This is a genomic window from Arthrobacter sp. AOP36-A1-22 (genome assembly GCF_052377615.1).
Classification (GTDB): domain Bacteria; phylum Actinomycetota; class Actinomycetes; order Actinomycetales; family Micrococcaceae; genus Arthrobacter_H.
The window spans coordinates 1-57,671 of record NZ_JBQSWX010000013.1 but is presented as its reverse complement, the minus strand read 5'-3'; the positions used below and the strand labels follow the sequence as shown (position 1 = coordinate 57,671).

Below are 57,671 nucleotides of genomic sequence, written 5' to 3'. Positions count from 1 at the left end.
GAATTTTTCGGCGGGCGGGCCGGACATCTAGGCTACCGCCGCAAACGAACCCTCAGGGGGCTGCCGGAACCCGGATCCACTCCTCGTGAGCCGCGTCACTCTTTTGATGGGTAGGCTGAAGGGGCACGGACCCCATCACGGACCAGAACACAGGGAGTAGACGCAGTGTCGACAACCACGGAACTCCCGTTGCCCTCCTCGGAGGAATTCGGCGTCGTCACGAGCCGCATCCTGAAGGCCATCGGCACGGTGATCGACGGGAAACCGGAGGTCGCCCGAACGGCGTTGCGCGTGCTGCTGGCCCAGGGGCACCTGCTGCTGGAGGATGTTCCCGGCGTCGGCAAGACCCTGCTGGCCAAGACCCTGGCACGTTCCGTGGCTGCCACGGTGAACCGCATCCAGTTCACCCCTGACCTGCTGCCTTCCGACGTCACCGGTGTCTCCATCTACAACCAGGACTCCCACGGATTCGAATTCCGCAGGGGTCCGGTCTTCGCGAACCTCCTCATCGGGGACGAAATCAACCGCGCATCGGCCAAAACGCAGTCAGCACTGCTGGAATGCATGGAGGAACACCAGGTCACCGTAGACGGGACGACCTACCCTCTGGCCGCCCCCTTCATGGTCATCGCAACGCAGAACCCGATTGAGCTCGAGGGCACGTTCCCGCTACCCGAAGCCCAACGCGACCGGTTCATGGCCCGGGTATCCATGGGGTACCCGGATACGGAGGCCGAATTGTCCATGTTGCGGAACCACCAGTCCGATTCGCCCCTGCAACGGGTCAGCCCCGTCGTGGACACAGCCACCTTGCTTTCGCTGATCGACATCGTCAAGGCTGTCCATGTAGCGGACGCCGTGCAGGAATACATCGTGGCACTGGGGCAGGCGACCCGCACCCACCCGGATATCCGCCTCGGGGCCAGCCCGCGGGCCCTGCTCCAGCTCCTGCGTGCTTCCAAGGCCGAGGCGGCACTGAACGGCCGAGACTTCGTGCTGCCCGACGACGTGGTGGCCAACTGCCCCTCGGTGCTCGGGCACCGGCTCGTGCTCCATCGCAAGGCGGAGATCGGCGGGACCACCGTGCAGGACCTCGTCGAATCGCTGCTGGCACAGGTCCCTGTCCGGACCTCGGCGCGTAGCTGACCTGGACGGCAGAGGGTGGACAGCGCAATCGGGCCCGGGCGCACCGGCCGTGAACCACTGCGGGTCCGCCTGCGGCTGTGGTTCCTGACGCCCCGCGGTTGGGCCCTCGTCGTCGCTGGAGCCGTCGTCCTGCTTCTGGCCTGGTTTCTCGGCCGGCGCGAGCTGGTCAATATCTCGATCTTCCTGTTGGCCGTACCCCTCCTCTCGGCAGCTGTCCTCGCCTGGGGGAAAACGCGGGTGAAGGTCCGCCGCAGTTTTGGCCCCGACCCGGTCACCACCGGCGGTTCCACCACGGTGACGTTGTCGCTGGGCCATGCCTCCCCTTTGCCTGCGGGGACGGTCCTGAACGATGAACTCCCGAAGGACTTCGGCAAAACGCCGTCGTTCTCCTCCGATGACCCCGGTCCGGTCGATGCCACGGCAGGGAAGCGGACCGCGTACCGGTATCGGCTGCGGCCCACCCATCGTGGTGTCTACGCGATCGGCCCGCTCCGGGTGCAGCTTTCGGACCCCTTCGGCCTGGCCATGCGTCCCATCGCCGTGGACCGCCCGACACCGCTGACCGTGGTCCCTGCGGTCCTCCCCCTGCCCATCACCGGAGTCGTGGGCAGCACCGGCACCCGCGGAACGGCCACCTCACACCATCAGGCCACCCCCGAGAACGACGACGTGATGACCCGCGAATACCGGGAGGGGGATTCGTTGCGGCGGGTGCATTGGCCGGCGACGGCCCGCCACAACACGTTGATGGTCCGGCAAGAACAGTTCCAACGCACCCCCCGAGCCACGCTCGTGGTGGACGCGCGACCACAGCCCTATCAGGGCAGTTATGTCGGTTCCGATGCCCCGACCCCGATCCCGAACTTCCTCCAGGCCCCCGGAACCACCACCCCGTGCTTCGACTGGAACATCCAGGCGGTGATTTCCGTGGGAGCCCACCTGGCCGAACAGGGCTACGACCTGGAGATCCTGGACGAGACCGGCAGCCCACTGACCGGCGCAGCACCGGGGGCCTCAGGCCCCGGCCCCGGACTGTTCAGCGGGCCGCACGCTGCCGAGGATCTTCAACTGTCCTTGGCCTCGGTGGGTTTGAAGCCGGCACCCCGCCGCCAGGAATCAGCCGTCGATCCCCTGGACTTCTTTCCACGCGGTGGGCAGGGTCCCCTCCTGCTGTTCACCGGTGCTCCCACCGGGGACCAGGCACAGTCCTGGGTAGACCGCATGGGAACCCACCGGAAGGTCATGGTGTTCCTGGTGGCCAGTCGTCCCACCGCCACGGCGGCCGGCACACGGGTCTTCCGGACCGCTGGCTGGACGGCAGTACCCGTGGATGCGAAGACCGAGTTGGCGCAGGCCTGGCTGGAACTGTCTGCCCAGGAGCGGCGCACCGGCGCCCGGGGGCAGGCATGAGCGCCCCGGCCGTTACCCGCCGGACACCGGCCGGACGAAAACCAACGCGGCGGAACCGCGGAACCCAGTGGCTGCTCTTCACCGCGCTGCTGGTGGCCGTCGTGGCCCCGGTCAGTGGACTCTGGGGGGTCATCGACGGCCGGCTGTGGTTCGATCAGGCCACCGTCACCGTCGCCGGAACCCTCGCCGCGGGAACCCTGGTGCGGATTCGGGGTCTTTCTGCCGGGCTGAGCTTCACCGCCTCGGTGGCCGGGCTGATCGTCATGCTCACCCTGCAGTTCTTCCCCTCCACTGCTGTGCTGGGGGTGATCCCCACCGCCGAAAGCGTGCGCCGGGCCCTGGACTTCTACCCGCAGGCCAGGGATGCCGTCCTCGTCCAGGCCCAGCCCGTGTTGTCCGAGGACCCCCTCATCTTTTTCATCTGCCTGGCCGCCGGGCTGACGGCCCTGATGGTGTACCTGCTGGTCGTCGGCCTGCGGGTCCCGGCACTGAGCGCGCTGCCGCTCTCGGTTTTCCTCGTCATCTCCTCCCTCGTCAAAACCGATGGGGCCGGCCTGCTGCATGTGGGGCTGACAGCCATCGGCTACCTGGTGGTCCTCGCCGGAGCCCGGCTGGAGCGTCGTGCCACCTCCCCCGGGGCTGCGCTGCGCACCGGTGTGCTGCGTCAGGGCGTTCTCATCGCCGCGGCCGCGCTCACCCTGATGCTCGTGGTGCCCCTCGCCCTGCCCGGTTTCTCCCAGGGGCTCATGCCGCAGGGCCAGCGGCTCTACCTGTTCGGTAAACCCAGTGGGGTGAACCCGGTGTTGAATCTGGGTGTGAATCTGCGTGACCGCCTGGGCGTGACCACGCTGACCTATTACACGGACTCCTCCGAACCGCTCTACCTGCGCACCGCGGTCATCTCCGATCTGGGGGCCAAACGGTGGGAGCCTTCGGATCTTGAGGTCGGGCGGGACCATAGCGCCGAAAACCTGGCCCCCTCGCCCGACGGCTTCCCGGCGCAGAGCGTGCCGCGCACCCGGACCGTCCATACCCGGGTGGTGACGGGGAACTACCAGAGCCCGTGGCTGCCGATGCCCCGCGAGGCGGCCTCGGTGACGGGGCTGGCCCAGGAATGGGGGTATAACGGTGGGACCGACACCATGTTCTCCCAGGCCGAGGCCAGCAGCAGGAAGCTGGACTACACGGTCACCTCGCAGGTACCGGTGATCGATGCCGCCGCCTTGGAGGCCAGCTCCGCCCGCCTAGCCCGGGACCCGGGGTCTGCTACCGACCGGCTGCCCAAAACCTCTACGGATCTTCCCCGGAATCTGCCGAAGATCATTCCTGATACGGCCCGCCAGATCACCCGGAAGGCCCACGCCACCACCGCCTACGAGGAGGCCGTCGCGCTGCAGGAAGAACTGCGCAGCGTCGACTACACCTATTCGGAACAGACACCGCTGGAACAGGGGTACGACGGCAACGGGGTCGGCGTGGTGGCGGCGTTCCTGAAGCAGAAGAGCGGCTACTGCACCCACTATTCCGCGGCCATGGCCCTGATGGCCCGCACCTTGGGCGTTCCCAGCCGGATTGTTGTGGGCTACGCGCCGGGCCGGAGCAATGGGGCGCAGGCGCTGGGCTCGGACGGAAAACAGTGGTCCGGCTACGATTTGAGCCCCAGCAGCGCCCATGCCTGGCCCGAACTCTTCTTCCCCGACCTCGGGTGGGTCCCCTTCGAGCCCACCCCCGGCCGCGGGACCACCCCGTCCTATGCCAGCGACAGCCCGGACGGCGGGCCCGCCCCCTCACAGGCACCGGACACCGATCCAACCCGCGCCAGAACCATCCCCGACGCGAATCCAAGCGCCGAACCGTCCATCCCGCCCGCTGCAGGAGCCCAGAGCTCCGGGAACGACGACGGGATCTCAGCGGTGATGCCGGCCCTGCTGGCGCTGGTGGTGTTGCTGGGGCTCTTCGGCCCGTTGGGGATCCGGCGGTGGCAACGCTCCCGTCGTATCCGCAGCATCCACCGGGCCACCGATTGGCGCGATGCCGTGGCCAGCGCGTGGGAAGAACTCCTGGCCTTGGGGCGGGACTATGGGCTGGCCCAAGACCCCCAGGAGACCGACGCCGCCTACGCGAGCCGGCTGCAGGATCATCTGCCCGATGCCGCACCCGAGGTGCAACGGCTTCGGGAAGCCTTCGAACGGGCGAGTTTTTCCCTCGACGCACAACCGCGCCGCCAGTTGGTCCCGCGCGGCCCGGCCAGCGGCATCCACCGTCCCCGGGCCAGCCGGGAGCTGGCCCTGGACGAGGCGTTGGATGCAGCCCTGACCGATATCGAGCAAGGCTTCTCCGACGCGGCCAGCCCCGGACGTCAATTCCTGGCCCGGGCCTGGCCCGCCTCGTTGCTCAGACGCTAGACGGCGTATGGGTCGGCGATGCCGATGTACTGGGCGCTCGTGTACTCGTTGAGGCCTTCGGAGCCGCCTTCACGGCCCATGCCCGACTGCTTGACCCCGCCGAAGGGGGCCGCGGCGTTGGAGATCACGCCGGCGTTGAAGCCCACCAGTCCGAACTCGATCTGCTCGGAGACACGGAACATGCGATTGACGTCTTGGGAGTAGACGTAGGAGGCCAACCCGTATTCGGTGGAGTTGGCCAGCTTGATGGCTTCCTCTTCGGTTTCGAAGACGGTCACCGGGGCCACGGGGCCGAAGATCTCGCTGCCCAGGATCGCCGCATCCTGGGGAACGTTGGCCAGCACGGTCGGCTCGTAGAAGTAGCCGGCACCCTCGCGGGCTCGTCCACCGGTCAGCGCCTCGGCGCCGGCGTCGAGCGCTGCGGTGACCAGCGAATGCACATCATCACGGGCGCCACCGTCGATCAGCGGGCCAACCTTCGTGGAGTCCTCGGTGCCTCGTCCCAGGGTGAGCGCCCCCATGGCATCGGCGAATTTACGGGTGAACTCTTCGGCCACCGGCGCCTGGACCAAGAAACGGTTGGCAGCGGTGCAGGCCTCACCCATATTGCGCATCTTCGCGGCCATGGCCCCTTCGACGGCCCGGTCCAGGTCGGCGTCGGCGAACACGATGAACGGGGCGTTGCCACCCAGTTCCATGGAGGTGCGCAGCACGTTGTCGGCGGCGTCCTTGAGCAACTGCTTGCCCACCGGCGTCGAACCAGTGAAGGAGACCTTGCGCAGCCGCGGGTCCTGCATGAGAGGTCCGGAGATGCCCGACGCCGATTTCGAGCTGGTCACGTTCAACACTCCTGCCGGCAGCCCGGCCTCCAGCATCGTGGCGGCGAAAAGCTGGCTGGTCAGCGGTGTGAGTTTCGCCGGCTTGAGCACCATCGTGCAGCCGGCCGCGACGGCCGGGCCGACTTTGCGGGTGGCCATCGCCAGCGGGAAGTTCCAGGGGGTGATCAGCAGGCAGGGGCCCACCGGTTTGCGCTGCACGAGGATCTTGTTTTTGCCCTCGGGGGTCGTCACATAGCGGCCGTAGTCGCGCACTGCTTCCTCGGAGAACCAGCGCAGGAACTCGGAACCGTAGGTGACCTCGCCCCGGGATTCAGCCAGCGGCTTGCCCATTTCCAGGGTCATCAACAGGGCGAAATCCTCGGCACGTTCCTGCACCAGATCGAAGGCCCGCCGCAGGATTTCTGCGCGGTCGCGGGCCGGGGTGCGGGCCCAGGAGTCCTGTGCCGCATCGGCGGCGTCGAGCGCTGCCATGGCATCCTCGCTGGTCGCCGAAGCCAGGGTGGCCAGGACCTTTCCGGTGGCCGGGTCCTGGACGTCGAAGGTTCCACCGTCGGAGGCATCGCGCCATTCCCCGTTGATCAGCAGGCCGGTGGGAACGGAGGCGAGCAGTTCGGCTTCGCGCTCGGGGGTGATGGTCATCGGTGGTCTCTCCCGCGTCAGGGTGGATGGGGTTCTATCAGACCTCACGTTAGCCAGAGGTCCTCCCGGCTGTAAATGCAGGGATGCATCATGACCACCCCATGTGGTTGTGCATCCGCCCGGGGCTAGCGGCGGGCTTCAAGGACCGCCGCGTAGAGTTCGCGTTTGGAGATCCGCTCCCGTTCGGCAATGGCGGCGACCGCGTCCTTGAGCCGCAGACCACCCCGTTCGAGCTCCTGCACGGAGGAAACATGGTCCACGGCACGGGAGGGCGCGTCTTCGGCCGCCCCGGAAACGACGACGGCGATTTCCCCCCGCACCTGTCCTTCGGCCCATTCGAGGAGTTCCAGCAGGGAACCGCGTTTCACCTCCTCATACATTTTGGTCAGTTCCCGGGCAACCGCTGCCCTCCGGTCCTGACCGAAGGCGTCGGCCAGGGCCCGCAGCATGGGGGCCAGCCGGTGGGGGGCTTCGAAGAAGACCATCGTGCGGCGTTCCTTCTGAAGTTCGGCCAGCCGTCCAGCCCGCTCCCCCGGCTTACGGGGAAGGAAGCCTTCGAAGGTGAAGCGATCGGTCGGCAGCCCGGAGAGGGCCAACGCGGTCAACACGGCGGAGGGTCCCGGCACTGCGGTCACCAGCAGGCCCTCGGCGCCGGCCGCCTCGACCAGCCGGAACCCGGGATCGGAGACGGCAGGCATACCGGCGTCGGAGACCATCAACACGGTCAGCCCCTGGCGGGCCAGGTCCAGCAATTCTGCGGTCTTCACGCCCTCGTTGTGCTCGTGGTAGCTGATCACCCGGCCGGGGATCCGCAATCCCAGGGCCTGGGCCAGATGGTGGAATCTCCGGGTGTCCTCCGCGGCAATGACATCGGCGCCGGTCATCAACTCGATCAACCGCGGAGAGGCATCCCCCAGGTTCCCGATCGGGGTGGCAGCCAGCACGATCTGCCCGTTCGCCCCCTCTACCCGGGGCTGGGCTGAGGGCGCGGGTTCCGGGGTGTCGGACACGGGGTCTGCAGGATCATTATTCACCCCGCCAGCCTACCGTCGGCAGCGCCGGTAGAGTTGTCCCGTGAGCGCCCTGAAATCGTCCCGCCCCGTCTGGGTCCAGACCCCGCGGTCGGCGTTCACCTACCGGGCCCTGACGGAGAGGTTGCAGGGCGTCGTCGCCCCGGTGAGCCGGCTGAGTTGGATGGTCCCGCTGGTCATCACCCTCATTGCTGCTCTCATGCGTTTGGTGAACCTGGATCAGCCCCACGCCCTGACTTTCGACGAGACGTATTACGTCAAGGACGCCTTCACGCTGCTCTCCCACGGGCATGAGATGGAGTGGCCGGACGACCCCAATCCCGCGTTCCTTGACGGCACACCTGCCCCCTTGGACAGCCCCGAATACGTGGTCCATCCGCCCTTGGGCAAATGGATGATTGCCGTGGGGATGCTCCTGTTCGGTACCGACAGCGGGATGGGATGGCGTTTCTCCGCGGCCATCGTGGGAACGCTGGCCGTCCTGTTGGTCACTCTCATCGCCCAGCGTTTATTCAACTCGATCACCCTCGGTGCAGTGGCCGGCGGCCTGAGTGCCGTCGACGGCCACCAGTTGGTCCTGTCACGGACCTCCTTATTGGACATTTTTCAAATGTTCTTCATCGTCGCCGCCTTCTACGCCCTTCTGGTGGACCGCTCCCACGGACGCAGGATCCTCGCCAGAAAAGTCTCAGCAGCGGTAGACCCGCAAACCGGTGTTCCCCCACGATCCTTCCTGGAGTTCGGCCCGTGGATGGCCTGGCGGCCATGGCGGTTGGTTTTCGCCCTGATGCTCGGCGGCGGCTTGGGCGTGAAATGGTCGATGCTCTCCTTCGTGGCGGTCTTCTGCCTGCTAACGGTGCTATGGGATATGCAGGCACGACGGACGGTGGGAATCCGCCGCTGGTTGACGGCAGGGATCATCCGCGACGGCATCCCCGCGTTCTTCCTCATCATCCCGTTGACCGTTGCCACGTATATCTCGACCTGGGCCGGCTGGTTTCTCACGGCGGGCGGCTACGACCGCACCTGGGCTGCGGATCATCCCGGTGAAGGGGTGGGATGGCTGCCTGCCCCGCTTCGCTCACTGTGGGAGTACCACCGCAGCGCCTACGAGTTCCACCAGGGGCTCAGTTCCCCCCATGCCTGGGAGTCAGGCCCGTGGACCTGGCTGTTCGCCGGCCGGCCCGTCCTGTTTTATTACCACGGATCGGAGGCCGGGGATCCGGGTTGTCCGGTGGGTTCCTGCGCCTCGGTGGTCACCGATCTTCCCAATCCGGTGCTCTGGTGGGCCGCGACCCTCTCCCTCCTGGTCGTGCTGTTGTTTTGGGCGGGACGCCGCGATTGGCGGACGGGGGCCATTTTGGCGGGCATACTCGCCGGATTCGGCCCGTGGTTCCTCTATTCGCAACGCACCATGTTCTTCTTCTACACGATCACTTTCGAACCATTCATGATCCTGTCGCTCACCTTCGTGCTCGCCCTGGCCCTGGGTGGGGTGGGTGCTTCCGTGGCCCGACGTCGAACCGGGCTCATCGGTGTGACTGCTTTTTTGGCTTTGGTGGTGCTGGTTTCGGCGTTCTTCTGGCCGGTCTGGACCGGACAGACGATTCCCTATGAGGCCTGGCGACTGCGTTTGTGGATGCCCAGCTGGGGCTGATGTTCCGCGATACCCCGCTCAAACACTGCGGGCCGCTGCCTCGGGGATCATCCCCGAGGCAGCGGCCCGTTTCCGTACGTGGAACCTGGTTTAGAGCAGGCCCATCTCCCGGTCCACCTGGCGTTGCCGCGCCCGGTCACGGCGCTTGCGTGAGGGCCAGTTGGTGATCAGGAACACCAGGGAGGTGATGAGCACCAGCCCGGCGATCACGATTCCCGCATCCATCCAGAACTGTTCCGGGTAGAGGCGGATCAAGGTGTCGTTGGCGTGGAACGTCCAGTTGCCTTGGGCGAAGAACAGCTCGTGGAAGTCCGTGAAGAACGTCCCGAAGTTCAGCACAGCCAGTACCGTCAGCGCGATCATCACGACCAGGGTGATGACCGAACCGGCGAAGAACGCCCGGCGGATGCCTCCCGCGTAGCGGCGCCATAGGTACAGGCAGATCAGGATGGCCAGCAAGGTCAGGATGATCCCTGCGGCATACGTGATCCCGATGATGGATTTCACGTCGGCCATATGGGACACCTCATTGGCCAGGAACAGCGGGTCCCCGTTGGTGTCCACCAGGTTACCCAGATAGGCGGAGGGAGCCGAGTTGTTGATGTAGTCCACCCCGTAGTTCCCATAGGTCAGCCGGTCGGCTTGGCTGAAACCATAGCCGTCCGAAGGGAACCCTGGACGGTGATAGTCCAACCAGAGGAACCAGGAACTGGCTACCGCACGAATGGACCCGATGACCACGATGAAGGGGAAGGCAATCGCCAGGAAGGTCTGCACGATCCGCGCGAACACCGGTTTGGCCGTCAGCGCGGCGTCTCGGGCGTGCTGACGGCGCTGGGCTTCCCGGTCGGTTTCGGCGGCAGGTCCTGCGGGGATCGGTTCCTGACGTTTGGCTGCGGCCGCCGAATCGGCGCGTACCGTTTCCCCGTCGGTATCCGGATCCTGACCGGCCAACGGTTCCGCGGCAACTGCCGCTCCCGTTGCGGCGTCCTGCTCCGAACGGGGCATCGCCTGGGTCTGGGAGGAAGGCTCCTGCTGCCATGCCGGCAAGGCCTGGGTGCGGGAGTCGTCGGTTGCGCTCGGCTCGTCGGTGGCAGAGGCTGCCGCGTTTTCATCGCCCGTGGCCGCGGCGAATTCGGAGTCCCAGGCCTCGGGGGTTTCCGCTACCGCGGGTGAACCGGTATCGGCACCTTCGCCTCTGATGGCAGCTGTTTCCCGGGTGGCGTTTTGTGGGGTGTCGACCATGGGCTCCTCCGGATCCGGCCCCTTCAGGAACTCAGGAACTTCCGGGTCGTCCGCGGTGGGCGCCGGCCGGTCGTTGTCCAGGTCCCCGGGTTCGGGTCCTTCTGGCACGGCGTTCTTATTCTCCATCAATGTGTCCTTCCCTGTTGGCATGCAAAGTCGTTAGGCGACGGCCGCGGTGGCGCCGGCGTCGTAGGTTCCTAGATCCCCGGTGAATCCTGCGTTGACGGCCCGCCGGCCCAGGACCAGCGTGTAGGTCCAGTAGCCGGCCAGGACCATCAGGCCGATGCCCAGGCGGACCCCATGCGGCAACCCGCTGGGGGTGACGAATCCTTCGACCAGCCCGGAAATAAAGAGCACCACGACGAGCCCCAGGGCCACCGTCATCAACGATCTGCCTTCCACGGCGAGGGAACCAATCCTGGTCCTGGCCCCGGGAGCCACCCACGCCCAGAAGATGCGCAGGCCAGCAGCGCCGGCGATGAAGATCGCCGTCAGCTCCATGAACCCGTGCGGCAGGATGTAGAGGAAGAAGGTGTCGAGCTCACCCAGCGAGGACATCAGCCCCCCGGCCATCCCCACCGATACCGCGTTCTGGTAGAGCACGAAGGGCACATACAGCCCCGAGATTCCGAAGGCCACACACATTCCGGCGATGAGTGCGTTATTCGTCCAGACCGCACCGGCAAAGGAGGCGGCGGGGTTCTCCGAGTAGTAGTCAACAAAATCATGGTGCACGTATTGCTGCAGATCGGCATCGGAGCCCATCGCCTTGAGCACGCTGGGGGTGTGGGCAGCCCAGAGTCCGGAGGCAAAGGCGATAGCGATGAACACCAACCCCAGCACGATGGTGAGCACCCGGATCCTGTAAAAGGCCGCCGGCAGCGTGTAGACGAAGAACGTGGCGATCTCTTCCAGCACAGGGGTCCTGGCCCCCGTGAAACGGGTACGTGCACGCGAGATCCTGGCGGAGAGGTCGGCAGAGACGACGGCATCGGGTTCGATCGATCCGACCATCGACAAATGGGTCGACACGCGTTCGTAGAGCCCCAGGAATTCGTCGGATTCGGCACCGGTCAGTCGACGCCTGGAGGACAGGACGTCAAGGCGGTCCCACTCCTGCCGATGAACGGCGACAAAGGCATCAAGATCCACGTTCCCAGCCTAACGTGGGGGTGTCGGCTAGATTGGGATGACGGCCGCGTTGCGCCGGGTCAACCCCGGCACCGGTCGGGCGTCCGATCACCCAGCCTCGACGGAGGGATACCGTGAGCACGATCATCACCGGCGAGGCAGTCGTCCTGCAGTTGCGTCCCGCCAGTTTCGTGCTGCGCGCCGTGGGATGCTTCATTGACTATCTGGTTTATCTGATCGGTCTGGTCGCTTCGCTGGTCCTGCTCGAGAAACTGGCTTCCGGTTTTGACAGTGCGGCCATCCGCGCGGTGGTCATCATCGTCGTCGTGCTGTGGATCGTGGCTGTTCCGGTGCTGGTGGAAACCCTGAGCCGCGGGAAGTCCTTGGGCCGGCTGATCATGGGGTTGCGCATCGTGCGCGATGACGGCGGTTCCATCCGTTTCCGCCACGCCTTCATCCGGGCGATGCTCGCCCTGCTGGAGGTCCTGGCACTTTTCGGTTCGCTGGCCTTGCTGGTCTCTTTCGCCAACGAACGCGGTAAACGTCTGGGAGACATGCTCGCCGGCACCTACTCGATGCGCGAACGCCGCGAACGCGTGGCCCCGTTGGTGCTTCCCGTGCCCCAGCAGCTGCGTCCTTGGGCCGAACTGGCCGATGTGGGGCGGATCCCCGACCCCCTGGCGGCACGTATCGCCCGCTTCATCCGTCAGGGCCCTTCCATGGCTGCGGCCTCCCGGGAGCAGGTCGCCGCCACACTGGCCTCGGACCTGCAGCCGTATGTTTCCCCCGCGCCACCGTTTGGCTGCCCACCGGAACAGTTCCTGGCGGCCGTGGTCGCCGAACGGAGGGAACGCGACTACCGGCGTCTGAGCGCCGTGGCAGAACGCCAACGCACGGTCCGCGAGCGTATCCACCGGCTGCCCTTCGGCAACTGACCGGCGATCTGCCGGTTCCCTAGTATCGGTAGTGTTCGGGTTTATAGGGCCCTGCGGGATCCAACCCCAAATATTCGGCTTGTTCCGTCCTCAGCTCGGTCAATTCAATGCCGAGGGCGTCGAGGTGGAGGCGGGCGACCTTCTCGTCAAGAATTTTTGGCAGCACATAGACCTGTCGTTCGTAGGCTGGATCTGCGCCGTCATCGGTGCCCCGCTGCCGGCTGAAGAGTTCGATCTGTCCGATCGTCTGGTTGGCGAAGGAATTGGACATGACGAAGCTGGGGTGGCCGGTGGCGTTGCCCAAGTTCAGCAGGCGTCCCTCGGACAGCACGATGATCGAGCGTGCGGTATCGGTTCCGCCGTCGAAGACCCATTCATGGACCTGCGGTTTGATCTCGACCTTGGTGATGCCCGGCACCGCGGCGAGCCCTGCCATATCGATTTCATCGTCAAAGTGTCCGACGTTGCCCACGATGGCTTTGTCCTTCATGGCAGCCATGTCTTCGGCCCGGATAATCCCCGTCCCACCGGTGGTGGTGATGAAGATATCGCCCTGGCCGATGACCGACTCCAGCCGGGCGACCTGGTAGCCATCCATGGCGGCCTGCAGCGCGCAGATCGGGTCGATCTCGGTGATAATCACGCGTGCGCCTTGGCCCCGTAGCGCCTCCGCCGCCCCCTTGCCCACGTCGCCGTACCCACAAACCACTGCCACCTTGCCGCCGATGAGCACGTCGGTTGCCCGGTTGATGCCATCGGGCAACGAGTGGCGGATGCCGTATTTATTGTCGAATTTGGATTTGGTGACCGAGTCGTTGACGTTGATGGCGGGGAACAGCAGTTCCCCGGATTCGGCGAGTTGATAGAGCCGGTGGACCCCCGTGGTGGTCTCCTCGGTGACTCCCAGGATTCCTGCGGCGAGGCGGGTGAACTTGCCGGGGTCTTGCGCCAGTGAACGGCGCAGCACGTCCAAGACAATCGTGTATTCGGCGCTATCGGCTCCAGTTGCTGCCGGAACAGATCCTGCGGCTTCGAAGCCGACCCCCTGATGGACGAGCATGGTGGCATCTCCACCGTCGTCCAGAATCAGGTTCGGGCCCCGGGCGGGGTCGGTATCTGCTCCCGGCCAGGAAAGGATCTGCTCGGCGGTCCACCAATACTCCTCCAGGGATTCGTTTTTCCAGGCGAAAACCGGCACCCCCTGGGGTTGTGCGGCACTCCCGGACCCCACGACGACGGCTGCTGCTGCCTCGTCCTGGGTGGAGAAGATGTTGCATGAGGCCCAACGGACCTGGGCACCCAAGGCGGTGAGCGTCTCGATCAGCACTGCCGTCTGGACGGTCATGTGCAGTGACCCGGCAATCCGTGCCCCGGCCAGGGGTTGGGAGCTGGCATATTCGGCTCGCAGGGACATCAGGCCAGGCATCTCGTGTTCGGCGAGCCGAATCTGGTGGCGGCCTGCCTCGTGCAAGGAAATATCGGCGATCCGGTAGTCAAAGCCCACGGCTAGTCCACCTCCGGGGTCCGGCTGACGCCTTCGGCCGGGGAGGGGCCCAGCATGACGGGGATTCCTTCGCGCACGGCGTACCGCGGGGTGCTGCCGTGCGCGTCGAGGGCGGTGGCGACCAACGCGTCGCCGTCCTGGGTGAGCGTCGAGCCGGTGACCGGGCAACGCAGGATCTCAAGGAGCTGGGGTGTGATGTGGGCCATGGGCCCAGTTTATGGCTTTAGCGTGGTTCACGCAGAATACGTAGAGGCCCTCGTCCGTTGTCCGTGTCCTCCGGCGGGTCCAGCGGTGTTGGTGCGGTGCGAGCCGAGATGGAATTCGTCGGACCGCTTTCGGGTTCGACGAGGGTCTCCCGGCGATCCGTCGCCGGTGGGCGGGGTTCGGACACCGCGTCGGCCAAGGCGGAGAGTTCATCGGAAGCCACACGGGGTGCTTCGGGAAGTTCCAGGCGCAGGACCTGCCAGCCACGCGGCACGGTCAGCCGGTGGGCGTGCTCGCTACATAAGTCGTAACAGTGCGGTTCGGGGTAGGTGGCCAGTGGCCCGAGAACGGCGGTGGAATCGGCGTACACAAACGTCAGGGTCGCGATGGCCGAGCGGCCACAGGCGGAGCGTGAACAAAGTCGAAGGGATCCCACGAGAAAACAGCTTACCTGCCGTGCCCTCGGCTACGCCCCAAGCAGCCGGGCATGGCGGGAAACGGTTCCCCCGCCCACGTCGAAGATCTTCGGTAGGCTCGGTGTCATGGCAGAAGGTTTCACGGTGCGGTTTGAAGATCCCGGGACGGCGAGCCGCCCCGCTGCGCGGGCAGACACCGAGACGAATTCCGGAGCGTTCCTCCGCCGTCGACGCAACCGGCATGGACGCGGTCTGCGCGGAAACCTCATGCACCCCGGGTTGCCCGGCTCACGGACCCGCGCCGAACGCTTCGAGGATCTCATCGCCGAATCCGCCGAACGTCTCGAATTGTTGTGGGGCCAGCCCATCGCCTCGATGGAATTCACGACAGAGCTCATGCCGCGCAGCACCTCGTTGGACTATTCCGAGGCCTCGGGACGTCCGGTTCCCCTGGGCAGGTCATGGGGGGCCACCCCGCGCCGCCTCGCCCGGGTGACCATCTACCGGCGCCCCGTGGAGGAACTGGCTGGTTCACCCATGGTGCTCCCCGAAGTCGTGCATCTGGCCGTCGTCGAACAGGTGGCCGAGCTTTTGCTGCGTGAACCCGAGGAAATTGATCCCGATTACCACCCGTGGGAGGGCGGCTTCTAGCGCCTCGCCTTGCCGAGGCTCAGTAGCGCAGGTCCACGCTGATATCGGTGGCACCTCGGGTGGCCGGCGGAAGCGGAAGAACCGAGACATCAGTTTTCCCGTGGGTGGCCAGCAGGCTGCCGTAAACGGGATCCCCACTGGCGCTGAGGGTCACGGCGACCACATCCTGTCCCAAGGAATCGATGCTGCGTTCCACGCTGTGGCCCTGATCCACCTCCACGGTGACCGCCTTGCCGACCTTGCCGTCGGAAGTGACCGGACGCAGGTCGATGCTCCCGGCCCCGTCCCGGGCCAGGAAGAGGAACCGAGATTCGGCCCCCTCGGGGACGACGACGAGATGTTCGCCGCCCAGCCGGTGTGCCGCACCAGCCCAGGCAGCATCGGTCCGTTTTTTGGCCTTGGTTCCCCGGGTCATGCGCACGGAAGCAGCCACCGGCTCCTCCGAGTCCACGATGGCCGTGTAGTTCCCTGCCTTGACTCCGGTGAGATGCACGCTGGTGGTGGCACCGGCTTGGGCCGTGTATTGGCCGTCGCGGGGCAGGTCCACCGGACCGTCCTTGCCCACCAGTCGGACCTTGACGTTTTGATCGCTGGCCCCGGGAACGGTCAGATCCAGGGTCGGGGCGGCGTCCTCGTACCCCTTCTGTGAGGTGATGTCCTTCTGGGTCTTGGCGTCCTGGATGAGGATCCCGGGGACGACCTGGTGTTCATCGGGGGTAGCCGCCGGCTCGATGAAGTCCACGCCTCCCGGCGTCAGGCCACGCAGCGTGCTTTGTTGGATGATGGCGCTGACCGGTGCACCGGTGGACGTGGCCTTGACGGAGAGTGATTTCTCCCCCGACGCCATGCCGCCCAAGACGATCGACGTCGACTCCCCCGGGGCGATGATGATGCCACGGGCGTTGCCCGCCTCGATAGGGCCCTTGGAACCGTAGAGTTCCAGATCGACGGTGGACGGGGAGGCCGACGGGTTGGCCAGGGTCAGCAACGCCGTGCTGCCGACCGTGGTCGAGGCACCCGTGAGCCACTGTTCGTTCGCCGGGACCTGACAGTTCGCCGCCGCCAGCCCGGCCAAATCGCCGTCACCGGCAACGTAGCTGCGCACTGCCCCGGCAGTGGACTGCCGGCCGCCCAGCGGTTGGACGCGCAGGTTCGCTGCCGACGGCTCGCTCACACCGGAGGCTGTCTTGGCTTTCCGGCCGGTGAACCCGTCTTCACCGGTGGATTGATCTTCGCTGGCCTTCTCGTCCGAGAGTCGCTTGGACAAGGTGCGCACCGTCGTCCCGTCGAGTTTCTCCACCGCGGCACCGGGGAGGCGCTCGGCGGCATCGGAGAGCACCGTTGAACGGATCATCGTCTTTTCAGAGTCCGAGGCGGCAGCGAAAGCCGGGTCGGTGCCTTCTCCTGCAGCACCATCGACCAACCGAGCCGTCGCCGGGCACTGGCCCACATAGTCCCCCGCGGGTACCGAGACACGCGGAACGGCCCCAACCTCGGGTGCCGAGAGGGGGCCGTTGAGCGAACCCACGGCAATGCCGCCGCCGGTGGCCACCAGCAAAACAGCCCCCAGTGAGGCCGCTGCGGCGCGTCCGCGGCGCGGTAAGCGGTTCCGGGTCATGACTTGTGCTCCTCAGCTCCTGACGTGCCCTCCAACGGGGCATCGCCGTCGTCCTCGTCCTGCAGGTGTTCGCCGTCGGCATCATCAATATCCCACACGGATTCGGCGCTACCCGTCGTCCTGAATTCCTCCACCCGGCGGGCAGCGAACCGGCGGGAGGCAGGGATCGGGATGACCAGCAGCAGGGTCCCTGCGAAGACCAGGACCATCAGAATTCCTAGGGGCAGGGACCAGGGCGCCGAATAGCCGATCGATAGTTCTCCGGCTCCGCTGGGCAGTTTGAACGCCTGGGCCCACCCGTTGGTGGTGGACTCGAGAGCCTTGCCGTCGTAGGTGGCTTCCCAACCGGGGTCGGCCCGTTCGGCCAACACGACGGTGCGCCCCTTCGGGCCGTTGGGTAGCGCGTGGGCCTGCACGCGGGCCGCATGGGATCCGATGAGTGAGGTGGTCTCGCCCTCGGCATCAAGCAACCTCACACGGGCGGTGAATTCGTTGGGGGTTTCGGCGTCCTTGATTTCGGTGTCGGGGGTCACCCGCCACAGCCACCCTGCCTCGGTGTAGCCAACGGGGGCCAGTCCCGGAACACCGTCAAGACGGCCAGCCAACGTGGAAACACCTTCGGGGACCTGCAGCACCACGAAACTGACTCCGAAACGGGCCAGTTCCGGCCGCGGGTCGATGGCTTGGCCCGAGGCCAGTCCGGCCACTGTGCTGCGGAGGTCTTTTGCTGAATCGTCGTCCGGTGCCGCCTGCGGATCGGTGAGTGTTCCCGTCAGCCGCGAGCTGGCGGAGACTGCTGAGAGTTGGTCCAGACTCATCCCCGATCCGCTCATCAACGTGGCGCTCATGGCCCCGTCGTTGCCCTCGGGAGCCAAAACGAGGGTGCGTTCCTGCAAGGGCGAGTTCCCTCGGTCTGCTGCCGTCGCGGGAAGCGTGCGCGCCGCAACGGGGAGTACGGCTTGCCCCAAGCCCAGATCCGACGTGGCGCCGGATTCGCCCGCCGCCGCATCCGCGGTTCCGACCGTACGGGGGGCCAGCCACAACGTGGTGGCCACCGTGGCCGAGGCCAGGACCAACACCACGGCTGCCGCCATGGCGGGGCCGGCGATCACCCGCAGCCTCGAGGTCTTGTGGATCCTGACGCTACGCATCCAGTCCAGGCCACCTGCGGCTGAGAGGAGGACGCCGAGCATGAAGACCGAAACGAACGGACCGGTGAAGGGAGTGACCTCACGGCCGGCGGTGACACCAAAGGGAAGTGCCTGCACGGCGTATCCGGTGGCCAGGGTCAGAACACCGGCCACCCAGGCGGTGCGGATGATCGCGCCGCGCCGGCCACGGCGTAGCAAACCGACGATGGCCAGCAGGAGCAGTGGAACACCCACGATGAGGGCGGCGATGAACGCCCACGGGCCAGGGAGCAGGTTCGCTGCCCATCCGAACCCATTGGCTCCCGCCATCGGGTCGAATGCCACGGGGAAGCCCAATGCCTGTTGCCACAGGTCCGCCGCCTGGAACGGCTGGACGACCCCTGGATCTGCCAGCAGGACCCGCGGGTTGTTCAGGGCAGCCGGAACACTTCCCAGTGCGAGGACCAGCGACGGCACCGGAACCCACCACAGGGTCCGGGCCCGGCGGCCCAAAGGAATCGCGAGCACCACCACCAGCACGACAGCCAGCGGCAGCAAACTCGGGGAGGCGGCAGTGACTGCCGCCAGGGCCAAGGCTGCCCCGGCAGCAGCGGTCCACGAGGGGACTCCATGCAAACCCGCCTTCGACGGCGGATCCGCTGGGGACGGGACGGCGTGCTGTTCGGTGCGCGGTCGGCCGGCGCCGACGGCACGGATCACTCCGAGGCCGACCAGCGGGACGAGGACGTGCACGGCGATGGCACCTGCCCGCCCCGAGCCCAGGGCAACTTGCAGTGCCGGGGCCAGCGCCCAGACGAGGGCGCCGAGTAACCGGGCGGCCCGGCTCGCCGTCACCGATCCGAGGGCCAGCCAGGCGAAGAGTGCCGCCAGCGGCATGGCCGCCAGATACAACACCACGATGGCGGTGTTGGGGGTACCGAACCCGAGCAGCGAGAGCAGCCAGAGCACCAGGTCGAAGGGATCACCATGCCCCGGCATCCCGGTTCCCAGGTCCTGCCACCAGCCAGTGGCGTGGGCCCAGATCCCTGAGAGTCGATCGCTCACCGGAAGCATCGATCCGCCGGCCAGTGCCCCGGAACCGAAGACGCTCCGTAGCCCCAGGAGGGCGACGACGGCCGTGGCCAGAACCGCAATCACGGCGCTGACCGAAGAGCTGGTGCGGGTCGGGGCAGCCAATTCCGCGAAGTCGTCGGAACTGTCGCCGGAGGGATTGGACGCCTCGGCCGTGACCCCTGAACCGTCGCCGAGGACCGTTGAGGTGCCTGCGGCCTGGAGGAGGTTGCGTCGGTGGGCCCACACTTCCCGACGCGGGACCATCAGCGGGCGGACCAGCGAACGGGAGACCTTCCGGGTCCGGCGGGCCCCGCGACGCGAACCGCGGAGGGCTACCGGGGAGAACACTGCGGTCAGGGTGCTGCTCAGTTGCCCGAAGCCGAAGGCCGGGTCCTTCGCCACCAGTGAGATGAGTAGCCGGAAGAGGGAACCAAGGATCGCGCCGAGGGCGACGAAGGGGACCTTCCAGGCGGCGGCGTGCTTGAGCCGCAAATAGACCTCGGCCCGGCGGCCGGCCAACGGGCCAGCGATGGAGCGGACCTTATCGGGAGCGTGGAGCATCTTGGCCGTCGGGACGACAACGACACGGTTGCCGGCCAACCGGTTACGCCAGCATAAGTCCAAGTCGTCGCCGAGTCCGGGCAGGGCTGGGTCGAAGCCGCCTAGATCCTCCCAGACGTCCCGGCGGACCAGTAGGCCTGCGGAATTCACTGCGAAGCGGTCGGAGCGGGAGTCGTATTGCCCCTGGTCGAGTTCGTCCACATCGATCATGGTCAGGCGTTCGCCCCAGCGGCTGATGCCCAACCCGACGTCCAGCAGGCGGCGCGGTTGATCGCGGTCCAGTTGCTTGCAGCCGGCAATGGTCACCGCTGGGGAGGTCTCCACAACCTCGAGGAGCGCCTCCAGGGCACCCCTGTCGGGGGCCGAGTCGTCATGGATCAGCCAGATCCAGTCCTGGATCTCGGGGTCCACGGTCGGAAGGTTTCCCGACGTCGTCGGGTCGCCCGCGCGGCGAGGGAGCGCATCCTCGCCGGTCACGCCCGCGCGCACCGAGGCGCCGAATCCTCTCGCCCGTGCCTTGACCAGCGGGCTGCCGGCCGGCAGCGAGTCGGTCAGGATGCGGGCAGAGTTGTCCTGGGAACCTGCGTCGACGCCGATGAAGTGATCGACCGGCCGGGTTTGGGTTGTCAGCGCTTCGAGGGTTGCCGGAAGGAAGCTCTCCCCGTCGTGCGCAACGACCACGGCCGTGACGCGTACTTGCGAATGAATCAGACCGCTCGCTTCCTCAGCCGACGGCGCTCACGCTCGGAGAGGCCGCCCCAGATACCGAAGCGTTCGTCATTGGACAGCGCATACTCCAAGCATTCGGAACGAACGTTGCAGGCACCGCAGACCTTTTTTGCGTCACGCGTCGAGCCTCCCTTTTCGGGGAAGAAGGCTTCGGGATCGGTCTGGGCGCATAATGCTTCGGTCTGCCAGCCGAGCTCTCCCTCGTCATCTGCGCCGGGGTAGCCCGGCATGCCGAGCCACAACTGCTGCTGCGGGTCCACTTCGGCGGGAGCCGTCTGGGCGGGGCGCTCCACGGGCAGGTCACGCACCGGAGCCAGGAGGGCCTCTGGAGTTTCAACATCGGACTCGTGGGCGGCCAAGAATGCCGTGGCCTGGTCATCGAGGTCCAGTCCGGCGGCCCGGTAGTTCTCTGCCGCCGCATTGTCTGCGGGATCGAGGAACCAGTCTGCGGGGACTCCACGAGAGCCGTACCTCTTTGACGCCTGTTCGGCTTGGCTGGGATCGTAAATGCGCTCTGCGTTCCCCATGGTGTGCGCCCTTCCGCTGGTTGGCTGTCTCTCTTACACCGGCCACCTACCCGACCTGTCGAACGGTAACCGTCCGTCCTACGTCTGGTCGCGTGAGCGGCCACGGCTTAGTCCGTGGTCTGGAAAAAGCTGCTTCTCCTACTAATTACAATGGTGTAACTCACCGACGTCAAGTGGAGGCGGTGATTCTATAGATGGAAGCCTTCCGATCCATGTCGCAACACGCCCGATATATGAGTGTACCGATGGGCGTGTCCGACAGTTCCCCGGATTATCAGGGTTTTCACAGGTTTGAGAGGATTGAGCCCATGACCACCGATACCGATTCGTTAGATTTTACAAACCGATTGCTCTCCAGACACCGGGACTCCGCCTCCCCGCTGCTGACCTGGTACGGCGATCCCGGTGAACGCGTGGAACTGAGCGGCCATGTTTTCGACAACTGGGTCGCGAAATCGGCGAACCTCCTCGTCGAGGAATTCGACGCCGGTCCCGGGACCAGGATCTTGCTCGATCTGCCGGCTCACTGGAAATCTTTGGCGATCGCGTTCGCCATCTGGTCTACCGGCGCCGAACTCATCCTTCCGGTATCCGGCACCGAGAGCCCGCTCCACGAGTGGGCCAGCCACCACCACGGCACGACGGGTTCCCCCGATGTGGTGCTCACCGGCAACCCCAGCACGGCCACCGAGGTCTTCCCCGCCGCTGAGGTCGTGGCCGTTGGGCTGGAGTCCCTGGCCTTGTCCTTCCCCGGGGAAGTTCCTTCGGGGTGCCTGGATTACGTGGCCGAGGTTCGCGGTTTCGGAGACTACTACTTGGCTGATCCGGTACCGGCTGCCGCCCCGGCGTTGACCGCCGATGACGGTACCGGGGACTTGGACTATGCACAGCTCTTTTCCCTGCCCGCAGCCCACGGCACGGCCCTGCTGGGCCCCGTCACCGACCTCGGCACGACGTTGCGGGCTGCCGTGGCCCAATGGCGGGGGGATTCACCGCTGGTGCTCCTCGGCCCCGGGGCCTCCCCCACACAGCGGATGCTCGACGATGAACGCGTGGAACGACACCTTTAAAGACAACCGCCCGCCCCGACGATGTCATCGCGGGGCGGGCCTGACAGCTTCGGAACCTAGTGCGCTGTGGGGTTGGGGTCGCCGCCTTCGCGCGGCATCCCGTCTTCCTGAGCCATGCTGGCGGTTTCGGGGTGACCGATCAGGTCATGGTCTTGGTTGAAGCCCGGCTCGTTGTCTAGCTCTTCGGTGAAGACCCAGAAGCGGTATGCGAAAAAGCGGAAGATCGTGCCCAACACCAGGCCGACGACCGACCCGGCGATGAACAGGCTGGTCGAATCGGTCAGACCGATCCAGTATTTGGTGACCCAGACGCAGGCCGCGGCAATGAACAAGCCGATGCCGTTCATGATGATGAACAACACCAGTTCGCGCACCACTGAAGCCCGGCGGCGATGCCTAAAGGTCCAGTAACGGTTGGCGACCCAAGAGAACATGGTGGCGACGATCCCGGCGACGATCTTGGCCTTGACCTCGGAACCGTGCATCGGCCCGTTCATCATCCACAGGAAGATCGACGTATCAATGATGAACGCCACACCGCCGACGACGCCGAATTTCATGACCTCTCGCCACAGCATGGTGAAAAGGCCTTGGCATTTTTTCGCCAACTCGTTGAGCATGTTCCTCCACAGACGGTGTTCAGTGCGGGTAAAAACCCCGAGATTCGGGGCTCCAGCAGGAGCCGGTCCACTGCGTCCGTGACGCGGCCAGCTCCCCATTCTATCGGCTGCAACTCAAAGTTTCCTCATAATCCCCCGTTCAGGGCCCCGTCACGGCCGATGGACTGGTCTCGGTTCGGTACCCTGAAGAGGTGAATTTTCCTGTGATTGGCGTGGTCGGTGGTGGCCAACTTGCCCGAATGATGGCCCCTGAAGCAACGAACCTCGGTTTTGACCTGAGGGTTTTGGCCGAGGGGCCAGAGGTCTCGGCAGTCGCTGCCGTCGCCCAGGCCCCGGTCGGCGACTACCGGGATCTGGAAACCCTGCGGGAGTTCGCCGCCGGCGTCGACGTGATCACCTTCGATCACGAGCATGTCCCCAACGAACACCTCAGGGCCCTGATCGACGAGGGGATTAATGTCCAGCCCCGTCCCGAAGCCCTGATCCATGCCCAGGACAAGCTGGTCATGCGGGCTGCCATCGACCAGCTCGGACTACCGAACCCGGTGTGGGCCCGGGTCGCTTCGATCGAGGAGCTCATTACTTTTGGTGATTCCACCGGATGGCCCGTGGTGCTCAAGACCCCACGCGGCGGATACGACGGCAAGGGGGTGCGGATGCTCGACGATGCGGCCGCAGCATCCGAATGCGCCGACTGGTTCGCCGCCGGAACCGACTTGCTGGCCGAGGAGAAGGTTGATTTCAGCCGGGAGCTCTCGGCTCTCGTGGCTCGCACCACCTCGGGTGAAGCCCGTGGCTGGCCTGTAGTGCACACCATCCAGGTTGACGGGGTCTGCGACGAAGTCATCGCCCCGGCCCCCGGACTGGACCCGGCCACTGCTGAGGCGGCCCGTGAAGCGGCACTGAGCATCGCGGAGGCTTTCGGCGTCACCGGCGTCATGGCTGCCGAACTCTTCGAAACCCCCGGCCGCGGCCCGGGATTCGTCATCAACGAACTGGCCATGCGCCCCCACAACACCGGCCACTGGACGATGAACGGTTCGGTGACCAGCCAATTCGAACAGCACCTGCGCGCCGTGCTGGACCTCCCGTTGGGCGACACCAGTGCATTGGGCGAGGTGACCGTCATGAAGAATTTCCTCGGCGGGGCGAACCCCGAGCTCTATTCAGCTTTCCCTGCCGCTTTGGCCGCGCAACCCCGCGTCAAGATCCACGTCTACGGCAAGTCCGTACGGCCCGGCCGTAAGATCGGTCACGTCAACCTCGTCGGCGCCGCCGGCCAGACCGTCGACGATGTCCGCCGCACCGCCACGCAGGTGGCAGACATCATCCGCGACGGGGCCCCGGGGCCGGCCTCAACCGAAGGAGCCCGAACCGCATGAACACCGCGAAGCCCCTCGTCGGTGTCGTCATGGGTTCCGACTCCGACTGGCCCGTCATGCGCCTGGCAGCCGAAGCCCTCACGGAATTCGGCATCCCCTTCGAAGCCGATGTCGTCTCGGCCCACCGCATGCCCGACGAGATGATCGACTATGGCAAAACGGCTCACGAACGCGGTCTGCGGGTCATCATTGCCGGTGCCGGCGGCGCCGCCCACCTGCCGGGGATGCTCGCCTCCGTCACTCCCCTTCCGGTGATCGGCGTGCCGGTCCCGCTGAAGACCCTCGATGGCATGGATTCGCTGCTGTCCATCGTGCAGATGCCCGCAGGGGTACCGGTGGCCACCGTCTCCATCGGTGGTGCCCGCAATGCCGGGTTATTGGCCGTCCGCACCTTGGCCAGTGGTACCGATGAGCTGGCCACCAGCTTGCGTTCTCGTCTGGTCGACTTTGCGGACGAACTCCGTCAGCAGGCCTCCGCCAAGGGAGACCGCCTCCGCCAGCGTCTCACCGAGGAGATGGGGCTCGGTTCCTGACCCATGAGCAAACAGACGCCGCGTTTCTCCCCCGCACAGAATCCAGTGCGGGATCCCGAACACGCCTCCGCACCGATCCGGACCAAACGGGCTTTCTTCCTGCTGGCCCTGACCGTTTTCATTCCGGGTGGGGCGCAGGTAGTGGCCGGCAACCGGACTCTGGGGCGCCGGGTCCTGACGGTTACCCTCACCTGTTGGGCGCTGATCATCATCGGCCTCGTGGTCGCCCTCATCAACCGTGGAACCGTTATCGAGGTTCTGGCCAAGCCGGTCATCCAACTGATCCTCGTCATCGTCCTGCTGCTGTTGGCCGCCGGATGGATGCTGATGTTCATCAATACGTTGTTGATCATCCGGCCGCGTTTATTGACTCCGGCCATGCGCGGCGTTGTCGCGGCGTCAACGGTCGTCCTGATGGTTCTCACCGGAGGCGTTCTGGGCTACGGTGCGTTCATACTCAACACTGGCCGGGACACCATCCAGAATGTCTTTGCCTCGGGTCCTTCCATGGACCCCGTCGATGGGCGCTACAACATCCTGTTGATGGGTGGCGACGCAGGGGCCGGAAGGACGGGGCTGCGGCCCGATTCGATGGCCGTGGTGAGCATCGACGCGAAATCGGGGCGAACCGCGATGATCTCCATTCCTCGTAACCTGCAAAATGCTCCGTTCCCGAAGGACTCTCCGCTCCACGACGTCTACCCCCGCGGTTTCGACTGCGGCGATGAGTGCATCATCAACGCCCTCTACCCCACGGTTGAGGCCGATCATGCCGATCTGTATCCGGGCAAGGCCAACCCGGGCGCCGAGGCGATGATGGATGCCGCCACCGGCATCACGGGCATCGATGTCCAGGCGTACGTGGTGATCGATATGGACGGGTTCTCCACCTTCATCGACGCCATGGGCGGGGTCACCGTTGAGTCCGGAGGCTGGGTCCCCTATAACGCCAAGAAATGGCCTGGGACGCTCGTGAACACCCATTGGTTCTCCCCCGGAACGAAGAAATTCACCGGCAAGCAGGCACTCTGGTTCGCCCGCTCACGTGATTTCACCACCGACTACCACCGCATCCGCCGCCAACAGTGCTTGCAGCAGGCGATGATCAACCAGTTCAAGCCCTCCACGGTGTTGACCCGGTTCTCCGACATCATGTCCGCAGGTGAGGATCTACTCGAAACTGACATCCCACAGTCCCAACTCGGCAGTTTCCTCAACCTCGCCAATAAGGCCGGCAAGAACCCCTTTAAGCGCCTCACCCTCGGCGCCCCGGACTTCGGCACCACTTCCGACCGGTTCTCCACCTTCCCCGACTACAGCCAGATCCATACCCGTGTCGACGGGCTGCTGGAGGAGGCCACCGATGCTGGCGCCCGGGCGGCTGCTGACAAGAAATCAGCTGCCGCCGCAAAGAAGAAGTCAGCGTCGGCCGATAAATCCGCCTCCGGGGAGACGAAGTCAGCGTCGGCGGCGCCCACCAAGCCTGCCACCGACGCCAAGTCGGCGGTTCCGGAAGCCATCGAGGGCAACACCGATCCCACGGCGGTTCCTTCCACGCAGCCGGATGGCTCCCCCATCACCGAGAAGTATCTGGTCCAGCTCGAAATCAACGGACAACGCACACTCATCTCGGAGATCGCAGCCAATAACAACGAGTGCAGCGCACCATGACCCGCATCGCCGTCCGACGACGGAGGTACCGGGGACCTAGCGCACTGGCCTAGATTGGGTGGTAGCGCCCCGTATCGACCCAGCTGCCAAGGAGCCGAATGTACCGCCTGAGCAATACCGTCAGGGACTATCCGTGGGGATCGTCCACGGCCATCGCCGAACTCATCGGAGCCGAGGCAACGGGGGGCCCCGAAGCAGAAATGTGGATCGGGGCACATCCCGACTCCCCCTCGAAGGCCAGCCACCCGGACGTCGACGGCACGACTCCGCTCAATGAGCTGATCGCCACCGACCCCACCCTCTTTCTCGGTGAGGAGACGTCCACCCGCTTTGGGCGGCTTCCGTTCTTGGCGAAGATCCTCGCCGCGGAAAAACCGCTCTCCTTGCAGGTCCACCCCACTCTGGAGCAGGCCCGTGCCGGTTTTGCCGCGGAGGAGGAAGCCGGCGTCGACCGTTCGGCACCGCACCGCAACTATAAGGACGACAACCACAAGCCCGAGCTCCTGTTCGCGCTCACCGGGTTCTCGGCCCTCTGCGGGTTCCGGGCCGCGCACGAGTCGGCGGCCCTCTTCACCTGGTTGGCCGAAACAATCGAGGCGGACCCCGAGCTCACCGACGAGAACGGCAGTGCCGTCCTCGCGGCCCGACATACGGCCACCACCCTGAGCCAAGGCGATCTGCGGGGGGCATTCACCGACTTGCTCTCCGGAGGCCAAGACGTTGTCCGTCTCGTCGGGCTCGCCAGCGCGGCCGTTGCTTCAGGCCGCCAGACGGTTCCTGATAACGGTCTGGCGGAGCTGGAATCGCTGAACGGTTTCTATGCCGGCGATCCTGGGGTCCTCGTCTCGTTGATGCTCAACCACATCACCTTGGAACCCGGGCAGGCCATCTACCTTCCTGCGGGAAATATCCACGCCTACCTGCGGGGACTGGGGGTGGAAGTCATGGCTAGTTCGGATAACGTCTTGCGCGGCGGGCTGACCGGCAAACATATCGATCTACCTGAACTGATGGACACGGTTGACTTCCAAAGTCTGGGCGTCCCGTATCTGGAAGCCGCGAAGAACATGCTCGGCCAGGAGATCTACCGGCCGCCCTTCGACGAATTCCAGCTCCAACGCATCGCGTTGCCCGGTGATGCCCTGCTGGCCGGAGAGGACGTTGCCGTCGCCCAGAACGGCCCGGTGACACTGATCTGTGTGTCCGGTGACCTGCTGCTGGATTCGCCTCGTGGTGATCTGCAACTGACTCGCGGGGAATCGGCGTTCATTCCCGCTCACGAAGCTCCGGTGGTGGCCAAACGTCTCGGCGAGGGACCGGCCGTGGCGTTCGCCGTGACCACCGCCGAAACGAACTAACCCGCAAGGCTCGTGGCCTCACGGGTTAGCTTTTCTCGGGCTCGATCGCCTATCGGGTGTAAGGCTCCCACTTGCGTGACTGGTGCTCGCCCTCGACGGTCCGGATCGTCCCGGATTTCGAACGCATGACGATCGAGTGCGTGAAGATCTTGTCGTTCTTGTAGCGCACTCCGGTCAGTAGATCGCCGTCGGTGATGGCGGTCATCGCGAAATAGCAGTTGTCACTGGTCACCAGATCGTTGGTGGACAGCACGCGATCCAGATCGTGCCCGGCATCGATGGCCTTTTGCTTCTCCTCGTCATCGGTGGGCCAGAGACGGCCCTGGATGACGCCGCCCAGCGAGCGGATGGCACAGGCAGTCACGATGCCCTCGGGGGTTCCCCCGATGCCCATCAACGCGTCGACACCCGATCCCTCACGGGTGGCCGAGATGGCGCCGGCGACATCGCCGTCCATGATGAACTTCGTGCGGGCCCCGGCATCGCGGATCTCCCGCACGAGCTTGGTATGACGTTCACGGTCCAGCACACAGACGGTGATCTGGTTGATCGGCTTGTTCTTGGCCTTGGCGATCAGGTAAAGGTTCTGCTTCACCGGCAGGCGCAGGTCCACCAATTCGGCGGCCTCCGGGCCGGTGACCAACTTCTCCATGTAGAACACGGCCGACGGGTCAAACATGGAACCGCGTTCGGCCATGGCCAGGACAGCTACCGAGTTGTTGATGCCCAGTGCCGTCAGGCGGGTCCCATCGATGGGATCAACGGCGACATCGACCTCGGGCCCGGTACCGTCCCCGACGACTTCGCCGTTGAAGAGCATCGGGGCTTCATCCTTTTCGCCTTCTCCGATCACGACGGTCCCGGTGACAGACACGGTGGAGAGCAGCGAACGCATGGCGTCGACGGCCGCACCGTCTGCCGAGTTCTTGTCCCCGAAGCCGACCCAGGGGCTGGCGGCTATCGCGGCAGCCTCCGTGACACGTACCAGCTCCAAGGCCAGGTTGCGGTCCGGTTCGGCATCGCCGACGGACAGTCGGGGGGACAGGTGGGCAAAATTTGTGGCTTCTGTCACGGTGTTCCTCGTCGTCGAGTGGGTGTGGGTGCCATGGGCAACGCCTTCGAGCATATCCGCTGAAACGACGGATGGGGTGGTGATGACCGACACCGCGTCATCCACGGTCCCGAAAATCGGGGACAATGGAGGCGTGAGTGATGCACCCCAGACGCCCCCAGATGCCGAAGAACCGCAGGTAACACCTGTCTTGACGCCCTCCCAGTCCAAACGGGCCAACCAATCGCTGAAGGGCATGATCATCTCCGTGCTGCTGACGGTTGCCGTTGCGGTACCGGTCATCGCCCTGAATCCGCCGAGCAACGACGATAAGTTCACACCTGACGTGAACGTCTCCGCGGTGGCTTCCCAGGCCGGCCAGGCAGCCGATTTCACACCGGTAGCCCCCGCAGTGCCCGCGGACTGGTACCCGAACTTCGCGCGCTGGAATTCCGGAAGCGCCGACAAGATCGACTACTGGGAAGTCGGTTATGTGACGGGCGACGAGGGCTTTGTCTGGATTCGTCAGACCGCCGATGCCACACCGGGCTGGATCGCCAAGATGAGCGAGGACGCTACCGAGTCCGGCACCGTAAAGGTCGACGGGACCACGTGGGAGTCCTACACCCGAGAGGCAAACGTCAGTTGGGTTCGCAAGACCAAGGAATCGACGCTCATGCTCAGCTCCGATTCCGGCGATGAAGTGCTCCAAAAGGCCGCCCGGTCCGTCATGAAGGACCAATCCAACTCAACGCAGTAGCGGATCTGCGCCGTGCCGGATGTACTCTTTTTTCATGTCTGCTGAATCTCTTGAGTCCGAATCCGCACCTCTCACCCCGGCCCAGGCCTGGACCAAACTGCGTGAGGGCAACGCCCGCTTCGTTGCCGGATCCACCAACCACCCGAACCAGGATTCTGCCCGTCGTTCGGCCCTGGTGAATACCCAGCATCCCTTCGCCGTCATCTTCGGTTGCTCGGATTCACGACTGGCCGCCGAGATCATCTTCGATGTCGGCCTCGGTGATGTGTTCGTTGTCCGGACCGCCGGGCACGTTCCCGACGATGCCGTGCTCGGTTCGCTCGAATACAGTGTTGCTCTGTTGGATGTCCCCCTCATCGTGGTCCTGGGCCACGACAGCTGCGGCGCCGTGACAGCGACGATGGACGCCTTCGAGACCGGGCAGATGCCCCCCGGGTTCATCCGGGATCTCGTCGAGCGCATCACCCCCTCGGTCATCACCGCCCAACGGGCAGGGGTCACCGATGTGAATACGACGGTCGAGGAGCACGTCAGGCAGTCCACTCACCGGTTGGTTGAATCCTCCAAGCTCATCTCGGACGCTGTCGACGCCGGTGAGACGGCCGTCATTGGCGTGACCTACCGCCTCGAAGAAGGCAAGGCAGAAATAGTGACGGGATTCGGCGCACTCTAGGTCATGGTGTGTCCCAGATGACGCCGCCCGGGATCGGGTTCGGGCCCCCGGGCGGCGTATGGTGATGTCATGGCTAGCAAGGATGAATTCCGTATTGAACATGACACCATGGGCGAAGTCCGCGTACCGGTCGACGCCCTTTATAGCGCACAAACGCAGCGCGCCGTAGAGAATTTCCCCATCTCCGGCAAGCGGCTCGAACGTCGCCATATCCAGGCGTTGGCCCGGGTGAAGCGTGCGGCAGCCCTGGCGAACGCGGAGCTAGGCGTCCTCGACGAGGAGATCGCCCGCGCCATCGTTGCTGCGGCCGAGCACGTGGCTTCCGGCGACTATGATGCGCACTTTCCCATCGACGTCTTCCAGACCGGTTCAGGGACGTCGTCGAATATGAATACCAATGAGGTTCTGGCAGCTCTGGCCAACCAGGGATTGGAAGCCGCCGGCAGTCAGGCCCGCGTTCACCCGAATGACCACGTCAACGCCTCGCAGTCCTCCAACGATGTCTTCCCGACGTCGGTCCACGTCGCCGTCACGGATGCGCTGCTCAACGATTTGGTTCCGGCGCTGAACCATCTCGCCGAAAGCCTGGGACGCAAGTCCGACGAGTTTGCCGACGTCGTGAAATCCGGTCGGACCCACCTCATGGATGCCACACCAGTGACCTTGGGGCAAGAATTCGGCGGCTACGCCGCCCAGATGCGCTACGGCGTCGAGCGGATCGAGGCCAGCCTCCCCCGAGTGGCAGAGGTCCCCTTGGGCGGAACGGCAGTCGGCACAGGCATCAACACGCCGGCAGGCTTCCCCCAGCGGGTCATTGCCCTGCTGGCCGAGGACACCGGTCTGCCCCTGACAGAGGCACGTAACCATTTCGAAGCCCAGGCAAACCGCGATGGGCTTGTCGAAGCCTCGGGTCAGCTGCGCAACATTGCCTATTCGATCATGAAGATCAACAACGATCTCCGGTGGATGGGGTCGGGCCCCAATACCGGTTTAGGTGAGATCGCCATCCCCGATCTGCAGCCGGGTTCCTCGATCATGCCCGGCAAGGTCAATCCGGTCATCAGTGAAGCCGCGATTCAGGTCGCCGCCCAGGTGATCGGCAACGACACCACGGTCTCCTTGTCCTCCACCAACGGTGCTTTCGAGCTCAACGTCGGGATTCCGGTGATGGCGGCGAACCTGCTCGAATCGATTCGCCTGTTGACCAATACCTCCCAGGTCATGGCGGACAAAATGGTCGATGGCATCACGGCCAACGTGGACCGGGCCCGTTTCCTGGCCGAAGCCTCCCCGTCGATCGTCACCCCGTTGAATAAGTTCATCGGCTACGAGAACGGCTCGAAGATCGCCAAGAAGGCCATCGCCGAAGGACTCACCGTGCGTGAGGCCACGATCGCGTTGGGCTTCCTTGAGAGCGGCGAACTCACCGAAGAGCAGCTCGATACAGCTCTGGATGTCGCCACGATGACCTCGCCTTCGGGCAAATAGGGCACAGCCCCCTCCTTCGGCGGCCCATTCCGGCAACGGGGTGGGCCGCCGTCATGCCCGGGGCCCTTCCGTCCGGCCAGACAGGTTCACGCTTCCGCGGCAGTGTGCGCAATTACACCACCTCCCGATTTGCACCCATGACCCAATAGTGCAAGACTGCACTATGTGAAGAAAAGTGCAACGGAGGCTCCGGGGGCCAGGGAACGTCGACGCATGGAAACCTATGCCGCGCTGACCAACCACGCCCGCACGCTGACCGCCGAACGTGAATTGAACGGATTCACGATCGAGGAACTCTGCGAGGCTGCCGGAGTCTCCCGCCGCACCTTCTTCAACTACTTCGCCACCAAGGAGGACGCCGTCCTGGGGGTGAAGTCCGCCGACCCGTTCAAGCCGTTCGCCCAGGATTTCCTGGACTCCGCTCGAACGTCCATGGCGAGCTCCTCCGGATCCACCACCGCACTTCCGTTGGATCAGGCCCTTCTGGAGTTGTTCATCCAGGCATATGCCACCATGGACGTCCCACCGACGGATATGGGTTCCTTCATGCAGATCATGCATTCGGAACCGGCGCTGATGAAACGGATGATTCATTCGGCAATGCAGCGTCAGCGAGCGCTGGCGGAACTGATCGCGCAACGTCAGGCTCTGGAACCGGAGGACCCGTTTGCGAATCTGGCTTCAACATTGTTTTCGCAGTTGGCCATGACGAGCTTCCAGGAATTCATCGGACACTCCAGCTCCTGCTCGACAGAGGGCATTACCTGCAATTCCACTGCTTCAGGAGCCCCTGCTGCTGCGGAAGAGACAGCCCCGGACGCGCTGGACAGATTCACCCGGATCCTGACCGAGAACTTCTCCCACGCCCGGCGTCTGTTCGGCACCTAGTACGCTGCCGGCCCCGGATCATTCCGGCTCCTGTCCGCGCACTTCGCATCACCCCTTTTCCTCATTTTCGGCTCCGCGGACACTCCCTCGAGCCCTGACCTTCTAGGAACCACCATGAGCACTACCGCGCCGCCGCAGTCCCCCGGCCTGATCGCGCTGACCCAACGCCGCATCTGGATCATCTTCTCGGCGCTCATCGCCGGCATGCTGCTCTCCAGCCTCGACCAGACGATCGTCTCCACCGCGATGCCCACGATCGTCGGCGAGCTCGGAGGAGTCGAGCATCAGGCCTGGATCACCACCGCCTATCTGCTGGCCACCACGATCGTCATGCCCATCTACGGCAAGTTCGGCGACGTGCTCGGCCGCCGCAATCTCTTTTTGATCGCGATTGCGCTGTTCACGCTGGCCTCAGTGGGTGCCGCCTTTGCGGGAACCTTCTGGATCTTCGTCTTCTTCCGCGCCCTCCAAGGGCTCGGCGGCGGTGGCCTGATGATCCTTTCGCAGGCCATCATCGCCGACATCATCCCGGCCTCGGAGCGCGGGAAGTACATGGGCCCTTTGGGCGGGATCTTCGGCCTCTCGGCAGTCGCGGGGCCTTTGCTGGGCGGCTTCTTCGTCGACCACCTGACCTGGCAGTGGGCCTTCTACATCAACATCCCGATCGGCATCGCCGCCTTCGCAGTCGCCTGGTTCGCGCTGACCCTGCCCAATAAGAAGGCAACAAAAGCCATCGACATCGCCGGCGTCGTCTTCCTGTCCATCGCCACGACCTGCCTGATCTTCTTCACCGACTTCGGCGGCAGTGCCGACCACGGCTGGTCCGCAGTGTCCACGTGGATGTGGGGAACTGGGTTGCTGGTGGCAGCGGCGGCCTTCGTCTTCGCCGAGCTGCGGGCCACTGATCCGATCATCCCCCTCGCACTGTTCCGCAACCGGGTGTTCGTCACGGCGACGGCCATCGGCTTCACTTTGGGCCTGGGCATGTTCGCTGCCATCGCTTTCGTCCCCACGTTCTTGCAGATGTCCTCCGGAACCTCTGCGGCAGTATCCGGCCTGCTGATGCTTCCGATGATGGTCGGCCTGATGGGCACCTCCATCTGGTCCGGCATCGCAATTTCCAGGTCCGGCAAATACAGGGCCTACCCCATCGCAGGTACGCTCACCACAGCTGCCGCCATGCTCGCCATGACGACGCTCTCCGCCGATACCCCGCTGTGGTTGATCTGCGTATTCCTGCTGGTTTTCGGGGCCGGCCTGGGCCTGATCATGCAGGTGGTCGTCCTCGTGGTGCAGAACGCCGTTCCCGCGGAGATGGTCGGCACCGCCACCAGTACCAACAACTATTTCCGTGAGGTCGGCGCCGCCTTGGGTGTGGCGATCTTCGGAGCGATCTTCACCAACAACCTCACGGAGAAGCTCACCGCGGTCTTCACCGGGGCGGGAGCTTCGGCCTCCGACGCCGGGCAGGCCACTGCCACGCTGGACCCCTCGGTCTTGGACAAGCTCCCGCAGGCATTGCAGGACGGCATCGTGACGGCCTATGCCGATTCGCTGGCACCGGTCTTCTGGTACCTGATCCCCTTCATCCTCATTGCCTTTGTCCTGGCACTCCTCCTGAAGCAGGTCCCGCTGTCCCACACGTCGGGAATGGTGGCCCGGGGCGAAGCGGTCTCAGGTGAGGAGGCGCTGGAGTTGGAAGCCCAGTTGCGCGCGGCGAAGAAGCCAGCCGGCACCTCAGCCCCTGCAGTTCCCGACGCCGGGTCGGAGAACTCGAACTAGCTGGTTGGGTCCCCGTTAGCAGTCCAGCGGCTATGCGATAGCTAATTGGTTCTCTGCAATCCAGCGATCCCAGTGTCTGAACGGCGTCATTCCGCCGAGGGACCCATGGGGACGTTCATGATTGTAGATGTCTTTCCATTCCTCGGCCAAGTACTTTGCCTCGGCCATCGTGTCCATGATTTCTCCGGTCAGTTGTTCCCTTCTGAATTGTGCATTGAAAGATTCAGCGAAGCCGTTCTGCCACGGCGAGCCTGGATCGATAAGCCGTATTGACTCCGGCCGTGGCGCACCAGTTGATCAGAGCAGCAGCTGTGAACTCCGGCCCGTTATCGGACCGGACGTAAGCCGGAGTGATGCCGGTTTCAGCGATGATGTCCTCCAGAGCGGCGACCACATCCGTGGCGGTAAACGACCGACGCGGAATGATCGCCAGGGCCGTGCGGCTGTACTCATCGATAACGTTGAAGAACCTAATATGCCGCCCGCAGGAGGTCGTATCGGATTGGAAGTCGAAGCTGACCACATGCATCGGATACTCGGCCCTGAGCCTCTTCTGCTCCCCGGCACCGGGCACGCTACGACGTTTCTTGCGTACCTTGGGCTTGCAGATGAGTTCCTCCAGGCGCCAGAGCCGGCGTATACGCTTCTCATTCAGCGCTATCCCGTCCCACTGCGGTTGCTCGAGTAGATGCCAGCGTGCTTTACGCCAGCCCCACGCCGGATACTTCACCGCGACCGCTCGTAGATCAGCGCGCAGCTGGGCCTCTTCGAAGCCGACCGCTGGGCGGCCTTTGCGCAGCGCTGAGCGATTCTGGCTGAGCACCTTGCAGGCAAATCTTTCAGTGCCCCGAACTTCTCCTGCGCCATGCGCACGGCACGGCGACGTGGTTCGGGGCTTAGAATTTTCCCCGCGCCACCTCGCTCAGAATGTCATTGGCCAGGACCTGATCGGCTAGGAGTTTCTTGAGCCTGGCGTTCTCCTTTTCGAGGTTTTTCACAGCCTTGGTCTGGCCGGCGTTCTTCTCGGATCCGTACTGCTGAAGCCACCGGTACCACGTCGCTTCAGTGATCTGTAGTTCCTTGATGACCTCGATCATCGGCCGTCCGTCGTTGAGTAGCTTCTGGCCCTGCCGTACTTTCGCGATGACCTGATCAGGGGTATGTCTACGTGCCATATCTATGAATTTCCTCCTGCATCCATTATCGGATGCGAAACTCACATAGTCACCGGGCTTCTACCAAGGGACCCAACCATAGCGACTGCGCTGGGAGGGCTCGCTACTGGACGTCAGGTGCACTGCCGCTTCCGGGGTCGCCACCCGGAAACTAAAGCTCTGCTCGAGATAGAGATGGACGTCATGGGCATCGTGGTGGCTGTAGCCGATGGATAGATCCTGCCCGGATTCGAAGAGGAAATCTCCACCGCGCAGGCTCATGACCACGGCGCCCTTGACGCCCGGGGCCCAGACGATCGGTCCATCGAGGATCTTTCGCAGATGTTCGGAGAGCAGGTAACCACCCCGTTCGGTGGACTGCACGACCGCCGTATAGTGCCCGGGGCCCAAGGCGAGCCCGAAGGGTCCCGAGATGCCCTCTTCCAATAATTGGTCAACCGCCTGAGCCACCCGCTTGGGGTAGTCAGAGAAGTGCTCCACCCGCGGGACGGTCGGCAGCGATGTGGCCTGGGTGATCCCGGTGATCTGTGCCTGCCGCCACCCATGGAATACCGCCTGGTTTTCGGCACTGGCCATCTGCAGCGCAGCCATGTCGAGGTTGGACAGGTCCACGTCGGCTGCCCCGCGCTCTCCATCCAATAGTTCGTCGCGGGAAACCGAAAAGGGTACTTGCATCTCGGCCAACGGCAAGACCCGGCGGCGCCTCGAAATAATCGGATCGTCATCGGAACCGGCCAGGCGTTCGGTGCGCCCCAAGTTCGTTGCAGAATAATCCCAACCGAAGGGGCCCGAGAAGTCGATGAGTTTGCGGGCGCCCAGTGTCGTGGTCAGACGATCCCGTGCTTCCTCGTCGAGGAGTTTCCAGCCGGTGGCGGTGATGGGTGCCAGCTCGCGGAGCAAGTGATTGGTGGTCATGATGCGGTTCCTTTCAACGAGCCGATCCCCAGGGAACCATCGGATGACCCCAGAGGTGTTGTCTGCCCAGATTCGGCGGTTCCAGTGGGATCTGAGTCGGCGGCTTCCTCGGCCGCTTCCCCGTTGTCGACGATGTCCCCGTCCTGGAAGAGGATTCCCCGGGCGATCTGCCCCCATTTCGGAGTTGCCCTGAAGAGGTATTCCAGCTCCATGCAGAAGTGCTTGAACTCCTCGCCTAGGGAGTTCTCCATGATGGCCCTGGCTGCCGGATCAGGTTCGAGGGATATCCGCTGCTCGTACCACCCGATGGCTTCGGCTTCCTCGGTGAGGTTCGTGCACATTCGGGCAAAGGTCCGCGTTTCGGCCGATAACTCGGCTGGCGGTTCGTGGTATTGCTCGGTTCCCATGCGTATCCCCTTCGCTCCGGGCCACCGACCTCGATGGCGGCTTCCCTAACGTCAGCCTAGTGGCGGAGCAGAGGCAACACCATGGGCGGGCCATCCACCGGCCATCCGGGTGATCACGCGCGCCAGCTCGTCCACGAACGCAGACGTCGACAGGCGCTGGGCGGCCGGGGTGTTCAAATGAGCCACGAGAGCCTCGGTCATGCCGCCGACAGCCATCAATCCAATCAGCCCCGTCGGGGACTCGGGGATCAGCCCGCGGCGAATCAATTCAAGCATCATGGCATCCATGGCCCGGGCAATCCCGGCAATCATCTGCCGCCGCCAAGACTCCAATTCCGGCGAAACACCCACGGCTTCGATCTCGAGCACCAGACCAAGGCGTTCGTCATCGAGCATGGGACCAACCCCAGCTTGGACTCCGCGGCGGATCATTCCATACGCCGTGTCATTTGCTTCGATCTGCAGGGTCATCACTCGTTGTTCGATCGCCTGGGTCGCTTCACGATAAATAGTTTCGAGGACTTCCTCGCGCCCTGAAAAGTATTCATAGAACGAACGGGACGAGACCCCCGCTTCGCGACATAAGCCCTGGACCGTGGTCGCGGCGTACCCCTGGGTTCCGAAGAGCTGCACGCCGGCTTCCAGAAGCTTCTGTCGGCGTACGGCGTCCCGCTGTGGGCGGGATACCCCTCGCCACCTCCGCTCGCTCACGGGCACAGCGTTTTGCTCCACCGCAGATTCTCCAGTCTTCACGGAATCCACTCTGCCACAGGCATTGAGCTTCACTTCGGTTCCAATTTATTGAAAATCTTTCTTTCCAATGTAAGGATCGTCACATGTCTTATTTCGTCAAGGAACGCGATCGAGCCCCCGCCGTCACCACGCCGATTCCCACGGACGTCTCCCTGCCGCGCACCTGCGTTATTGGGGCCGGGGCTTCGGGCTTGGCTGCCGTGAAGGCGCTGCACCAGGCCGCTGTGCCCGTCGATTGCTTCGAACAGGGCAGTATCGTCGGCGGAAATTGGGTCTTCGCGAACCCCAACGGCCAGTCCGCCTGCTACGAAACACTGGAAATCAACACATCGTGCCCGCGCATGGCCTTTTCTGATTTCCCGATGCCATCCGACTACCCCGCTTATGCCCGGCACGACCAGGTGGCCGACTATTTCGAGGCCTACGTGGACCACTTCGGTTTTCGTGAAAGGATCCGCTTCAACACCCGCGTGGACGAGGTCATCCCTGAAAATGGCGGCTGGAAGGTCGCCATCACCGGCCCCGACGGGACGGAGGAACACCACTATGATGCTGTCCTCGTCGCCAACGGGCACCACTGGGACGCCCGCTGGCCCGAGCCCGCCTATCCCGGGAATTTTGCCGGCGAACAATTACACGCCCACGACTACCGCTCGGCAGAACAGCTCAAGGAGAGGAATGTCGTGGTCGTTGGCGCTGGGAACTCGGCCTTGGATATCGCTTCCGAGGCCGGCAGGGTCGCCCACAGCGCCGTCCTGTCCCAACGCCGCGGCCAGTGGGTGCTGCGCAAGTACTTCCTCGGCCGGGCTTCGGACCAATTGGTTTTGCCTAAATGGCTGCCCTGGTGGGCCACCCGGGCCAGGCTGCGACTGGCATCGATTCTCTCCGGCAGCACCACGCGACTCGGATTGCCCCACCCCACACATGCTCCGGGCCAATCACATCCCGTCCAATCGGAACAAATTCGTCGGATGCTGAAGGTGGGGGCCGTGACACCGAAGCCAGGCATTGAACGACTCCACGGCGACCAGGTGGTGTTCACCGACGGGTCCGCGACAGCTGCGGATCTGATCATCTGGGCGACCGGCTACCGGGTCCGGTTCCCCTTCTTATCGGAGGACCTGGTCAACCCGGCGGGCAACGAGTTGCCGTTGTGGAAGCGCACCGTGCACCCTGATCATCCAGGGCTGTTCTTCATCGGCCTACTCCAGCCCATCGGCGCAGTGATGCCCTTGGCCGAGGCGCAGTCGCTCTGGGTGACGGAAATGCTGACCGGAAGCTACCTGGCACCGCCCGAGGCCACTATCCGTACACAGATGGAACGCGATCAGCAGCGCAATGCCCGTCGTTTCTACGCCTCGGCCCGGCACACGATGGAAGTCGATTTCGACAGCTACCTCTGGGACCTCGAACGAGAACGACGTCGTGGCTCGGCCCGTGCCAGTCAATCCGCAGCACGATCGCGCATTCATCAGGCGGTGACCGCATGACACCTCAGAAAGCACACCGGCGGCCTTCAGGCAACAGTCCAACCGACCGCGGTGGAGCGGTCATTACCGGTGCCGGTGGGGGCCTGGGACGGCAGCTCGCGTTGCGGTTGGCCCGGGCAGGATTCACCCTCCAGGTCACCGACGTCGATCTCCAGCAGGCCGAAGCCGTGGCGGCGAATATCAATGCGGAATTAGCGTTGCCCGCCGAACGGCAGGCCTTAGCCTCCGCCCTGGATGTCCGTGACGCTGCCGCTTGCTCAGCGGCCGCCGAGGCCGCCCGGTCTCGAGCAGGTTCCTTATCTCTCTGGGTCAATAATGCCGGGGCCCTCTTTACCGGTCCCGTCTGGGACCAGGACGAACGGCAGCGGCGTCTGGTTTTGGAAGTCAACGCCGCCGGGACCATCAACGGCACCCTGGCAGCACTGGAGTTGATGCGTGCGGCCAATGCCGGCCTGATCGTCAACGTCGCATCCTTGGCCGGCCTGGTCGGGGTCCCCGGGGAAGGGATCTACGCGGCTTCGAAGCACGCGGTCCTGGGCTTCAGCGTTTCGGCGCTGGCCGATTTGCGGGCTGCGGGGGTCAAGGGCGTCGATATTAGTTGCGTCTGTCCCGATGGGATGTGGACTCCGATGCTCCATGACAAACTCGATGATCCCGGTGCAGCCCTTTCCTTTACCGGCAAGCTCCTCCAACCGGGCGAGGTCGCGGATGTGGTCCTACGCGTCGTGGATAAACCGCGGCCCGTTACCGCGTGGCCACGCTGGCGCGGAGGCCAGGTGAGGCTCTTTGATACGTTCCCCCGGTTCGCCGTGGGACTGGCACCGCTGATGGTCGCCTACGGCCGCAAGCGGCAGGCGGCGTTCGCCCGGAAGCTGCGGTCCTGAGCGGCCCGGCCCGTTCCGGCCAGGTAACTCCGGGGTTCAGCTGAGGAAGCGTGCGGACGGGTCCGGGTCCCGCGCCCAGTCCACGGCCCGCTGGTGTTTGGGCGGCAAAGGTGGACGCTCTGCGTCGGAAAACCAGGCGACCTCGGTGTTCTCATCGTCGTTTACTCGGGCTTCTCCTGAGAGATAACGACAGGAGAACACGACGTCGAGGTACTGTGCGCGGTCGCCGTTGGGGTAGGTCACCGGGTCGGTGGTCCCGATTCCGGCCAGCCGTTCGACGGCGACCACGACGCCTGTTTCTTCCAGGACCTCCCTGACGGCAGTGGCCGCTGGTTCCTCACCGGGCTCCATGATTCCTGCGGGAAGGGTCCACCTGCCGTTATCGGCACGCTTGACCAACAGGAGGGCACCATCTTGGCGATGCACCACGGCTTTGACCCCCGATAGCCAGAGGGCATCATGACCAATTTTCTCGCGCAGGGACAGAATGAATTCCGGGGTTGGCATGTCCCTAGCCTGCCACGAAGAGGGCCGCCAACGTACCGATGACCAGGTAGGGGCCGAAAGCCAGCGATGTTTTCAGACCCGCACGGCGCAAAATAATGAACACCAAGGAGGCCAATCCGCCGAGCAGGAAAGTCGCCACGGTGCCCCACAGCAAATGGGACCAGCTCAAATACCCCAAATACAGTCCCATGATGCCGGCAAGTTTCACGTCTCCTAGTCCCATGCCTCGCGGCTGGACCATGTGCAGGAGGAGATAGAAGCTGAAGAGGATGGCGCCGCCCAGAAGGGTCCGCAACAGCCCCGCCCCATCCCCGGCCAGCAGCAGCGCCGCCCCGAGCAGGACGAGAGCGAACACGTACCACGGCAGAATGATCCGGTTGGGCAACAGATGCGTTCGGGCGTCGATCCACGTCAACCGTGCCCCGTTGATCACGAACAGCAGCAACGCCAGGACCAGCGGGACGAAGGCCACCGGCGCGTTCTCACGCAGTTCCTGAATCGCAGCGATCATGGCTCAACGCTAGCGCAGCCCACGACGGGGTGAGGCCACGGCTGTTTAGACTGTGGAGTATGACTATTCCTCCGACCACCCCGCCGCCATCTGGCCCCTCGGCGGTCTCCCGAGAGGATGCCGCAGCTTTCCGCCGACTCTGTAGGTCTTCGCCCTGGCGGTGGAGGACCCTGCGATTCGACGTGGAATGGTTCACCGCCAGCCCCACGGCGGGCCCGACCGCACCGGTGAAATTGCAGGAGGACCACACTCCCCTGGACGCCCTTTCCGCGCCGGCCGATATTGAGCGTGAAGAGGAGGTCATCCCCGAAGCCATCCCGCGAATCCGCGCCTGGTTGCGCCGTCCGGACGCCCTACGGGTCGAAGATGAGTCCTCCGAACTGCTGTTCAGCACCACATCGATCCACGCGTCCCGCGATGCCTTCTACATCACGGGCAACCGCAGCTCCTGGCTGCTGCCACCACGACTGGTGACACCTGTCTACGACGACGACGGGCTGATTGCCCGCCGCCCGGAAGCAGATTATGGTGACCCGGTCTTCGGGGATGCCCGCTGGTCCGCCATGCTCGATCCCGTGGAATTGGCCGGCAGTGCCCCGGTTCCACTGGAGTTCCCGTTGTCCAACGTCGTGGAAATCCATGAATTGAACGAAACCCGCCATGCGGGGCGAGCAGCGCTGGAAGCCGTGGTCTCACCCAATGTCACCTACACCCCGGAAACGGACGGGTTCCCGCTGTTGGAGGCCGGAAGGACCCGGCTGCGTATCGACCTCCAAACGGCGGTTTGTGTGTATACGGAGGCCTTGGACGGACCGGTTCAGGGCAACGGACACGACATCCACATCCACGCCGTCAACGAGTACATGCTCGATGACCTGTTCGTGGAGCATTCAATGAACCTGACCGATGTCCGGGACCATATCCCCTGGATCATCCGTGGACCGCAGGCCAGCCGAGGCGGCGAGTAGCTCACCGGCCACGCCTCCAGCCCGGGGGGCCGCCACTCCCCCGCGGCGTCGGAGCATGAGGGCGAGGACGACGGTCGCTGCCAGCAGCAGGATAACCGTCACGACACTGGCCTCGAGCCCGAAGGAACCTCCGGTCAACCACTCGGGGCCCGTGAGGCCCGTATGCCATTTCGAGGACGCCTTTCCGGTGCCCGAGATCGGAACACCCAATACGGGGCCCTGCACGATGTTCCACAGCATGTGGTAGCCGATCACCACCCACAGGGAACGCGTCAAGGCGTATGACACCCCCTCAAGCAGGCCCGCCTCGATGGCTGTAGCGATTCCCGCCCAGAGCGTCGCATCGGGGTTCGTTAGGTGGAACATTCCGAACACCCGCCCGGACACCACGACCGCCGTCCACGTGCCGGCGAATTCTTCCAGCAGGCGAAGGCCCATCTCCCGGAACGCCAGCTCCTCGGTCACCGCAGCTCCCAGCCCGGCGACCAGCATGAGTTCCAAGATCCCCGGGACATCCACCCCGGCAGGGGTCAGGAGCCGATAACTGCCCAGGACCATGATGAGACCGTAGGCGGCCAGCAGCCCGGCAGCCCCCCAGAGGGCCCCCACAGCCAGTCCGGGCCAACGCCGGGGGCGATTTCATCAGGCACGAAGCGCCGTTCCACCCGAGAACGACCACCCCATGGGCGCAGGTCACCGCCATCATCATGACGATGGAAGGGCCCACGCCGTCGGGTCTGCTGAATGAGTCGACGCCGCCAAGGAGGACCGCCAACAGGGTGAACAGGACCAGGAAGATGAGTGCTGCCCCCAAAAAGGCAACGAACCGCACGGCGGCATTCAGACGGATCCGGGAACCGGGGCCGACCGGCACGACATCCTTTCGCGGTGCGTCGGGACCCGGCCCATCGGGGCCCAGGATCGTGGGTGGTGTCATCCTTGATCTCTATCAGAGGCGAAGAGCTATGCCCCCGATTCCTCGAGCATGTCGGTGACCAGCGCCGCGATGGCTGAACGTTCGGACCGGGTCAGGGTGATATGCCCGAATAAGGGATGCCCCTTGAGCGTTTCGACCACGGCAGCAACGCCGTCGTGCCGGCCCACCCTCAGGTTGTCGCGTTGAGCCACATCGTGGGTCAGTACGATCTTGGAGTTTTGTCCGATCCGACTCATCACGGTCAGCAGCACGTTCTTCTCCAAGGACTGCGCCTCATCGACGATGACGAACGAATCGTGCAGGGACCTGCCGCGGATATGGGTCAGCGGCAGGACCTCGAGTAGTCCGCGGTCGACGATCTCGTCCATGACATTCTTGGAGACGAGCGCGCCCAGGGTGTCGAAGACCGCCTGTCCCCACGGGTTCATCTTGTCGTCTTCGGAGCCGGGCAGGTAGCCGAGCTCCTGGCCGCCGACGGCATACAGGGGCCGGAAGACCACCACTTTCTTATGCTCGCCTCGTTCCATCACGGCTTCGAGTCCCGCGCAGAGGGCGAGGGCTGATTTCCCGGTTCCGGCCCGGCCGCCCAGGGAGACGATCCCGACCTCCCGATCCATCAGCAGGTCGATCGCCAGCCGTTGCTCAGCTGACCGGCCATGCAGGCCAAAGACGTCGCGATCGCCCTTCACCAGGCGGACCAGCCCGTCCTCTCCGACCCGGCCAAGGGCCGAGCCGCGGTTGGAGAGCAGGATCAAGCCGGTGTTGACCGGCATCTCGGCCGCTTCGGCGACCAAGACCGGCTCGTGGTTATACAACTCCTCCACATCGGTATCGGCCACATCTAGTTCGGCGGTTCCGGTCCACCCCGAATCAAGCACCAACCCGTTCCGGTACTCATCGGCCTGCAGGCCCATTGCCGAGGCTTTCACCCGCATGGGAAGGTCCTTCGACACCACCGTGACATCGCGGCCCTCATCGAAGAAGTTCTTGGCCACCGCCAGAATGCGTGAGTCGTTGTCACCGGCCCGGAACCCCACCGGAAGCACCTCGGTGGACACGTGGTTCAGCTCAATCCGCAAGGAGCCCCCGTCATTCCCGATCGGCAGCGGGCGGTTCAGGCCTCCACGTTCGACGCGGAGCTCATCGAGGAGACGCAAGGCTTTGCGGGCGAAGAAGCCGACGTCGGGATCATGGCGTTTCTTTTCCAATTCGCTGATCACCACGATGGGAACGATGACCTCATGTTCGGCGAATCGCAGGACGGCCCGTGGGTCGGCGATCAGGACCGAGGTGTCCAGAACGTAGGATTTCTCTCCGACACTTTGCCGGGCACTCGTCACCGGGGTCGCTGCGGGGGTGGCGTGGGCCAAGCCGGCGGCGGGAGTCGGGCCCGTCCTGCCGATCTCGTCCGCCACGACGTTGCTGGACTGGATTTCGACTGCCACGATGACTCCCAACAGGGGCGTTGCGCCCCTAGGTAACCGTTCTGCGGGTGGTCCGGTCCAGCCTTGAGGCCGAATCCGGCCTCCCGTCGTTGACCGTGTGTCTCAACGCTCGGTGGCCTTTCCGTCTCGGCCGGCGGTAGTGCCTGCCGATGTCTTCAAGCTAGCCCGCAGACATGTCTTGTGGCCCAAGACACGCCGCCCGGTGAGCGAATACCCGATGGCCCGGAGGTGAACGCCTCAGCTCCCGAAGCGGCGTTGGCGGTCCGTGAAATCACGGAGGGCGCGCAGGAAGTCGACTTTCCGGAAATCGGGCCACAGGGCTTCGCAGAAATAGAACTCGCTATAGGCGCTCTGCCACGTCAGGAAACCCGAGAGTCGTTGTTCTCCCGAGGTGCGGATCACCAGATCGGGGTCGGGCTGGCCACGGGTGTAGAGGTAGCGGGAGATGTCTTCGACTTCCAGCCCGCGGGCCACCTCGGCCAGGGAGGTTCCTGCAGCATCGGCATCGGATAACAGCTCCTTGACGGCGTCCACGATTTCGGCACGACCTCCGTAGCCGATGGCGATGTTCACATGCAGTCCCGAAGCGTTTTGCGAGGATTCGGCGAGGGCGTGGAGTTTATTCGAGAGATAGTCGGGTAGTTCGTCATAGGCACCCATGGGCTGAACACACAGGTCGTGTTGCTCGGCGAGCCGGTCCAGCATATTGGCGATGATGCCCATCAGGTCGTCCAGCTCATCGTTTGACCGGCTCATGTTGTCGGTGGAGAGCATGTAGAGAGTGACGGTGGGGATCTTCAGTTCACGGCACCACCCCAGGAACTCAACGATGTTATCGGCACCTGCCTGGTGACCGTGCACTGTCGGTGCTCCGGCGAGCTTGGCCCACCGCCGGTTCCCATCCACGACCATCCCGATATGCCCGGGTAGCTTCTCTGTAGGGATATCCTTCTTGAGCACTTTGCCGTAAAGACGGTAAAGGACTTCGGGCAACCGCACGTCGTCCCCTTCCAGTCGCTGGGCCAGCACGGATCAACGCTGCTTGGTTGCCGCGACTCTAGGCTACCGGTTGGGCCGCCACGGTGTTGAGCGGCACGCCTGAAGAAGCCGGCTTCCCCGCCACGCACTTTATTACTCTCCGGTAGTATCGGACCATGTCGCAGTCATCCCCCAGCATGGCCCCGTTGGATGAGATCAAACCGCATTTACGCGGCTGGATCCACGCGGGCACCGCTCCCTTGGCACTGGCAGCAGGCATCGTCCTCGTGGTATTGGCCCCCGGGACCGGGGGTAAAGTTTCTGCGGCGGTATATGCCGCAACGGGACTGCTTCTGTTCACCATTTCTGCCGTGTACCATCGCGGAAATTGGTCCCCGAAGGTCAAACGGGTTCTCAAGCGGCTGGACCACACCAACATCATGCTGGTCATTGCCGGCTCTTATACGCCCCTGGCCTGGGCGCTGCTTCCGGAGGCGAAAGCCACCTTCTTGCTGTGGCTGGTCTGGATCGGAGCGATCCTCGGTGTCGCCTTCCGCTTATTCTGGACCGACGCACCCCGCTGGTTATACACCCCGGTCTACATCGCCTTGGGACTGGCCTGCCTGATCTACATCGGCGACTTCTTTGCCGCCAGCATCCCGGCAGCAGTCCTGCTCTGCGCCGGTGGCGCACTCTATATCGCAGGCGCCGTGTTCTACGCCCTCAAGCGTCCGAACATCCACCTCGAATGGTTCGGCTTCCACGAGCTCTTCCACGCCTTCACGGTCGGCGGATTCGCTTGTCACTACATCGCCATCATGATGGCCATGTTGGCGGTCCGCTAGCCGAGGCGGCCGGCGCCCCGGCCCCTCATCGCCCCCGCGGCCAAGGGGCCTCTTCGATGCGCTCGACGTTTTCGTTGAAGTCGCGCAGCAAACCCGAAAAAGCGCGCTGCTTCTCCTGCGGCCAGTCGGCCACGACATCACGCAATCCCTGCTCGTACGACCGGCGCGTTTCCAGTAGCGCCTCGATCCCCGCCTCGGTCGGGGCGATACGGCGGGCCACCTCACCCGCGACACCGGGCACGTAGGCCACATGCTCGTGACGTATCAGTGCACCGACCTGGCGGTGGATCGTCGAGGCATCAAGCCGCAGGGCCTGGGAGAGCTCCTTAAGCGTCATCGGCTCGGAGCGCTCAAGCCGGTTGAGCAACACATAAGCGGAACGCTCAAGGGTCGGACTGCTCTTATGGTGCGGACGCAACTGATACCGGAAAAACAGCATGAGTTCGTACTGCATCTCCTGCAGAGCATCAGTGTCTTCCGTCATTCTTCTCCCTCTGATTGTCTTTCCGCAGGAATCCACTATACAACGATATGCATTATGCAAAAGATGTGTGCTCTACACTTCTCATGTATGGTGCACAAGCATAGTTCGGCGTATCACCCCATCCAGTTAGCGAGCCCCATGACTTCCACTCCCGCTCTATCCACGCACCGGCCACCCTCCCCGCGGGTCGCGGTCACCATCCTGGCCTTCGTGGGCATCGTGGTCTCCTTAATGCAGACCCTCGTGGTCCCGCTGATTCCACAATTGCCCACAATGTTGGACACCTCGGCCTCCGACGCGGCCTGGATCATCACCGCCACCCTGCTCGCCGGCGCCGTAGTCACTCCCATCGCCGGACGGTTGGGCGATATGTTCGGCAAACGCCGCATGCTCATCATTTCGCTGGCCCTCATGGTTGCCGGCTCGGTGCTCTGCGCCTTGACCAGCACGCTGGAAGTGATGCTCGCGGGTCGGGTTCTGCAGGGGCTGGCCATGGGGGCCATCCCCTTGGGTATCAGCATCCTGCGCGATGAATTGCCTCCGGCGAGGATCGGGGCAGCCATTGCTACGATGAGCGCCACGATGGGCGTCGGCGGCGCCATCGGCCTGCCCTTCTCGGCCTTCATTGCCCAGGTCGCCGATTGGCACGTCTTATTCTGGACCGCTGCCGGCCTCGGTGCCCTGTGCTTGACCCTGGTAGCCACGCTCCTGCCCGAATCCGCGGTACGGACCCCCGCCCGCTTTGATGCCGTAGGAGCCGCTGGATTGGCCGCCGGCCTGGTCGCGCTGCTGTTGCCCATCACCAAGGGCAGCGACTGGGGCTGGACCAGCCCACTGACGCTGGGGTTCTTTGCTGCTGCGGCGATCATCCTGGTCCTCTGGGGCGTCTACCAGCTTCGGGTCAAGGCACCGTTGGTCGATCTTCGCGTCTCGGCCCGTCCACAGGTCCTGTTCACGAACCTCGCCTCGATGACCGTCGGGTTTGCCATGTACGCCATGAGCCTGACCTTCACGCAGTTGCTGATGGCTCCGGCAGGGACCGGTTATGGTTTGGGTCACTCCATGGTCATGGCGGGGCTGGTGCTAACGCCCGGTGGGTTCGTCATGATGCTCCTCTCCCCGGTCTCGGCCCGCCTTTCGGCACGCTACGGGCCCAAGGCCACGCTGATCCTCGGGTCGTTGGTCATCGCTTTGGGGTATGTGATGGCGTTCTTCCTGATCTCCGAAACCTGGCAGATCCTCGTGGCCTCCATCATCGTCGGCGGCGGCATCGGACTGGCCTACGCTGCCATGCCTGCCCTGATCATGGGCGCCGTCCCGCTGACCGATACCGGGGCAGCCAATGGCTTGAACGCCCTGATGCGTTCTGTGGGTTCCTCGGCAGCGGCAGCGGTCATGGGCGTGGTTCTGGCCAGTATGACCATGTCACTGGGTGCGGCACAGGTCCCCACGCTGGAAGGCTTCCGCGTCACCTTCGCCTTCTCAATCGGTGCTGCCTTATTGGCTGCACTCTTTGCCGCACTCATCCCGCGAAAGACGCGCGAGACCCCTGCAGCTGTGGGCGCGGAACGCGAAAGCATCAAGGCCTAACCGCGGATCTGCGAGTTCTACCAGCAGAGCACCGGCTAGCGGGTCACCTTGATGATGCCCCGGGCGCCGCGTTCGGCGTCGACCATGGAGTGGGAAACAAACGGATAGTTCCCCGCCTCGGTGAATTCGAGTTCCGCGAAGCCGCCCTGCGCCACCCCGATGTCCAGGGTCTGGGATCCGGCATGGGGGTCCGAACCATCCAGGAGGTAACGCCCCTCCCGATAGGTGGTGTCGAATTGGCCGCCGATCACATGGAATGCCGAGCCCCGGTTCGGTCCGGCCGCCACAACCCAGAATCGCGCCCGCTCGCCCACTTTCACGTGGAGGGGATCAAAGGCGTACTGGGACGCGTACCCGTTGAAGACCACCGCGTCGGGGGTTTCGGCATCGATTTTTGTCTGGTCAGCCGTCCCGCCCGGTTTCCCGAGGTACAACTCGTTCTGGACCATGATGAATTCATGGTCCACGGGGGCCAGATCGCGCGGGTCGATGATCACCGCACCGAACATGCCGTTGGCGATGTGCACGGACATGGGCATCGTGGAGCAGTGGTAGAGCCAGGCGCCAGCACGGGTGGCGGTGAACGTGTAGGTCAGCTCCTCTCCCGGCTCGATGGTCCGCATGGGCCGGTCCGGTGCCAGTGCTCCGGCGTGAAAGTCGATGGAGTGCCCGGTGGTCCCCTCGTTGCGCAACGTGATGCGGAATTTGTCCCCCACTGTGCCCCGGAGCGTCGGCCCCGGGGCCGTGCCGTTATAGGTCCAGAGCGTTTGCGCATAGTCGGCGCCGACATCACGTTCGGTGTCCTGGGCGGTCAGGGTGTAGTGATGCGTGGGGGCCTGCGAGGCTGCCGGCAACCGGGCATCGCGGGCGACGAACACCTGGCCGGGGGCGCGCATCGGGTCGAACCCTGCTGCCGGGTTCCCGGCGGTGCCCGATGCGTCCTCAGCTGAGCCTCCGTGGCCGCCATGGTCCTTCGAGTCCATCCCCTTCAGGGGCTCCGAGTCCGCCGCGGCAGAGTCCTGCGCACCATCGGCAATGATGGTGAACACCATGCCCATCTGCCGATGTCCGGCCAGCGAACACCAGCCTTCGGTATCGGCGGTGATCACCCCGGCGTCGACCTTTCGATGGGCTCCGGGAGCCACCCTGCCCGAGGCGGCACCGTTGGCCGTCAGCAGGTCGTGGACCCTATCGTCCTGATTCACCACGTCAATGACCAGCCGGTCCCCTACGGGAACATGAACAGTGTCGGGGGTGAAGCGCATATCCTTCATCGACATCTGCACGTGGGTGGTGTCCCCCGTGGCCGCAGGCCCCTGCTGGGCCGACCCGGCACCTGACTCCCCCTCGGTGGTGGCACTGGCCCCTACTCCTGCAGCTGCCGGGTCGGCGACGATCCCGAGGGCAACAGCCAGGACGACGCCGGTCAGCCCGGCCACCGCGCTCATCATCAACCGTTTCCCGGGCTGCTCACTGCCAGCTACTTCTTGCGGGGCGACCGTGGAGGCCTTTCCTGCGCGGAGGCCCTTGAGCACCAGGATCAAGAACCACACCAGGGCCACGAGCACCAGGGTGGCTGTGGTGACCTTGACCCAGCTCGGCACGGGCAGCAGCGCCACTCCCAGACCGAGATTCAACAAGACCAGTCGGGCCCCGGCTGCTGAGTTGAACACAGCTGCGCGGACCTTGAACACCGCGGGTCCCCCACCGAGGACCACCGGCAGCAAATAGCTCAGCGCCCCGAGGAGTACCTGAGACGCAAAACCTGCAGCGAGCGCCGGGACCACCGACTGGACCTGCTCGTACAGCGTCTCCCACGAGGGCCCCCTCCCGGCCATCACGGCCAGGACCGCCACCGAACCGGTCAGCCACAGCAGGGAGGCGCCCGCGGAGAGTGGAGCAAAGTCCGTCGGTGGTTTGCCCAGGATCGCCCGGATCACCGGAAGCGCCGAATGGATGATCCCCCCGATGTAGATCACCAAGCCGGCGGCAACCAACCACATCCACCCCAGGCCCGACCCTGCCCCTGCCACGGCGACGCCGCCCAGCAGCGGGAGCCAACCGTGGCGCACCGCCGATTCCGCCCCCTCGGCCACCCGGGTCCGCAGCATGGTCGGTAACAGGGTCGCCAAGGTGCCCAAAACGGTTAGCCCCACGAACCCCAGGACGTTGATCACCGCATGGGCGACCAGGAGCCGCTGACGGATCTCGCCGCCGTACCCGGCGGCCAGCAGGGCACCGAGCGCCGCACCAACGGGCAATAACCAGCTGGCGGCGATGTAGTAATTCACCGTGGCGCCGAAACGCGAGGGCAAGGCCTTGCTGGCCCGCACGGCGAAGGAGATCCCGTGCAGGGCGAAGGCGGCGCCGACCAGGATGCTCCCGCTCAGTACCAGCACCCAGAGGTTGGCGACCATGCCGACGACGGTGGCGATCACCCCAGCATTCAGCCCGACCAGCCTCCAGGCCAGATGGACGCGACCATGATCCGGGCCCCGGAGCAGTGCCTGGGCAAAATGCGAACTCCAGACCATGATGGCGTTGCCGATCGCGCCCAGCAGGAGCAGGTGCACCATCAACCAGGTCGCCACCGGAAGGAACCGGTGGGCCGCGACGACGACCGCTAGGGCGATCAGCCAGAACAGCATCGGGGCATTGGCCCGCAGATGCCACTGCGCACGGGAGAACCGCGCCGGATCCGGCCCGGGGGTCGGCCGGGATCCAGGGGAGGATGCCCCGGGGACTGTGGGGATCTTCATGCGGTGCCGGAACCCTTTCGTCGAGCTGGTGTCCGTGATGCGCTCCGGCTGCCGGAGATCACCAGGCCCGCCGCCAGGCCGGCGAAGAGCATGACGGCGATGATGTTCAGCACGCCGGCGAATTGTCGCGTCGCCCCGTCATCCAGGACGTCGGCGACGAAGACCCGCAGCGCGAGAGAGACATGCAGCAGGACCGCCGGCAGGATCAGGACCGGGCGGTAGGGCAGGGGCCGGCGCAGCACGGCGGGCAAGATCACGGGGGCGTGGGCCATGATCATGGACAAGGTGAAGCCCAGGAACACCGCATGGGTCGCCGCGTCATAGCCGGCCCCGCCCGGGGGTCCCCCGCGAAGTCCGGCCACCAAGAAGATGGCGGCGGCCACCGCCAACCAGCCATAGCCAACCAGCAGGCACCAGGCGATGTAGCGTGGCAGGCCGATGGCGCGGATCGTCTGTCGGGCGACGTCATAAACCGTCAGCCACACCACCAGAGCCCCCAAGGCGAGACCGAACAGCACCGTTCCGGCTCGGGGCCACAGGACGGCGCCCATACCGGCTGCCAACAGCAGGGTCGACAGCCCGACCAGAAGGGGTTCCGCTGCAGAGGATCCAATGTGGATGCGTGCTAGTTCAAGCCGTTCCCCACCAATGGTCAGGACCACAAAGACGACGAGCAGTGGGAGTAGCGGTGCCGTATCGGCAATACGCAGCCACAGGGCCGTGGCCGCGATGGCGGAAGCCGCCCCGAGAATCTGGATGAGCACCGCTGCTTCACGTTGTCGCCGCCAGAGCGGGATGTAGACCCACAAGAGTCCAAGGCTTCCCAACAACAGCAGCGTCTTGCCGACCTCCAGTGGCAGGGGCGACACCAGGGCCAGGCCTCCGAGCCCTAGCAGCGTCGGTGCCAGGTATCCCGGGGCCCTTCCCCACGCGACGGCTCGTTCCAGGGCGATGACGGTACCGATGAATCCGAAGACCAGGAGCATGCCGTGGCTGGCAGCCAGGTGCTGGCCGAACGGCAGATGTGGCAGTCCCAGCAGGAACAGCGCGGCGTTCAGCCCCAGCAGCATTGCCGCCCCGCCGGGTGCGAGGAACAGCAGCCGGACGCCTGGACTGCGGAACAGTCGGCCCCGCACCGGGACGGCGGTGGTACGGCTCATGAGGCACTCGGGGGGTCCAGCCGCAGCAGGCACGCGTCGCTGGCGGCGAAAGGTAGCAGTTGTGCCCGTATTCCGGAGGCACCTGCGTCATCCAGGAGCCCCTGCACCAATCCGAGGTGGACGGAGCAGACGACGTCGGGGTGTTCCCGCGCCGCATCCAGCAACGGGCAGCGGGTCAAGCGCAGCACCGTGGCGTCCTCGGCGGACTGTTCGGCGGCGAACCCGGTTTCGGTCAGTGCGCCGGCGATGTTTTCGCTGACCTCCTGGACGCTCGGGCGGTGATTCGGGATCGCTTCCGGTGGCCCGGTGCGCAGTGTTGCGGCCCAGGCACGGCCTGCCGCGATGCCTTCCGCTGGGGCATCGGGGCGTGCCGCCAGTTGTGCGGCGAGCACCGAGGCCAGGGTGGCGGCGGCCGCCGGTGCCGTGGCCTGCTCAGCGACCTGGTAGAGCCGAGCCGGGCGACCTCGACCAGCCGGTTGCGGCGCCGGGGCGCGCTGTACGTGACCGGATTCGACGAGTGCTTCCAGATGCTCGCGAACGGTGTTGGGATGTTGTCCGCAGGAACGTGCGAGCTGATCAACGGGGCACGCCCCGCCGTATTCACCCAACCGGGTGAGCAGGTCTCGCCGGGCCCGAGACATGGCTTGTGGTTCCTCCACGGCAGCCGGGCGGGGGCCCATCCCTGACCGGGCGACGAGGTTATTCGGATTATTATTTACCACGGAATATATTGTAGTAAAGTTCGTCTCAGGGCACCATTCGCCTCCCGTCAACCCAGGAGAACACCGTGGAGAACCTCACTTTGGCCTCATCGCAGACCTCGGCCACGCGCTCGAATCGATCCGTCAACTACTGGCCGAGTGGTCTTCAAAGGTGGCCTCCCAGTCAGGGGATCCCGCCGCTTTGCAGCGGACACTCACCTCCGATATTGATCCCGGACTGGGCGCCCTGACCCGCAGCTTGGCCGCCGCAGGCAACAAAACCGATACCGCCTTGGTCGCCCGGTTGCTGGACCACGCCACCACGGCGGCCGCAACGGCTTCCACCCGGCTCACCGAACAGCCCTCCGAAGGCCGGGCAGGTGCTGCGGCGCAGGCTGCGGTCACGGCATTGGAGATGGCTTCCACGGAGGATCTTCCGGTCTTGGCCGCCTCCCCGGAGGTAGACCTCAACCGCGTACTGGCCGATCTTTCCGCCCCCTCAAAGGACTCCGCAACCCAGGAGGAGTCCGACGGCGGTGTCGCAGCTGTTTCGGCGCCCGCCGGCGGGGGTTGTGCCTGCGGTGGACACGACGAGGAAGGTCTGGCGGAGCTGGACACCCGGGTCATCCCGCATGCCATCCGCCATGCGACGATCTTTGGTGCGTTGGAGGGCTTGGCCCCGGGCCGGGGCATCTTGCTGATCGCCAACCACAACCCGTTGCCGCTCTTGGCCCAACTGGAGCAGCGTGCCGCCGGTCAGTTTGCCGTGGAGTATGTCGAGGAGGGGCCGGAGACCTACCGGTTGTCGATGATCCGCCGCTAGCCCCCCACCGTCGCTCCCGCGGGAACGCCAGCAACCAAAGAATTCCGGGCACTACTGATCTTGATCAGTAGTGCCCGGAATGGTTTTAGCAGCCTTCCGGATGCCGCTTCCCGACCGCAGGAAGGGGTTGCTACCCCAGGGTGTGGGCCGTCGCCCCCGGGGCTTCTCCCGCTGCGACGTCCTCGTCGGCCGGATCTTGTGCCTGCGCGCCAAGGTTGCCGCTGGTGAGCTTATTCATGATCATCGCGATGGCGCCATCGCCGGTCACATTCGTGGCCGTGCCGAAGCTGTCCAGAGCAATATAGGCGGCGAACATGAGCCCCACCTCTGCCTCGCCGAACCCGAGCATCTGCGTGAGCAGCCCGGCAGCCGCGGCGATCGCCCCGCCGGGCACGCCCGGAGCGGCAATCATCATGACACCCAGCATCAGGATGAACGGCAGGTAGGAGCCGAAGCTGGTTTCCCCGCCCGTGAGTAGCAGGACGGCGAACGAGAAGCAGGTGATCTTCACCATCGACCCGGAGAGGTGGATGGTGGCACACAGCGGAACCACGAAGCCCGCAATGGAGTCGGAGACGTTATTCTTTTTCGTCGAGGCCAGGGTCACCGGAATCGTCGCCGCCGACGAGGAGGTACCCAGCGCGGTGAAGTACGCGTCACGCATATTCCATAGGGCCTTCAACGGGTTCACCCCGGCCATTCCGCCGGCCACCGAGTACTGCGCCAGCAGCACGACGAAGGTCAAGGCAAAGGAGACCACTGCCACGAGCAGGAACTTCGTGAGGACCGTGACCGCGGAGCCGCTGGCGGAAAGATCCATGAAGATCCCGAAGATGAACAGGGGCAGGGCCGGCACAATGATGCGCCGAATCACGATCTCGATGATGGTGCGGAACTCGACGGCTCCCCGGAACAGCACCTTGCTGCGGAATGCCGTCAGGCCGATGCCGATGATAAAAGCCAGGACCAGCGCGCTCATGACACCGATGACCGGTTCTAGAACGATTTCCGTGGCAGAATCTCCTGCGCTGGCCACCACCGTGAGGTAGGGGCTGAAACCGGATCCGGAATCTTCGCCGATGGTATCCAGGCCCCCGCCCGCCAGCGACGAGGTGAACAGCCAACGACTCACGAAGTAGGCCAGCAGTCCAGCCAACACCGTGGAGCCATACGCGATCAACGCCGTCACCCCCAGCCATTTGCCGGCGCCCTTACCGAGTTCGGCGATCGCGGGCATGACGAGCCCGAGGATAATCAGCGGCACGATGAAGCCCAGGAAGCCAGAGAAGATCGAGTTGTAGGTCATGAAAACCCCGCCGAGCCAGGCAGGCATCACGGGGCCGGTCAGGACTCCCAAGACGATGGCGATGATGACCCAACCGAGCAGCGGGAATGATTTGAGCAACTTGATGACGGTCCTCCGGTCAACTGAATTACAGCGCGCCGGAATGCACGACGCGATTGTGGCGCAGACCACGCCTCGGCAATATTAGACGGAGCGTGGCAAAACACACAATCCAGCACAGGGCCCTGCTGGCGGCGGCTGGTTCCCCCCGGGCCGGAACTGCGAGGGAACGCCAGATCCCACGGATCAGCGGGCCGGGCCCTGGCCGTCGTCGTCGTTCTCGGTCCCGTCGCCGAAATGAATACTGCCATCGGGGCCCGGGTTGCTGCGTGGCGGGAACTCGTCGCTGGCCGCCTGGCGTTCGCGCCCGCGTTCCACCAATTCGTTTTGGCGTTCCTCAGCGGTTCCGGCATAACGGACCCGCCGGATGCGCCGTGTCATGTCCCTGATCAGGAAGATCACCACGATCACCATCGCCGCGGTGGCAACGAAACCCGCGAAGCCCGGGCCGATCTCACGGGCGGCATCTCCGGTGGGGACAGCCGGAGCGGAGCTGGCGGCGACCAGCACTGAAGACAACAGGTTCACTTTTGCTCTTTCTTGGTGGGTACCGGCCCTGGCCGGCCCGCCTAGTCTACCCGTGAGGCGGACAACGGCAGACTTAGCGTAGACCCGCGAAAAGATCTGTTTCGGGTGTCGGGGCTTCGACACGGGAGGTGACCAACGTGTAGTCCTCCCAGGGCCAATACTTTTCGTAGACCCACGTGGGAACGGCAAAGAAGAAGCCCGCCGGGTCGATCTGCGTCCGGTGTGCCACCAAGGCGCGGTCACGGGCTTCAAAGAAGTCGGAGCAGGCGATCTGCGTCGTGGTCTCGTGCGGGCTGACCCAGCGGAACATCTCTTCGTCGGGGTGCGCTTCAAAGGCCTTGACCCGCTCTTCGTAGGGGGAATCAATGCCGTTCTCCACCATGGCGTAGTGCAAGGTGCGAATACGGTCCGGGCTGAAGGCGCGGTCGTAGTAGAGCTTGGAGACCTCCCACGGCTCACCCAGTTCGGGGTAGCGGGCGGGATCGGCAGCTGCTTCGAAAGCCTCGACGGATACCCGGTGGGTCATGATGTGGTCCGGATGCGGGTATCCCCCATTTTCGTCGTAGGTGGTCATCACCTGGGGACGGAACTCACGAATCAATTTCACCAACGGGGCGGCAGCCCGCTCGAGGCTCTGGGTGGCGAAGGACCCGAAAGGCAGCGGTGGCAGCGGGTCCCCCTGCGGAAGGCCCGAGTCCACGAAACCGATCCACCGGTGCTCGATGCCCAACGCGGCGGCGGCTTCGGCCATTTCCTTGCGACGCAGGCCCGCCAGATCCCGGTGGGCGTGGGCCAGTTCGCCTGCGGACGCGTTGAGAATGTCTCCGCGTTCCCCACCGGTGCAGGAGGCCACCATGACACGCGCCCCGGCCTGGGCGTAGGCGGCCATCATGGCCGCACCCTTACTGGACTCGTCATCCGGGTGGGCATGGACAGCCAGAAGTCGGAAACCCTCTGACGGCGGGACGGGAACGACCCGGGATTCTTCCACGATGAGCTGCTCCTCAATGCCATCAGGACGGCCGGTTTGCCGTCCTGCGAAAAGACCTAGACTGGTGGGGATGAACACCCAGCAGCCGGCGCCCCCTCCTTCAACGGACGACGCGCCACCGTCCAGCGTAGCCAATCGTTATGGCGCACCCAAGCGCGGCCTGACCCGGCGGCGCAAAATCGTCATGATCTCCGTGGCCCTCGTCCTGGCGATCATCGCCGCAGGCGTGGTCGCCTGGTGGAACGTCAAGCCCTATTCGAGCAAAGATGTTGCGTTCGACATCACCTCAAACACGAGCGCCAACGTCACCATCCAGCTGGAAAAGAAGCCCCGGGACACCGTTTCATGCAATGTGCGGGTGATGAATGAGTCCTACGCCGTCGTCGGTTGGAAGACCGTCACGTTCGGGGCCACCGAAGGCACCGGACGCGAAACGATCATCAAGGACTTTGACCTGCGCACCGAATCGCTCGGAGTCACCGGTGGAGTGACCACCTGTTGGGTCGCCGGCTAGGCCAAGTATGACCACCGTGGGGTAGGCCACTTGGGGTTTCGCCGGATAATGGCTAAAATCGTTCACATACGATCCACCCCGCCTTGAACTGGTGACGGACCGCGGTTCTTCACCACGTATGGCGGGGTCTTTGCTTGCATCGCCTCGGGCGGGGCAAACACTGCAGTTCAGTGGCCGGTCATCCGACCGGCCCATTTACTACAAGGAGAAGTACGTTGACCACCAACCATGAACCGGCTCTCTGGCTCACCCAGGAGGCATACGACCGCTTGTCCGCTGAACTTGAGCACCTGCAGGGTCCCGGCCGCGCTGAGATCGTCGACAAGATCGAGCAGGCCCGTTCCGAGGGCGACCTGAAAGAAAATGGTGGCTACCATGCCGCCAAGGAGGAACAGGGCAAAGCCGAAGCCCGGATCCAGTACCTCTCGGACTTCCTGCAGAAAGCCGAAGTCGGCGACGCCCCGGCCGATGATGGCGTGGTGGAGCCCGGCATGCTCGTCGAGGCGAATATCGCCGGCGACAAAACCACCTTCCTCTTCGGCAGCCGCGAAGTCGCCGGCGACTCGGGTCTCGAGGTCTACAGCGAAAAGTCACCCATCGGCGCTGCCGTCCATGGCAAGAAGGTCGGCGATAAGCTCAGCTACACCGCGCCGAACGGTAAGTCGATCGACGTGGAGATCATTTCCGCGACGCCTTACGTCGGCTAAGTACCTGCCGCTGCGGCCTGCATCTCCCCCCGGGGAGATGCAGGCCGCAGGTTTTTAACCAGAAAA

51 protein-coding genes and 1 pseudogene are annotated in these 57,671 nt (G+C 64.7%); 24 read left to right on the top strand and 28 right to left on the bottom strand.

The genetic code is table 11. The annotated features are described in order from the left end of the window. The first annotated feature begins 165 nt into the window (after positions 1-165). Genes ACT3S2_RS09530 through ACT3S2_RS09520 form a run of 3 tightly spaced genes read left to right on the top strand, consistent with a single transcriptional unit; the run spans position 166 to position 4,961 of the window. Entirely contained in the window at positions 166-1,146 is a 981-nt protein-coding gene (locus tag ACT3S2_RS09530; RefSeq protein WP_444561587.1) for an AAA family ATPase, read from the top strand. A gap of 15 nt (positions 1,147-1,161) precedes the next feature. Beyond that, positions 1,162-2,556 carry a DUF58 domain-containing protein gene (locus ACT3S2_RS09525; RefSeq protein ID WP_087000507.1) on the top strand — a complete coding sequence of 465 codons (1,395 nt, stop codon included), beginning with the start codon at positions 1,162-1,164 and terminating at the stop codon, positions 2,554-2,556. Beyond that, a complete protein-coding gene (locus ACT3S2_RS09520) occupies positions 2,553-4,961 on the top strand; it encodes a transglutaminase TgpA family protein (RefSeq protein WP_087000505.1) in 2,409 nt (802 codons plus the stop codon). The genes ACT3S2_RS09525 and ACT3S2_RS09520 overlap by 4 nt, the downstream gene beginning before the upstream one ends. Here the strand turns inward: ACT3S2_RS09520 and ACT3S2_RS09515 are convergent. Both ACT3S2_RS09515 and rsmI read right to left on the bottom strand, forming a co-directional pair. Then, positions 4,958-6,439 carry an NAD-dependent succinate-semialdehyde dehydrogenase gene (locus ACT3S2_RS09515; protein ID WP_087000503.1) on the bottom strand — a complete coding sequence of 494 codons (1,482 nt, stop codon included), beginning with the start codon at positions 6,437-6,439 and terminating at the stop codon, positions 4,958-4,960. The two genes, ACT3S2_RS09520 and ACT3S2_RS09515, sit on opposite strands and share 4 nt — an antisense overlap. Positions 6,440-6,564: 125 nt before the next feature. Further along, the gene (rsmI, locus tag ACT3S2_RS09510) at positions 6,565-7,449 is read right to left on the bottom strand and encodes a 16S rRNA (cytidine(1402)-2'-O)-methyltransferase (RefSeq protein WP_241895337.1); all 885 of its coding nucleotides are present in this window, start codon (positions 7,447-7,449) and stop codon (positions 6,565-6,567) included. A 64-nt stretch (positions 7,450-7,513) separates the two neighbouring features. Between rsmI and ACT3S2_RS09505 the strand changes: the two genes are divergently transcribed. Further along, a complete protein-coding gene (locus tag ACT3S2_RS09505; protein WP_245806701.1) occupies positions 7,514-9,127 on the top strand; it encodes a dolichyl-phosphate-mannose--protein mannosyltransferase in 1,614 nt (537 codons plus the stop codon). 90 nt (positions 9,128-9,217) lie between these two features. Here ACT3S2_RS09505 and ACT3S2_RS09500 read toward each other — a convergent pair whose 3' ends face one another. Next, a complete protein-coding gene (locus tag ACT3S2_RS09500) occupies positions 9,218-10,498 on the bottom strand; it encodes a TIGR01906 family membrane protein (protein ID WP_179204333.1) in 1,281 nt (426 codons plus the stop codon). 33 nt (positions 10,499-10,531) lie between these two features. Then, positions 10,532-11,524 (bottom strand): stage II sporulation protein M, encoded by a 993-nt coding sequence (locus ACT3S2_RS09495; protein WP_087000499.1) that lies wholly within the window; start codon positions 11,522-11,524, stop codon positions 10,532-10,534. A 113-nt stretch (positions 11,525-11,637) separates the two neighbouring features. On the opposite strand from ACT3S2_RS09495, the gene ACT3S2_RS09490 reads away from it, so the two are divergent. Beyond that, positions 11,638-12,438 (top strand): RDD family protein, encoded by an 801-nt coding sequence (locus ACT3S2_RS09490; protein ID WP_443347546.1) that lies wholly within the window; start codon positions 11,638-11,640, stop codon positions 12,436-12,438. Between the two features lie 19 nt (positions 12,439-12,457). Here the strand turns inward: ACT3S2_RS09490 and ahcY are convergent, their stop codons facing one another. The 3 genes from ahcY to ACT3S2_RS09475 are packed head-to-tail and all read right to left on the bottom strand — an operon-like array spanning position 12,458 to position 14,516. Further along, complete coding sequence (ahcY, locus tag ACT3S2_RS09485; RefSeq protein ID WP_443413571.1) at positions 12,458-13,942, bottom strand: adenosylhomocysteinase; 1,485 nt, start codon at positions 13,940-13,942, stop codon at positions 12,458-12,460. 2 nt (positions 13,943-13,944) lie between these two features. Continuing rightward, positions 13,945-14,148 (bottom strand): Trm112 family protein, encoded by a 204-nt coding sequence (locus ACT3S2_RS09480; protein WP_087000493.1) that lies wholly within the window; start codon positions 14,146-14,148, stop codon positions 13,945-13,947. A gap of 17 nt (positions 14,149-14,165) precedes the next feature. Continuing rightward, on the bottom strand, positions 14,166-14,516 hold the full coding sequence (locus tag ACT3S2_RS09475; RefSeq protein ID WP_428844165.1) for a DUF3499 family protein: 351 nt from the start codon (positions 14,514-14,516) through the stop codon (positions 14,166-14,168). A gap of 172 nt (positions 14,517-14,688) precedes the next feature. Here ACT3S2_RS09475 and ACT3S2_RS09470 point away from each other — a divergent pair, with 172 nt between their 5' ends. After that, on the top strand, positions 14,689-15,213 hold the full coding sequence (locus tag ACT3S2_RS09470; protein WP_087000489.1) for a metallopeptidase family protein: 525 nt from the start codon (positions 14,689-14,691) through the stop codon (positions 15,211-15,213). Positions 15,214-15,232: 19 nt separating this feature from the next. Here the strand turns inward: ACT3S2_RS09470 and ACT3S2_RS09465 are convergent, their stop codons facing one another. Genes ACT3S2_RS09465 through ACT3S2_RS09455 form a run of 3 tightly spaced genes read right to left on the bottom strand, consistent with a single transcriptional unit; the run spans position 15,233 to position 20,852 of the window. Continuing rightward, positions 15,233-16,831 carry a DUF5719 family protein gene (locus ACT3S2_RS09465; RefSeq protein ID WP_444561586.1) on the bottom strand — a complete coding sequence of 533 codons (1,599 nt, stop codon included), beginning with the start codon at positions 16,829-16,831 and terminating at the stop codon, positions 15,233-15,235. Continuing rightward, positions 16,828-20,277 carry a glycosyltransferase family 2 protein gene (locus tag ACT3S2_RS09460; RefSeq protein ID WP_443347538.1) on the bottom strand — a complete coding sequence of 1,150 codons (3,450 nt, stop codon included), beginning with the start codon at positions 20,275-20,277 and terminating at the stop codon, positions 16,828-16,830. The genes ACT3S2_RS09465 and ACT3S2_RS09460 overlap by 4 nt, the downstream gene beginning before the upstream one ends. A gap of 26 nt (positions 20,278-20,303) precedes the next feature. Further along, entirely contained in the window at positions 20,304-20,852 is a 549-nt protein-coding gene (locus tag ACT3S2_RS09455; RefSeq protein WP_087000483.1) for a WhiB family transcriptional regulator, read from the bottom strand. A 308-nt stretch (positions 20,853-21,160) separates the two neighbouring features. Between ACT3S2_RS09455 and ACT3S2_RS09450 the strand changes: the two genes are divergently transcribed. Next, positions 21,161-21,922 (top strand): TIGR03089 family protein, encoded by a 762-nt coding sequence (locus tag ACT3S2_RS09450; protein ID WP_096223321.1) that lies wholly within the window; start codon positions 21,161-21,163, stop codon positions 21,920-21,922. A gap of 56 nt (positions 21,923-21,978) precedes the next feature. On the opposite strand, the gene ACT3S2_RS09445 is transcribed toward ACT3S2_RS09450, so the two are convergent. Further along, positions 21,979-22,542: a GtrA family protein gene (locus tag ACT3S2_RS09445; RefSeq protein WP_096223322.1), complete on the bottom strand. Its 564-nt coding sequence runs from the start codon at positions 22,540-22,542 to the stop codon at positions 21,979-21,981. A gap of 191 nt (positions 22,543-22,733) precedes the next feature. Here ACT3S2_RS09445 and ACT3S2_RS09440 point away from each other — a divergent pair, with 191 nt between their 5' ends. The 4 genes from ACT3S2_RS09440 (at position 22,734) to manA (ending at position 27,486) form a co-directional block, all read left to right on the top strand. Continuing rightward, entirely contained in the window at positions 22,734-23,924 is a 1,191-nt protein-coding gene (locus tag ACT3S2_RS09440; RefSeq protein WP_096223323.1) for a 5-(carboxyamino)imidazole ribonucleotide synthase, read from the top strand. Next, positions 23,921-24,457, top strand: a complete 537-nt coding sequence (gene purE / locus ACT3S2_RS09435) for a 5-(carboxyamino)imidazole ribonucleotide mutase (RefSeq protein ID WP_096223324.1) — start codon at positions 23,921-23,923, stop codon at positions 24,455-24,457. Before ACT3S2_RS09440 ends, purE begins: the two co-directional genes overlap by 4 nt. Before the next feature lie 3 nt (positions 24,458-24,460). Beyond that, a complete protein-coding gene (locus tag ACT3S2_RS09430; protein ID WP_198962392.1) occupies positions 24,461-26,128 on the top strand; it encodes an LCP family protein in 1,668 nt (555 codons plus the stop codon). A gap of 98 nt (positions 26,129-26,226) precedes the next feature. Continuing rightward, positions 26,227-27,486: a mannose-6-phosphate isomerase, class I gene (gene manA / locus ACT3S2_RS09425; RefSeq protein WP_444561585.1), complete on the top strand. Its 1,260-nt coding sequence runs from the start codon at positions 26,227-26,229 to the stop codon at positions 27,484-27,486. A 49-nt stretch (positions 27,487-27,535) separates the two neighbouring features. Here manA and glpX read toward each other — a convergent pair whose 3' ends face one another. Beyond that, positions 27,536-28,612 carry a class II fructose-bisphosphatase gene (gene glpX, locus ACT3S2_RS09420; RefSeq protein ID WP_087000471.1) on the bottom strand — a complete coding sequence of 359 codons (1,077 nt, stop codon included), beginning with the start codon at positions 28,610-28,612 and terminating at the stop codon, positions 27,536-27,538. A gap of 79 nt (positions 28,613-28,691) precedes the next feature. On the opposite strand from glpX, the gene ACT3S2_RS09415 reads away from it, so the two are divergent. The 5 genes from ACT3S2_RS09415 to ACT3S2_RS09395 all read left to right on the top strand — a co-directional run bounded on the left by ACT3S2_RS09415 (position 28,692) and on the right by ACT3S2_RS09395 (position 34,128). Then, entirely contained in the window at positions 28,692-29,297 is a 606-nt protein-coding gene (locus ACT3S2_RS09415; RefSeq protein WP_158225898.1) for a DUF4245 domain-containing protein, read from the top strand. Positions 29,298-29,331: 34 nt separating this feature from the next. After that, positions 29,332-29,970: a carbonic anhydrase gene (locus ACT3S2_RS09410; RefSeq protein WP_087000467.1), complete on the top strand. Its 639-nt coding sequence runs from the start codon at positions 29,332-29,334 to the stop codon at positions 29,968-29,970. Positions 29,971-30,039: 69 nt separating this feature from the next. Further along, positions 30,040-31,458 carry a class II fumarate hydratase gene (locus tag ACT3S2_RS09405; protein WP_441391769.1) on the top strand — a complete coding sequence of 473 codons (1,419 nt, stop codon included), beginning with the start codon at positions 30,040-30,042 and terminating at the stop codon, positions 31,456-31,458. A gap of 165 nt (positions 31,459-31,623) precedes the next feature. Continuing rightward, positions 31,624-32,346, top strand: coding sequence for a TetR/AcrR family transcriptional regulator (locus ACT3S2_RS09400; RefSeq protein ID WP_444561584.1), 723 nt, complete (start codon positions 31,624-31,626; stop codon positions 32,344-32,346). Between the two features lie 114 nt (positions 32,347-32,460). Beyond that, positions 32,461-34,128 carry an MDR family MFS transporter gene (locus ACT3S2_RS09395; RefSeq protein ID WP_096223329.1) on the top strand — a complete coding sequence of 556 codons (1,668 nt, stop codon included), beginning with the start codon at positions 32,461-32,463 and terminating at the stop codon, positions 34,126-34,128. 30 nt (positions 34,129-34,158) lie between these two features. On the opposite strand, the pseudogene ACT3S2_RS09390 reads toward ACT3S2_RS09395, so the two are convergent. The 4 genes and pseudogenes from ACT3S2_RS09390 to ACT3S2_RS09375 form a co-directional block, all read right to left on the bottom strand. Next, positions 34,159-35,303 (bottom strand): annotated as a pseudogene (locus ACT3S2_RS09390) (IS3 family transposase). A gap of 60 nt (positions 35,304-35,363) precedes the next feature. After that, positions 35,364-36,218 (bottom strand): family 1 encapsulin nanocompartment shell protein, encoded by an 855-nt coding sequence (locus tag ACT3S2_RS09385; protein WP_444561583.1) that lies wholly within the window; start codon positions 36,216-36,218, stop codon positions 35,364-35,366. After that, entirely contained in the window at positions 36,215-36,625 is a 411-nt protein-coding gene (locus ACT3S2_RS09380; RefSeq protein ID WP_444561582.1) for a ferritin family protein, read from the bottom strand. Before ACT3S2_RS09380 ends, ACT3S2_RS09385 begins: the two co-directional genes overlap by 4 nt. Before the next feature lie 51 nt (positions 36,626-36,676). After that, positions 36,677-37,378 carry a TetR/AcrR family transcriptional regulator gene (locus ACT3S2_RS09375; RefSeq protein ID WP_444561581.1) on the bottom strand — a complete coding sequence of 234 codons (702 nt, stop codon included), beginning with the start codon at positions 37,376-37,378 and terminating at the stop codon, positions 36,677-36,679. Positions 37,379-37,461: 83 nt separating this feature from the next. On the opposite strand from ACT3S2_RS09375, the gene ACT3S2_RS09370 reads away from it, so the two are divergent. Continuing rightward, positions 37,462-38,868: a flavin-containing monooxygenase gene (locus ACT3S2_RS09370; protein WP_444561580.1), complete on the top strand. Its 1,407-nt coding sequence runs from the start codon at positions 37,462-37,464 to the stop codon at positions 38,866-38,868. Next, positions 38,865-39,752 (top strand): SDR family NAD(P)-dependent oxidoreductase, encoded by an 888-nt coding sequence (locus ACT3S2_RS09365; protein ID WP_444561579.1) that lies wholly within the window; start codon positions 38,865-38,867, stop codon positions 39,750-39,752. Before ACT3S2_RS09370 ends, ACT3S2_RS09365 begins: the two co-directional genes overlap by 4 nt. A gap of 36 nt (positions 39,753-39,788) precedes the next feature. Here the strand turns inward: ACT3S2_RS09365 and ACT3S2_RS09360 are convergent, their stop codons facing one another. Both ACT3S2_RS09360 and ACT3S2_RS09355 read right to left on the bottom strand, forming a co-directional pair. Beyond that, positions 39,789-40,259: an NUDIX hydrolase gene (locus ACT3S2_RS09360; protein WP_096223334.1), complete on the bottom strand. Its 471-nt coding sequence runs from the start codon at positions 40,257-40,259 to the stop codon at positions 39,789-39,791. 4 nt (positions 40,260-40,263) lie between these two features. Next, positions 40,264-40,770, bottom strand: a complete 507-nt coding sequence (locus tag ACT3S2_RS09355; protein WP_444561578.1) for a prepilin peptidase — start codon at positions 40,768-40,770, stop codon at positions 40,264-40,266. Positions 40,771-40,952: 182 nt separating this feature from the next. On the opposite strand from ACT3S2_RS09355, the gene ACT3S2_RS09350 reads away from it, so the two are divergent. Beyond that, positions 40,953-41,738, top strand: a complete 786-nt coding sequence (locus ACT3S2_RS09350; RefSeq protein ID WP_444561577.1) for a hypothetical protein — start codon at positions 40,953-40,955, stop codon at positions 41,736-41,738. Here ACT3S2_RS09350 and ACT3S2_RS09345 read toward each other — a convergent pair. From ACT3S2_RS09345 to ACT3S2_RS09335, 3 genes are all read right to left on the bottom strand, one after another. Further along, on the bottom strand, positions 41,661-42,347 hold the full coding sequence (locus tag ACT3S2_RS09345; protein ID WP_444561576.1) for a lysostaphin resistance A-like protein: 687 nt from the start codon (positions 42,345-42,347) through the stop codon (positions 41,661-41,663). The genes ACT3S2_RS09350 and ACT3S2_RS09345 overlap by 78 nt on opposite strands. A gap of 354 nt (positions 42,348-42,701) precedes the next feature. Continuing rightward, entirely contained in the window at positions 42,702-44,015 is a 1,314-nt protein-coding gene (locus tag ACT3S2_RS09340; protein WP_444561609.1) for a PhoH family protein, read from the bottom strand. A 342-nt stretch (positions 44,016-44,357) separates the two neighbouring features. Next, complete coding sequence (locus ACT3S2_RS09335; protein ID WP_087000645.1) at positions 44,358-45,119, bottom strand: isoprenyl transferase; 762 nt, start codon at positions 45,117-45,119, stop codon at positions 44,358-44,360. 176 nt (positions 45,120-45,295) lie between these two features. Between ACT3S2_RS09335 and trhA the strand changes: the two genes are divergently transcribed. Continuing rightward, positions 45,296-45,943, top strand: a complete 648-nt coding sequence (gene trhA, locus ACT3S2_RS09330; RefSeq protein ID WP_087000441.1) for a PAQR family membrane homeostasis protein TrhA — start codon at positions 45,296-45,298, stop codon at positions 45,941-45,943. A 25-nt stretch (positions 45,944-45,968) separates the two neighbouring features. Here the strand turns inward: trhA and ACT3S2_RS09325 are convergent, their stop codons facing one another. After that, entirely contained in the window at positions 45,969-46,427 is a 459-nt protein-coding gene (locus ACT3S2_RS09325) for a MarR family winged helix-turn-helix transcriptional regulator (RefSeq protein ID WP_096223338.1), read from the bottom strand. 138 nt (positions 46,428-46,565) lie between these two features. On the opposite strand from ACT3S2_RS09325, the gene ACT3S2_RS09320 reads away from it, so the two are divergent. Then, positions 46,566-48,017: an MFS transporter gene (locus ACT3S2_RS09320; protein WP_444561575.1), complete on the top strand. Its 1,452-nt coding sequence runs from the start codon at positions 46,566-46,568 to the stop codon at positions 48,015-48,017. Positions 48,018-48,052: 35 nt separating this feature from the next. Here the strand turns inward: ACT3S2_RS09320 and ACT3S2_RS09315 are convergent, their stop codons facing one another. From ACT3S2_RS09315 to ACT3S2_RS09305, 3 genes are read right to left on the bottom strand one after another with little or no spacing between them, the layout of a single operon-like run. Beyond that, complete coding sequence (locus ACT3S2_RS09315; RefSeq protein WP_444561574.1) at positions 48,053-50,776, bottom strand: multicopper oxidase domain-containing protein; 2,724 nt, start codon at positions 50,774-50,776, stop codon at positions 48,053-48,055. After that, complete coding sequence (locus ACT3S2_RS09310; protein WP_444561573.1) at positions 50,773-51,936, bottom strand: hypothetical protein; 1,164 nt, start codon at positions 51,934-51,936, stop codon at positions 50,773-50,775. Before ACT3S2_RS09310 ends, ACT3S2_RS09315 begins: the two co-directional genes overlap by 4 nt. Continuing rightward, positions 51,933-52,658: a helix-turn-helix transcriptional regulator gene (locus tag ACT3S2_RS09305; RefSeq protein WP_441379826.1), complete on the bottom strand. Its 726-nt coding sequence runs from the start codon at positions 52,656-52,658 to the stop codon at positions 51,933-51,935. Before ACT3S2_RS09305 ends, ACT3S2_RS09310 begins: the two co-directional genes overlap by 4 nt. A gap of 151 nt (positions 52,659-52,809) precedes the next feature. Here ACT3S2_RS09305 and ACT3S2_RS09300 point away from each other — a divergent pair, with 151 nt between their 5' ends. Further along, on the top strand, positions 52,810-53,460 hold the full coding sequence (locus ACT3S2_RS09300; protein WP_444561572.1) for a DUF2249 domain-containing protein: 651 nt from the start codon (positions 52,810-52,812) through the stop codon (positions 53,458-53,460). Between the two features lie 130 nt (positions 53,461-53,590). Here the strand turns inward: ACT3S2_RS09300 and ACT3S2_RS09295 are convergent, their stop codons facing one another. From ACT3S2_RS09295 to mca, 3 genes are all read right to left on the bottom strand, one after another. Next, entirely contained in the window at positions 53,591-54,871 is a 1,281-nt protein-coding gene (locus ACT3S2_RS09295; protein ID WP_096223404.1) for a dicarboxylate/amino acid:cation symporter, read from the bottom strand. Between the two features lie 180 nt (positions 54,872-55,051). Beyond that, positions 55,052-55,393 (bottom strand): hypothetical protein, encoded by a 342-nt coding sequence (locus tag ACT3S2_RS09290; protein ID WP_096223342.1) that lies wholly within the window; start codon positions 55,391-55,393, stop codon positions 55,052-55,054. 73 nt (positions 55,394-55,466) lie between these two features. Further along, positions 55,467-56,384 carry a mycothiol conjugate amidase Mca gene (gene mca / locus ACT3S2_RS09285; RefSeq protein ID WP_096223405.1) on the bottom strand — a complete coding sequence of 306 codons (918 nt, stop codon included), beginning with the start codon at positions 56,382-56,384 and terminating at the stop codon, positions 55,467-55,469. Positions 56,385-56,454: 70 nt separating this feature from the next. Here mca and ACT3S2_RS09280 point away from each other — a divergent pair, with 70 nt between their 5' ends. Next, complete coding sequence (locus ACT3S2_RS09280; RefSeq protein ID WP_087000426.1) at positions 56,455-56,898, top strand: DUF4307 domain-containing protein; 444 nt, start codon at positions 56,455-56,457, stop codon at positions 56,896-56,898. Positions 56,899-57,113: 215 nt separating this feature from the next. Beyond that, entirely contained in the window at positions 57,114-57,605 is a 492-nt protein-coding gene (gene greA, locus ACT3S2_RS09275) for a transcription elongation factor GreA (RefSeq protein ID WP_087000423.1), read from the top strand. The last annotated feature ends 66 nt before the right edge of the window (positions 57,606-57,671 follow it).

Excerpts from the sequence above, each read along its gene's own strand:
- purE (WP_096223324.1), top strand. The coding sequence starts at position 23,921 with ATGAACACCGCGAAGCCCCTCGTCGGTGTCGTCATGGGTTCCGACTCC.
- glpX (WP_087000471.1), bottom strand. The coding sequence starts at position 28,612 with ATGCTCGAAGGCGTTGCCCATGGCACCCACACCCACTCGACGACGAGG.
- ACT3S2_RS09365 (WP_444561579.1), top strand. The coding sequence starts at position 38,865 with ATGACACCTCAGAAAGCACACCGGCGGCCTTCAGGCAACAGTCCAACC.
- ACT3S2_RS09395 (WP_096223329.1), top strand. The coding sequence starts at position 32,461 with ATGAGCACTACCGCGCCGCCGCAGTCCCCCGGCCTGATCGCGCTGACC.
- ACT3S2_RS09520 (WP_087000505.1), top strand. The coding sequence starts at position 2,553 with ATGAGCGCCCCGGCCGTTACCCGCCGGACACCGGCCGGACGAAAACCA.
- ACT3S2_RS09385 (WP_444561583.1), bottom strand. The coding sequence starts at position 36,218 with ATGACCACCAATCACTTGCTCCGCGAGCTGGCACCCATCACCGCCACC.
- ACT3S2_RS09360 (WP_096223334.1), bottom strand. The coding sequence starts at position 40,259 with ATGCCAACCCCGGAATTCATTCTGTCCCTGCGCGAGAAAATTGGTCAT.
- ACT3S2_RS09450 (WP_096223321.1), top strand. The coding sequence starts at position 21,161 with ATGACCACCGATACCGATTCGTTAGATTTTACAAACCGATTGCTCTCC.
- ACT3S2_RS09320 (WP_444561575.1), top strand. The coding sequence starts at position 46,566 with ATGACTTCCACTCCCGCTCTATCCACGCACCGGCCACCCTCCCCGCGG.
- ACT3S2_RS09315 (WP_444561574.1), bottom strand. The coding sequence starts at position 50,776 with ATGAAGATCCCCACAGTCCCCGGGGCATCCTCCCCTGGATCCCGGCCG.
- ACT3S2_RS09410 (WP_087000467.1), top strand. The coding sequence starts at position 29,332 with ATGTCTGCTGAATCTCTTGAGTCCGAATCCGCACCTCTCACCCCGGCC.
- ACT3S2_RS09380 (WP_444561582.1), bottom strand. The coding sequence starts at position 36,625 with ATGGGAACCGAGCAATACCACGAACCGCCAGCCGAGTTATCGGCCGAA.
- ACT3S2_RS09445 (WP_096223322.1), bottom strand. The coding sequence starts at position 22,542 with ATGCTCAACGAGTTGGCGAAAAAATGCCAAGGCCTTTTCACCATGCTG.
- ACT3S2_RS09405 (WP_441391769.1), top strand. The coding sequence starts at position 30,040 with ATGGCTAGCAAGGATGAATTCCGTATTGAACATGACACCATGGGCGAA.
- ACT3S2_RS09515 (WP_087000503.1), bottom strand. The coding sequence starts at position 6,439 with ATGACCATCACCCCCGAGCGCGAAGCCGAACTGCTCGCCTCCGTTCCC.
- ACT3S2_RS09465 (WP_444561586.1), bottom strand. The coding sequence starts at position 16,831 with ATGACCCGGAACCGCTTACCGCGCCGCGGACGCGCCGCAGCGGCCTCA.
- ACT3S2_RS09355 (WP_444561578.1), bottom strand. The coding sequence starts at position 40,770 with ATGATCGCTGCGATTCAGGAACTGCGTGAGAACGCGCCGGTGGCCTTC.
- ACT3S2_RS09325 (WP_096223338.1), bottom strand. The coding sequence starts at position 46,427 with ATGACGGAAGACACTGATGCTCTGCAGGAGATGCAGTACGAACTCATG.
- trhA (WP_087000441.1), top strand. The coding sequence starts at position 45,296 with ATGGCCCCGTTGGATGAGATCAAACCGCATTTACGCGGCTGGATCCAC.
- ACT3S2_RS09370 (WP_444561580.1), top strand. The coding sequence starts at position 37,462 with ATGTCTTATTTCGTCAAGGAACGCGATCGAGCCCCCGCCGTCACCACG.
- ACT3S2_RS09500 (WP_179204333.1), bottom strand. The coding sequence starts at position 10,498 with ATGGAGAATAAGAACGCCGTGCCAGAAGGACCCGAACCCGGGGACCTG.
- ACT3S2_RS09310 (WP_444561573.1), bottom strand. The coding sequence starts at position 51,936 with ATGAGCCGTACCACCGCCGTCCCGGTGCGGGGCCGACTGTTCCGCAGT.
- ACT3S2_RS09280 (WP_087000426.1), top strand. The coding sequence starts at position 56,455 with ATGAACACCCAGCAGCCGGCGCCCCCTCCTTCAACGGACGACGCGCCA.
- manA (WP_444561585.1), top strand. The coding sequence starts at position 26,227 with ATGTACCGCCTGAGCAATACCGTCAGGGACTATCCGTGGGGATCGTCC.
- ACT3S2_RS09470 (WP_087000489.1), top strand. The coding sequence starts at position 14,689 with ATGGCAGAAGGTTTCACGGTGCGGTTTGAAGATCCCGGGACGGCGAGC.
- ACT3S2_RS09455 (WP_087000483.1), bottom strand. The coding sequence starts at position 20,852 with ATGGGGAACGCAGAGCGCATTTACGATCCCAGCCAAGCCGAACAGGCG.
- ACT3S2_RS09480 (WP_087000493.1), bottom strand. The coding sequence starts at position 14,148 with ATGGCCCACATCACACCCCAGCTCCTTGAGATCCTGCGTTGCCCGGTC.
- ACT3S2_RS09430 (WP_198962392.1), top strand. The coding sequence starts at position 24,461 with ATGAGCAAACAGACGCCGCGTTTCTCCCCCGCACAGAATCCAGTGCGG.